We start from the raw sequence: 56,054 nt of genomic DNA on the forward strand, positions 1-56,054 counted from the left end.
GTACTTCGGCACCACCGGGACGGTCAGCGACCCGGAGCGTCTCGAGGCCCTGCGCCGCTACGGCGTGTCCGTCTCCCGCTCGGGGCGCCGGTGGGAGGAGTTCGACGCCCGCTTCGACCCGGCCGCCGAGCCCAACGAGGTCAACCGCTTCGGCTACGTCGTCGAGGTGGATCCCTGGGATCCGACCTCGACCCCGGTCAAGCACTCCGCGATGGGCCGGTTCAAGCACGAGGGCGCCTCGGTCCACGTCACCGGTGACGGCACCGTCGTCGCCTATTCCGGCGACGACGAGCGCTTCGACTACCTCTACAAGTTCGTCTCCAGCCGCCGGATCACACCCGGTACCGGTTCGGCCGCGCGGGCCGAGAACATGAAGATCCTCGACGAGGGCACCCTCTACGTGGCGACGTTCTCCGGCAACTCCCCCGCCGCGCAGATCGACGGCTCCGGGACGCTGCCCGCCGACGGCGCGTTCGACGGCACCGGCACCTGGATCCCGCTGATGACCGTCGCGCCCGGTGGGAACGCCGTCTCACACGTGCCGGGCATGACCCCGGAGCAGGTCGCGGTGTACACCCGCATGGCCGGCGACCGCGTCGGCGCCACCAAGATGGACCGCCCCGAGGACGTCGAGCCCAGCCCGACCACCGGCAAGGTCTACATGGCGCTGACCAACAACACCCGCCGCACGACCGCGAACGTGGACGAGGCCAACCCGCGGCACAACAACAAGCACGGTCAGGTCATGGAGATCACCGACGACCACGCCGGCACCACCTTCGGCTGGAACCTGCTGCTGGTGTGTGGCGACCCGGCCGAGGCGGACTCGTACTTCGGCGGCTTCGACAAGTCGAAGGTCAGCCCCATCTCCTGCCCGGACAACGTCGCCTTCGACCCGGCCGGGGGACTGTGGGTGTCCACCGACGGCAACGCCCTCGGCTTCAACGACGGCCTCTACTCGGTGGCGACCGAAGGCCCGAACCGCGGCGAGACCAAGCTGTTCCTCACGGTCCCTGTCGGGGCCGAGACCTGCGGACCGCTGGTGTTCGACAACCGGGTGATCGTCAACGTCCAGCACCCCGGTGAGACGGACGGCGCGTCGATCGAGAACCCCGCCTCGCACTGGCCCGACGGCGGCACCTCGCAGCCGCGGCCGTCGACCGTGGTCGCGTGGCGCAACGGGTTCTCCGGTGGCGCCGGCTCTTTCGGTTCGGGCTCCCTGCCGACGGGCCTGATCGGCTCCTGACGGCGGACGGCCGGGGCGGGTAGTCGGACTGCCGGGCCGGCGGGTCGGGCCGGCGGGTCGGGCCGGTCAGGCCCGACTGCCGGCCCGCGCGTACGCCAGGCCGCGCTCGGCGCAGGCGGCGATCGACGCGGCGACGCCCTCCGGGTCGTCGGACATCGGCACGTGCCCGTCGGCGCTGACCTCGACCCTCGCCTGCGGGAACAACCGCGTGGCGAGTGAGACCTGCCGCACCGGCAGGACCATGTCGAACCGGCCCCACCGGATGGTGATCGGCAAATCCTCGTCGACGGGGGCGGAGAACACGAACGCCCGCCGGTCGGCCCGGTCGAGCACGGTGTTGGACACGATCGCCTCGCTGTCGATGGCCGCGGCCTCCGCCGGGTACCGCCACGGGCGGGCGCAGAACACCGCCATCATCACCGCGCGTCCGGCGGCCCGCTCGGTCAGGGCCGGGGTGTGGCGGCCGATCCGGCCCGCCGCCCGGCGGAGACTCCGGAAGACGCTCACCGTGTAGCGCCACTCGGCGTGCGAGCGGAAGAACCCGGCGGGCGACAGCGCGGTGACGCTGCTCGCCAGTCCGCGGGCGCCGAGCTCCAGCGCGAGGAAGCCCCCCAGGGAGTTGCCCGCGATGTGGGGGCGCTCCCCGGCCGGGACGACCTCCTCCAGGAGGCCGACGAGCTCGGAGACGAAGTAGTCGAGCACGTCGCCGGTGTCCGGCAGGTCCGCGGACCGCCCGTGGCCGGGCAGGTCCACGACCACCACGCGGAAACGGTCCGCGAGCAGCGGCACGACCGGATCCCAGGCGTGCGCCCGGTGGCACACGCCGTGCAGTAGGACGATGGTCGGGCCGGCCCCGGTGATCTGGTGATACAAACCCATGCGATCAGTATCCACCCCGGGACGAGGTGGTGCCCCATGACGGGAGAAGTTCGGCCTAGATTCGGTGCCGCGAGGCTTCCGGGGCGGAAGCCGGTGTCGAGGGAGCAGGGGCCATGGAGACGACGACGAGCGAACCGGCGATACGGGAAGGTGAGCCCGGGCGGGGACTCGCCGAGAAGTTCCGACCCATCCTGTTGCGCCTGGACCTGCTTGTCCGCCGGCAGAGCACCCAGTACGCGCTGAGTCGCGCGCAGACCTCGATCCTGCACACCCTGGCCTGCCACGGGAGGCTGCGGATGTCGGATCTCGCCCGACTCGAGAACGTCCGCGTACCGACCACCAGCAATTCGGTGAGCGTCATCGAGGCCATGGGGTACGTCGAGCGCGAACCCGACGCCTCCGACCGACGCGGGGTCTGTGTCCGCCTCACCGACCTCGGTCGGGCCCGCATCGAACAGGTCCTCGCCGATCGTGACCGGGACTTCGCCGAGCGGATGTCCTACCTGAGCCCCGAACACCGCGATCTGCTCTCCTCGGCGGTGCCCGCCCTCACCGCCCTCCTCGACGCCTTCGACGGCGATGTCGACGCCCTTCCCGACTCCCCGCAGCCCGTCCCGCTGCATTCCGACGCCCCCGGTCCGTCTAGCCTCGGGGCATGAGCACGGTTCTCGTCACCGGCGCCTCCCGCGGGATCGGGGCGGCGACCGCCCGCACGCTGTCCGCCCACCACGACCTCGTCCTCGTGGGCAGGGACGTCGACGCACTGCGGGTCGTGGCCGCTGACTGCCGCTCAGCCCGGGTGGTGGAGGCCGACCTCACCACCGGTGACGGGATCGCGCGCGCCGCCCGCGACATCAGCACCCTCGACGGCCTCGTCCACTGCGCCGGGGTCGCCGAACTCGGCCGGATCGACGAGTCCGAGGCCGGCCAGTGGCGCCGGGCGTTCGAGGTCAACGTGCTGGCCGTCGTCGAGCTGACCCGGGCACTGCTCCCGGCGCTGCGCGCGGCACGGGGCCACCTCGTCGTCGTCAACTCCGGCGCGGGGACCACCGCCAAACCGGGCTGGGGCTCCTACAGCGCCTCCAAGTTCGCGCTGCGCGCCGTCACGGACACCCTTCGCGGCGAGGAACCCGACCTGCGCGTCACCTCCATCCACCCCGGCCGCGTGGACACCGACATGCAGCACGCGATCGTCGCCGCCGAGGGCCGCGACTACGACCCGGGTGCCTTCCTCCGCCCGGAATCCGTGGCCACCGCCGTCCGGCAGGCACTGGAGTCCACCTCGGATTCACACCCCACCGAGGTCGTCCTGCGGCCGCGCCCGCACTGACTCCCCCGTCCGGCGGCCAGGTACGTCGAACGGCTCCCCCGCCGCCGCGCGTGTCGTAACCTCTGCACCACCATGACCAGCCCGAACCCTCCTCTTCGGATCACCGTGATCGGCGCGGGCGTGATCGGCTGCTACCTGGGCGGCCGGCTCGCCCGCCACGCCGACGTGACCCTGGTCGGGCGCCCCCACGTGCTCGACCCGATCCGGGCGGTGGGACTGACCGTCGAGTCCGGAGACGGCGAGGACGCCCGGCTCCACATCCCCGCCGACGCCCTCACCCTGGCCACCGGGCCCGAGAGCGTCCGCCGCTCGGACGTCGTGCTGGTGTGCACCAAGGCCGGACAGACGGCCGCCGCCACCGCCGAGTTCTCTCCCTACCTTCGGCCGGACACGCTGGTCGTGGGCCTGCAGAACGGTCTGCACTCGGCGGACCTCATCCGGGAACTGGTCGACAGGACCACGGTGATCCCCGGCGTCGTCCCGTTCAACGTCGCGCGCACCGGACCCGCCACCTATCGGCGGACCTCCACCGGGGTGATCCGGCTCGCCGAACATCCCATGGCCGTCCCGCTGATCCGCACCATGGCGGCGGCCGAACTGCCCGTGCGACCCACCGACGACATCCAGGCGGTCCTCCACGGCAAGGTCCTGCTCAACCTCAACAACGCAGTCCAGGCGCTGTCCGGGCTCCCGCTGCGCACGGAGCTGCTGGACCGGGACCTGCGGCGCTGCGTCGCCCTGTGCCAGGCGGAGGCCAACCGGGTGTTCACCGCCGCCGGGGTGGTGCCGCGGGTGCCGCTGGCCATCCCCGCCGGCGCCCTCCCGGTGGTGATGCGGCTGCCCAACCCGCTGTTCCGCCGCCTCGCCCGGGCCGCGGTGCGCGTCGACGCGGACGGCACCTCGTCCATGACGGACGATCTCGTGCGCGGCCGGCCCACCGAGGTCGAGTACCTGCAGGGCAAGGTCGTGAAGATGGCCGGTCAGCTCGGACTGGGGGCTCCGGCCTGCGCGCGGATGGTGGAGCTGGTGCACGAGGCCGAGGCGGCCGGCGAGGACCGGCGGCAATGGACCGGCAGGGAGCTCCTCACCGAGCTGCAGCGCGCCCGGCGCCGGGCCCGCCGCCTGGCCCGGATACAGCAGATGACCGGCCAGCCGACCTGACTCCCGGTCCCCGTAGCCGATGCGGCCCCCGTAGCCGGTTCGGTCCCCGTACCCGGTTCAGTCCTCGTACCCGATCGAGAACGCGGCCTCGAGATCGTGCTTGGACTGGGTGCGGAACGCGATGTGGGTCTCGGTGTCCACCACGCCGGGGACCTTGTTGAGGCGGTCCGAGACAATGTCGGCGATCTCGTCGTTGCGCCGGGCCCGCACCAGCACGATGAGGTCGATGGTGCCGGTGACCGAGTAGACCTCGGAGACTCCGTCGATATCGGCGATGGCCCCGGCGACCTCGGGGATCCGCGCCGTCTCGGCGTGGACGAAGACGATTGCGGTGATCATGACCCCAAGGCTAGTGGAGCGGGCGTACCGTTCGCGCCATGATCCACGGGGACCTCTTCCAGTCGGCGCGCGAGACGGAGACGAACCGCCCGTTCGCCCTCCAGAACTCCAAGATGCTCAAGGTGACGCTCGCCGACCAGCCGATCCTCGCGCGGACCGGATCGATGGTCGCCTACCAGGGGCAGGTCGGGTTCGAGAACGTCGGCAGCGGCGGGATCGGCAGGATGTTCAAGGCGGCGGCGACGGGGGAGGGTGTGCCCCTCATGCGCTGCACCGGGCGGGGTGAGCTGTTCCTCGCCGACCAGGCCTCCGAGGTCCAGGTCCTCTACCTGGAGGACGACATGATCTCGGTCAACGGTGCGAGCGTGCTGGCGTTCTCCGAGGGGATCGCGTGGGACATCCACCGCATCGCCGCCAAGGGCGCCGTGATGACCGGCGGGTTGTTCAACGTCTCCCTGCGGGGGACCGGGTTCGTGGCGGTGACCACCAAGGGCCAACCGGTCGCGCTCGACGTGACCTCCGCGCCGACGTTCGCCGATCCCCAGGCCGTGGTCCTGTGGACCGCCGGGGTGACGATGGACGTCCGAGTGGACACGGGCGGGGTGAAGTCCCTGCTCCGGGGCGGGTCCGGGGAGACGTTCCAGTTGGCGTTCGGCGGCGCGGGACTGGTGGTCGTGCAACCGTCGGAGAACGTGCCCCAGGGGGCCGGGAGCCAGGGCGGCGCGTAGTCCCGCGCGCCCCGGCGACCCCGGCCGGGGCCGGAGCGGGGTTCAGGGGCGCGGGGTCACGGGGCGCGGGGTCAGCGCATATTCTCCGGGGTCCAGTAGGCGCGCATCGAGGTGACCTTGCCCTGCTCGTCGTGGGTCATGAGGTCCCACACGTTGATGGTGGCCTTGGAGTCCGCGTCGAAGTGCGTGGTGATCTCGAAGTTGAACAGCAGGTCGTTTCCGCATACGCGGGCCTCGAGCACCTCGCCCTCGATCTTCATCGCCACGACGCTGGCGTAGAACTCGCGGATGGCGGCCTTGCCCTCGTGGACGGTGCCGTTGCCCACCGGGTCCTCGACGGTGGCGCCCTCGGCGTAGAGGTTCATCACGGCCTCGAGGTCGCCCGCGGTCAGTGCCGCGATGTAGGAGTCGGCGGTGGAACGGATCTGGTCGGGTGAGGCGCTCAAGGCGGTGGCCCTTTCGGTGACGACGACGAGGTGACCCCGAGCCTAGAACGTGTTCTCGTCCCGCGGGGGCGGACCGGGCGGAACAACGGTTTCCTTTATCGCTTGCGTCACTTGCACCGCGTGCCTACGCTCCTTTCACCACCTGGAGCAGGTGCGTCGGACGACAGAGCGGGGTACGTCATGTCCACGCAGCAGACCTCACCCACACCCGCCGAGGAGGAGACGTTCAACACCGGCCGGGTGGTGCTCATCTCCCTGGTCGCGGCGTTGGGCGGCTTCCTGTTCGGCTTCGACACCGCGGTGATCAACGGTGCCGTGGACGCCGTGCAGGAGACCTTCGAGATGAACGCCGGGCTGACCGGCTTCGCCGTGTCCTCCGCCCTGCTCGGGTGCATGGTCGGCGCTTACGTCGCCGGTCGTCTGGCCGACCACTGGGGTCGCACCCGCGTGATGATCCTCGCGTCGGTGCTGTTCACCGCGAGCGCCCTGGGGACCGGGTTCGCCGTCGGCCCCGTCGACCTCATCATCTGGCGGCTGGTCGGCGGGCTCGGGGTGGGCGCGGCGTCCGTCATCGCACCGGCCTACATCGCCGAGGTCGCCCCACCGGCGATCCGCGGTCGGCTGGGATCGCTGCAGCAGCTCGCGATCGTCTCCGGCATCTTCGTCGCACTGCTCTCCGACGCCTGGCTGGCCGGCATCGCGGGCGGCGCGATCGAGGAACTGTGGTTCGGCGCCGAGGCGTGGCGGTGGATGTTCTGGGCGGAGGTGATCCCCGCCGTGACCTACGGCGTGCTCGCGCTCACCATCCCGGAATCACCGCGCTACCTGGTGGGCAAGGGCATGGTCGACCGGGCTCGCGAGGTCCTCCGCTCCATTCAGCAGGGCGGGGTCGACACGCGCATCAGGGAGATCCGTGCGACGGTCCGTGACGACCGCAAGCGGTCGTGGCGTGACCTGGTCAAGCCGGGCGGGGTCAACCTGCTGCCCATCGTGTGGATCGGCATCATCCTGTCGGTCTTCCAGCAGGCCGTGGGCATCAACGTGATCTTCTACTACTCCACCTCGCTCTGGCAGTCGGTCGGCTTCACCGAGGAGGACGCGCTCACCCAGACGGTCATCACGTCCGTGACGAACATCGTGGTGACGATCGTGGCGATCGCACTCATCGACAAGATCGGCCGCCGCAAGCTCCTCATCACCGGGTCGGTGGGCATGACGATCTCGCTGGCCGTGATGGCGCTGATGTTCAGCACCGCGACCATGGGACCGGGCCCGGACGGCGAGCTCGCCCCACAGCTCGCCGACACCCAAGGGCTGATCGCGCTCATCGCCGCGAACGGGTTCGTCGTGTTCTTCGGCATGTCGTGGGGCCCGGCCGTGTGGGTGCTGCTCGGCGAGATGTTCAACAACCGCATCCGCTCCGCGGCCCTCGGCCTGGCGGCGGCCGCGCAGTGGCTGGCGAACTTCGCCGTGTCGACCGCGTTCCCGCCGATGGCCGAGTTCAGCCTGACGTTCACCTACGGCTTCTACGCGGTCTCCGCGCTGCTGTCGCTGTTGTTCGTGGCGAAGTTCATCCCGGAGACCAACGGTCGGTCGCTGGAGGACATGTAGCGGCGCGGCCGACCCCGCCGCCCGGCCCGTCGGCGGCGACGGCCTGTGATCGCTCGCCGAGAAGAGGAATTCGCGCACTGCTTCTCGAGAGATACAGGCGAAATCTTCTGCTCGGCGACGGGCGACGGGCGACGGGCGGGGGGCTGCAGGCGGCGGGCCACGAACCCCGGGTCAGGCGGCGTCGTCCGGGATGCGGGCGGGGCAGAACAGGTCGGTCCGCAGGGTGGCCGGGTCCATGCCCGGGCTCGGCTCGGTCACGTAGCTCTCCCAGAACGGGGCGCCGGGCGCGCGGCCGGTCGCACCGATCGCGCCCATGAACTCGCCCCACGCCTGCCCGAGCTCGTCGTAGGAGCCGAGGTGACTGGTCACCGCCACGTCCCCGGCCGGGAGCTCGGACGCGATGACCTGCATCCCGTCGATCTCGGCCGGATCGTCGGGGTGCAGCTCGGCCAGCGGTCGCGCCAGGGGGAACCCGATCTCGATGTCGGCGGCGGGTTCGGGTTCCTCGGTGATGCGCGTGTAGAGCGCGAACGCCGGCCCGGCCGGGGTGACGCCGGCGGCGAACAGGACCGGGAAGGCCGTGCCGAAGGCCGAGTCGAAGAACCCGGCGATCGTGGCCATGGGCACGCCGGTGGCGCGGACGACGGCGGTCGGCACGGCCGGTGCGCGCAGCAGCCGCACCCCGTCCACCGGCTGGGGCCCGAGGTCGGGGTACCCGGGTGGCGGGTCGGCCGGCGCGGCGTCGCGCGGGTCGTGGGACGAGGAGCATGACGACGACATGGTGTGCCCTCTCGCTGAGGCGGCGGTCTGTCCAGTGTGCGCCGCGGGCGGCCACCAGGGAAGACCCGCCGGGCAGCGGGCACCGCGCACCTGCGGGGACTGCCACTGAGGCGCGGGTGGGTCGGGGGCCACGACGGATGCGACGGGCGCGCGCGGCGGGGACAATCGGGGCATGCCCCACTACCGCCTCCACACCCCGGATCAGACCATCGAACTCGGCGACTTCGACACCGCCCAGGAGGCGCTCGAGTCCGCGGTCTCACACCAGCCCGAGACCCATCCCTCCGACGGGTCGCTCGAGGTGCAGGTGGGCGACGGCTGGCATGCGGTCGACATCGAGGGGGACATGCCGTGACCCCCGGGCGCGGTGCGGACGCGGGCGGCGCACCCGTGGGCTCGGTGACCCAGTGCGCGACCTGCGGGGTCGAGCGCGCGCAGCCGCTACCGGAGGTGTGCCCGATCTGCGCGGACGAACGCCAGTACGTGCCGTCCGGTGGGCAGCGGTGGACCGACCCGGAGGAGTCCCGGGCCAGGGGCGCGTCGATCGAGTTCGCCGAGCGCGAGACCGACGTCCTCAACCTCGTGCAGGTGGGCTGCCCCGGCATCGGACAGAAGCCGGCGCTCATCCGCACCGCGCACGGCAATGTGCTGGTGGAGGCACCGAACTACATCAGCGACGAGGCGGTCGCCGCGGTGCGGGGGTGGGGCGGACTCGCCGCGATCATCGCCTCGCATCCGCACATGTACGGGGTGCAGTCACTGTGGTCGTCGGCGTTCGACGACTGCCCGGTCTACGTCTCGGCCCCGGACGAGCAGTGGCTGGGGCTGCGGCCGGGCAACACGGTGGTGTGGGGCGGGGGCCATGCGGCGGACCCGGCCCACGGTGGGGAGATCGAGATCGTGCCCGGTGTGCGTGCGTCGCAGCCCGGCGGGCACTTCCCGGGCAGCGTTGTGGTGCACTGGACCGCGCCCGACGGCCGCGGCGTGCTGTTCACCGGTGACACGATCGGGTCGGTCGCCGACCCGGGGTGGGTGACCTTCATGCGCTCGTTCCCCAACTGGATGCCGCTGTCCGGCGCCGTCGTCCGCCGGATTTCCGAGCACGTCTCGCGCTACGACTTCGACCGCATCTACAGCAACTTCGGCGGTTGCGTGCCGCAGGACGCCCGCGGTGCCGTCCAGCGTTCGGCGGAGCGCTACGCCGCTTGGGTCGACGGCGAGTTCGACCACCTCACCTGACCCCCGGGCGTCAGCCTGACGCGGTCTCCCGCGTGGCGAACTCCCACAGGCGCTCGGCGATCTCCGGGTCGGAGGCCTGCGCGCTGCGACCTATGAGCGTGGGCATGCCACGCATGTGCCACCAGGCGTCCGGACCCACGTAACTGCACGACGGCAGGTCGCGCGTCGCGGCGTACATGGTGGTGAGCGCCGCCTGCCCGGCCGGCTGGGCGAAAACCCCGGACACTGCGGTGATCACGCGGTTCACGCGGGCGTTGTCCGTGGCGTTGGACAGGTTGGTGGCCGCCCAGCCCGGATGAGTGAGCTGGACGTCGACCCCGGACCCGGCAGCCCGCAGCCTCCGGTCCAAGGCCAAGCCCCACACCATGTCCCCGAGCTTGGACTGGGCGTACGCCCCGGCCACCAACCATTTCCGTGAGCGGAAGTACGGGTCGTCGAAGTTTAGGTGGCCGGCCGTGTGGGCGTTCGAGGCGACGATCACCACCCGTCGTCGCACCTGCGGGAGCACGAGGTTGGTGAACAGGAACGGTCCGAGCAGGTTGACCCCGAGGAGCATCTCGAATCCGTCCGCGGTCTCCCGCCTGCGCGGCGTGACGGTGCCGGCGTTGTTGACGAGGACGTCTATGGACTCCCCGGCCACCTCCGCCGCCGCGCGACGGACGCTCTCCAGTGACGCCAGGTCCAGCTCCACCACCCAAGCCTCGCCGTGCAGCTCCTCCGCCAGCTTCGCACCCCGTGCCGTGTCGCGGACGGCGAGGACGACGCGGGCCCCGTGCCGGGACGCCGATCTGACGGTCTCGAGGCCGACGCCGTTGGTGGCGCCGGTGACGAGCCACGTCTCGCCGGTCAGGTCGGGGATGTCGATCCGTTTCTCGCTCACGCACCTAAGACTAAGGTGCCTACTCGGCAGGTCGGCGCCCGTAGCGTCTCACCGGGCTCGATCCCGTCCGTCACAACGCGGTTGCCCGCGCCAGCGGGCCGATCTCCTCTCCGGAGTCGTCGAGGATGTGCATCGTGTCGCGATCGAGGCGGGCGGTGTCCAACTCACTGAGCCAGGTGTCGACGTCCGGACATGCCATTCGGGTCGACACCACGTCATCGAACGAGATCGCGTCGCCGTCGATCGCCCAGTGTCCCCGGAGCACACTGCACCCGCACCCCATGATCCGACCGGCGACGGTGCCGGGTCGACGGTCGGGGTACAGGAGCCGACCAGGGCGACGACGGCGGACGCTGCGACGACCACAGCTGCCGCGCCAGGACATCGCCAGCGACGACCTCGACGCCACCGGCCACGTCGACACCGACCCCTTCTGGGTAATGCGCCGCATTGTGATCGACATCATCGAGCCGATACTCTGGCCGGCGACGGTGCAACTGCAGCGCAGGTGTTCAGGGCTCTCGACCAGGTGGCCGAACATGCAGGTGCGACTCACCTCGGCGCCCGAGACGAACAAGCTCAACCCGCAGGCGAGGCCACCCGGGCTGGTGGAGACCGAGGCGTTCTGCATCTTCGTCAACGAGCAGGGGATGCCCATTCGCATCAGCACCGCCGGTTTCGACACCCTCGCCGCCATGACGGGGGCCGACCGACTGCGCTGGCACGGCATGACCCCCGCACGGCCATCGGAAGACGAGCTCCTCGCGCATCCGGACCTCGGCCACCGGCCGCACCGGGTCGTCACGAGTACCTGCGCCCGGTGCCGCCCGGCAGGGCCCTGGTCGTGCGTCGGCGCAGCTACGCGGACCAGCTGCAGATGCGGATGAGTTCGGGCGAGGATGTCGCGGCCGCCGTCGCCGTTCTGTAGGCGCCGGGTGAACACCCGAGCGGCCCGCCACGGCCCTCATATGAGCTTGGTGGACTCGAGCTCACGCAGCAGGTTCTCGTTGAAGTCCATCAAGGGCCGCCGGAGCACGAGCCCCAGCAGCAGCACGGGCACGGCGAACAGCGAGAGCCACCCTAACGAGATCCAGTAGTCACCGTCGTAGACCCCGGCGATCGCCGCCCGGAGCGCGTTGACGGCGTGCGTCCCCGGCAGGAACGGGCTGATGTTCTGCGACCACTGCGGGAGCACCTGCAGCGGGTACGCGCCGCCGGACCCGGCGATCTGGATGACCAGCAGCAGGACCGCGAGCGCCTTGCCCGCGTTCCCGAACGACACCACGAGGGTGTAGGTGGTCAGGGTGAAGACGAGCGACATGACCCACCCGGCCAGGATCAGCAGCCACGGGTGCGCCGGCTCCACCCGGACGAACAGGATCAGGCCGGCGCTGACGAGCGTGCTCTGTCCGAGACCGACGACGGCGAAGATGCCGTACCGCCCGAGGTAGGTCTGATCGGGCGTCAGCAGCTCCGTTCCCGGCAGCGACCCCGCCGGGACGTCGACGCGGATCGCTACCGCGAGCAACACCGCCCCCACCCACAACCCGAGCATCATGTACAGCGGGGTCATCGCGCTGCCGAAGCTGGCGACGGGGAACACCGGGACCCGGTCGAGTTGGACAGGTCGGGACAGCGATGTGGCCAGCATCTGGGGGTCGCTGTCGATCACCTCGGTGAGCGCGCCGAGGTCTCCGGTGTCGCCGGCCTCGGCGAGCCCCGCGGACAGCTCGTCGAACCGTCCTGCCGCCGCCCTGAGGGAGTCCGAGACGGACGTCGTCGTCGCCTCCGCCTCCGCGAGGCGATCAAGCAGCGACCCCGTGTCGCCGGCGAGCGTGGACGTCGCGGCGGACACGTCGTCGCCGATTGCCGAGATGCCGGCGTCGATCGAGGTGAGCGTGGTCCCCAGCGCGTCCAACCGGGGTCTCAGGCTGGTGTCGTAGGCGTTCCTTGCATCCTGGATCGCCGCCCTCGCCTCAGCCACCAGGCCGAGCGCCTCGTCGCGGGCGGCTCCCGCGTCGGCAGCGGTGGTACGGACGCGCACCGCCGCGCCCTCGAGGCCGTCCTGCAGCGCCTGCTGCCGCGCGATCGCGGTGTCGAGCCTGGAGACCACGAGGTCGAAATCGCCCCTCGCGGCGTCGGGGATCAGCGGGGAGACGGTGGCCACGGCACTGTCGCGGAGCCGGCGGTACTGGTCGACCTGCGTCTGCACCCGGGCGGCCAGCGCGTCGAGGGCGTCGGCGGTGCCGGCTGACTGGTCGCCGAGTGCGGCATAGACCTCGTCGATGCGATCCGATACCGCCTGGTAGCTGTCGTCGCTCGCCGTCAGGGCCCCGCCGAGGGCGCCCGCCGCCGAGCCCAGCGTCGAGGTCAGCGACCGCGCCGCGTCGGCACCGCCGTCGATCGCGTCATCGGCCCGGCGCAGCGCGCGACCCGACGAGGAGGCCAGGTCCGCCGCGCCGGTCACCAACGGGGCGCTCGAGGAGATCAACGCGGTGAACATGTCCGCGGTGTCCGCGCCCGAGCGCAGCTGCGCGGCGACCTGATCGACACGAGCCTCGAGGCGGGACAGGGCGGCCCGGGTGTCGGGGTCGTCCAGTTCCTCGGAGAGCGACGAGAGGATGTTCAGCCCGACCTCCCCGAGCGTCGCGGAGAACTGCTCGTTGATCCTCGTCGACACCTCGGTCGCGCCCTGCTCGGTGATGTTGGGCGCTACCGGGTTCTTCTTCTCGTTGGTGTAGTACTCGATCGCGGTCCGCTCCCCGCCGCCGGCGTAGAACGTCAACATGTCGGCGCTGAACCGAGGCGGCAGCACGATGGCCGCGTAGTACTCCCCCGACCTCGACCCCTCGATCGCGTCGTCGCGCGAGGTGACCACCCAGTCGAGGTCATCGTTGGCCCGCAGCGCGGACAGCGCCTGCTCGCCGATGTTGATCCGCAGCGGGATGAGGTCACTCTGGTAGCCCTCGTCGGTGTTGGCGACGGCGACGGTGAGGTTCTCGGTCTCGCCGAACGGGTCCCAGGTGGCGAGGACGTTGAACCACGTGAACATCGACGGTATCAGGATCAGCCCGGACAGGACGATGATCGCCATGACATTGGTCGCGCCGTGGCGCAGGTCGCGACGCAGGAGCGCCCAGCCCCTCCTCATTCGCGCTCACCCTCGTCGCTTCCGGGGCCGGCGCGCACCAGCTCTCGGCGCAGATCGGCCTCGGACATCTCGCCCAGTTCCGTCGCCAGTTCGATGCTCTGCCTGACGTATTCGAGCATCACGAGGAACCCGGCGACCAGCAGCGCACCCAGCACCCACAGCCCGAGCAGCACCGCCTTACCCGCGGGGAGGAGCCCTCCCAGGAAACCGAGGGACAGCAGGGAGACCACGGCGACGGCGACGGCGGCGCGCAACAGGGTCGGATAGTGCCGCGTGAACCGACGTGCCCTGGCCGCCAGCTCCCCCCGGAATTCGCCCCCGTTCGTCAGCGCGTGGATGAGCTGCGGGAGCCGGTAGCGCCGTCCGGTGACGTGCACCTCTTCGGACACGAGTAGCTGCGTGGCCGCGATCCTGCGGTTGAACAGCAGAACGAAGTTGCCGAGCCGGTCACGCAGCACGAGACCGAGAAGGAACGACAGGACGACGAACACCCCGAGGGCGGCCATGCTCTTCCAGTAGTGGTCCGCGTAGAAGCCACCGATCGTCTCCCGCAGTGCGTCGATTCCGTAGGTGAACGGCAGGACGGGATTCAGCGCGCGGAAGAACCCGGGCATGAGCTCGATCGGATACAGGCCCGACGCCCCGGGGATCTGCACGATGACGAGCAGAACGCACAGTCCCTTGCCCACATATCCGAGGGCGACCGAGAGCGCGTAGACGAGGGAAGAGTACGCCAGCCCGATGAGCACACTGGTCCCAATCAGCGCGGGCGCGCTGGCCGCGTCCACGCCTATCAGGAGGATGCCGGTGGACAGGACCAGTGCCTGGACGACGCCCATCGCGGCGAGCAACAGCCAGCGCCCGAGGTAGGCCTGCTTGGTCGTCAGCCCGGTGATGCCCTCCCTGTCCACCTCGAGCTTGAAGATCACCACGAGGACGAACGCGCCGATCCACAGGGACAGGTTGGCGAACAGGGGCGCCATCGCGGAGCCGTACGCGGCCACCGGGAAGACGGGGCGTTGCTCCACCTCGACGGGTGAGGCCATGAACTGCGCGATCTCCTCGGCATCGAGTCCGGTCACCGTGCCGAGGGCATCCCAGACGTCCGCCGTGCCGAGCGCGCGCACGTCCGTACGTACCTGCTCGAGTCCCGTCTCGGCGCCGGCGAGGCTGTCCTCCAGCGCGCTGAGCGCCGTCGACGTCTGTGCGAGCTGGTCGTCCAGGCCGGCGAGGAGGGCCCGGGCCTGCTCCAGCTGCGCCCGCTGCGAGTCGATGGCGGAGGACAGCGCCCCCGCGCTCGCCGACAGGCGTGACATCGAGCCGTTGAGATCGGGGCCTGTGCTGAGGAGAACATCGCGGACGGACCGCGCCGAGTCGCTCGCGGCATCCGCGGCCGCGGCGATCGCATCCGTCGAATCCCGTATCGCGGCCGTGGTCTGCGCGACGTCGGAGTCGAGTCGTCGTACCTGATCGATGACGTCCCGGTCGTCGCTGACGCGGTTCTCGAGCAGGGCGACGGCCTCGACCAGCTGATCGGAGACCTGCGTCCCCGGGGCGGCCCCGGCGACCAGCGCCCGGACCTCACCGAGGGCCTCGCCGGCCGCCGCGGCGACCGCGTCGGCGTCGTCGAGACCGGTGCCGACGGCGACGTCCGCGCGTTGGAGGCCCGACGTGACCCGGGCGACCGATCCGCTCAGTGTCGACGCGGCGTCGGCCAGGCGCGTGGCCCCCGCCACGTACGTGCTGGTCAACGATCCGGTCAGGGTGGCCAGTTCCCGCTGCGCCTCGTCGGCGATCTGGCGCGCCTGACCGACGGCGGTCTGCACGTCGCCCAGTGTGGTGTCGACCGTGCCGAGCGTGTCCCCCGCCGAGTCGAGGCCGTCCCGGGCGCCGGACAATCCCTCCTGCAGATCGCCGATCCGTCCGCGCGCGGACGCCAGCGTGTCGACCGCGCCGTCGAGCGTGTCGACGGTGGTGCCCTGGGCGCCCCGCAGCCGGCGTTCGACCTCGCCCCCGACGTCGGTTAGCTCCTCGGTCACCGCCCCGGCGACCGCCGAGACGAAGGTGCTGTTGATCTGCGTGTCGAGCGTGGAGGCACCGACGTCGGTGATCTTCGGGGACACCGCGTTCGTCTTCTCGTTGACGTAATAGGTCAGGGACGGAGGGGTGAAGGTTCCCAAGCTGACGCTCAGCAGGTCGCGGCTGAAATCCGGGGGGATGATGATCGCCGCGTAGCTGGAACCGCTCCTGACCGCGTCCATCGCGTCGTCCTCGTCGAGGAATTGCCACCCGAGCTGATCGTTGCTCTCGAGCTGGTCGACCACCTGGGCGCCGACGTCGACCTCTCCGGTGAGGGTGGAGCTACCGCCTTCGTCCTGGTTCACGACCGCGACGCTGACGTTGCCGGTTCGCGAGTACGGGTCCCAGAATGCGGCGATGTTGACCCAGGCGTACAGCGACGGGGTGATCATGGCGCCCAGGATGACGATCCACGTTTTGCGCACGAGAGCGAGCCGCCTGACATCTCGCGAGAACACCCGAAAGACGTTGCGCATCCACATCTCCTGCAGCTCGATCCTGTCGAACGGTACACCGCCCCACCCCTGCGCCGAGGCCACGGCTTCGGAACAACCCGCGGGGCCGGTGGGTACTTTCAAGGCCATGCTCGAGCCACAGGATCTCGCCGACCAGTTGCCCCACCCGATCGGGTTCGTCCTCGGCGGTGGGGGCAGCCTGGGCGCGGCCCAGGTGGGGATGCTCGAGGCACTGGCGGAGATCCCGCTACGTGCGCACCTGGTGGCCGGCACCTCCGTGGGAGCGCTGAACGGTGCGGTGGTGGCGTCGGACCCGGCCGGGGCCGCGCATCGTCTCTCCCACATCTGGCACGACCTCCAGAACGACGCGATCATGCCGGGGGGATTTTGGGCGCGTCTGACCACGGTGCTCCGTAGCCGCACCAACCTCTACGACAGCCCGCGCATCGGTCGTCTGGTGACCGAGGAGATCGGCGTGGACCACATCGATGAGCTCGCCCTGCCCTACCTCGCGATGGCAGTCGACGCGGACACCGCTGAGCCGGTCCGGATGACGGACGGGCCACTCCTCAGCGCGATGTTGGCCAGCTCGGCGATCCCCGGCGTCTTCCCGGTGGTCCGCCGTGGCGACCGCGATCTGTACGACGGAGGGCTCGTCGCGAACACCCCGGTGCTCGAGGCGCTGGCGATGGGCGCTGGCTCGCTGGTGGTTCTCGACTGCAACTACCCCGATCGGCAGATCACGCGCCCGACCACCGTGCCCGAGGCGGTCCTGTACGCCGCCACGATCGCGGCTCGACAGCAGTTGGAGCGCGACCTGCCCGTGGCCGCCCGCGAGGTCCCCGTTCTGGTGCTGCCCGGGCCCGAGTATCTCCCCCGCCTGTCCCCCCTCGATTTCCGCGGGTCCACGCCGTTGATCGCCTCGGCGTACGAGGCCGGTCGCGATTTCCTGTCCACCGTGCAGGTGGACGGCCCGGGTCTGTACCGCCGGTGACCGGCGCGGGGCCGGTGCCGCGCAAAGCTCGGACGCTTCCCGGGCGGGAGGCGATCGGACTACTCTGGCGCTCATGACCCGCCTCTCATCGGCGAGCGTCGCCGCGGTCGGCGCCCTCGTCGTCGTCGCCTCCCTCACGACCCCCGCGGCCGCCGCGCCCACCGCCCCGACCAACCCGCCACCCACGTGGTCCGGGCTCGACACCCGCCAGTGGACCGCTCCGATCCCCGCTCCCGGCGCGGCCGCGGCGACGGTCCCGCTCGACCCCGCGCTCTCGCTGCCGCAGGCCGGGCGGGCGGTGCGGCAGGCGTACGGGACGATCGACCAGCACGGCCGCACCGCGATCGCCACGTCCGCCGTGTTCCTCCCGCACGGAACCCCGTCCCCCGGCGGCTGGCCCGTCGTGGCGTGGGCGCACGGCACCACCGGCCTCGGCGACGACTGCGCGCCGTCCACCCAGCCGCGCTCGGAGCGCGACGCCGAGTACCTCGGCCACTGGCTGGACCGCGGATACGCCGTGGTGGCCGCGGATTACGTGGGCCTCGGCACCCCCGGGCTGCTCAGCTACCTCAACGGGCAGGCCGCCGCGCGCGGGATCGTCGACTCGATCACCGCGGCGCGAGCAGACGGCCTGCCGCTGTCCGACAGGTGGGGACTCGTGGGGCAGTCGCAGGGCGCCGGCGCCGCACTCGTCACCGCGACCCGCGCCACCGAACTCGGCGCGCCGGCGGGCCTCGACTACCGGGGCGTCGTCGCGACCGGTGCGCCGGCGAACATAGAGCACTTGTTCCAGTGGGGCGGCCCCGGATTCCCGCCGGTGAACCTCCCGACCGGGCTCAACCTGTACGCGATGTACATACTCGCCGGGTTCCGCGACCAGCACCCGGAGCTCGACATCAACGGGCTCCTCACACCGCAGGGTCGCGAGATGGTCGACGCCGCCGAGACGCTCTGCTACTCCGCGATGCGGGAGAAGGTCGGCGACTTCCAGGTTTCGCAGGCGCTGGCGCGGCCACTGCAGGAGATCCCCGACGTCTTCGGACACCTCCGCCGCTACATGGGCACGCCGGCAATGGGCTACGACCGGCCCGTATTCCTCGGCCAGGGACTGCTCGACATGGACGTCCCCGCCCCCTCGGCGCTGTCGCTCGCCGCCGAGATGACGCTCACCCGGCAGCCGCTCGAGCTGCACGTCTACCCGGACCGGGACCACAGCGGGACCGTCTACGCGGCGATCCCAGACGCCACCGCGTTCCTCGACCGGGTCATGAGGTGACGCCGGGGTGACGAGCACGGGGTGGCCAGGCGGCCACCGTTACCCCCCTCTACACCGGGTGTCCATATGCGGAGTTTCATAAATGCTGGCCAGCGGCACCGGGGCGGGACTCGGCAAGGTGAGGGTCGTCATATTTGTTACCGACTTGTCACCAAGCGCTCGGTCAGGTTAGAGTTTCGCCATCGCCGCGCGGGGATGTTTCAGGGACTCCCCGCGCGGCTGACTTAATTTCGGACGACGGTAGGATTCCTAGAACCTGTTCTAGTAGCGTGGTGGTCATGAGCGCCCTCGACTTCGAGTCCACCAGCAAGACCATCACCGCCGGCCGCTTCGAGCTGCACTACCACGAGGCGGGCGAGCAGAGCGTCGCCGAGCCCGAGAGCGCGGTCCCCGTCCTCTTCCTGCACGGATCCGGCCCCGGCGTGACCGCGTGGTCCAACTTCGCCGGCAACTTCCCCGTCTTCGCCGAGCGTTTCCACACCATCCTGCTGGACATGCCGGGATTCGGGAAGAGCTCCGACCTGGAGTGGGAGAAGGCTTACCCGCTCATCGCCGCCGAGGCTATCGACGCGTTCTGCGAGGCCAAGGGCATCGAGAAGGTCGACATCATCGGTAACTCCATGGGCGGCAACGTCGCCTGCGAGACCGCTCTGGCCTACCCGCACCGGGTCCGCAAGATGGCGCTCATGGGCCCCGGCGGCCTGGCTGCTCCCCTGTTCACGCCCGAGCCGAGCGAGGGATCGCGTCGGCTGTTCGAGTTCCTCGCGGAGCCGTCCGACAAGGCCATGGCGGCCTGGGTCGACACGATGGTCGGCAACAAGAAGGTCGTGGACGAGGACCTCATCCGCGCCCGAACCGAGGCCGCCACCGCCCCGGGCGCCGTCGAGCGAATGTACTCCGTGTTCGGCTCGATCCTCAAGCCCGAGAACGCCTACACGCCGCTGTACGCCCGCGCCTCGCAGATCCGGCAGGAGACCATGCTCATCTGGGGCCGCGACGACCGCATGCTCCCCTACGAGCAGGCCCACTTCGCCTTCCGCCAGCTCCCGCGCGCCGAGCTCCACGCCTTCTCCCGCTGTGGCCACTGGGCGATGATCGAGCAGAAGGACAAGTTCGAGCGCCTCGTGATCGACTTCCTGCTCAACTGACCCGGCGGCGGTGCGGGCCGGGCGCCGGTGCGGCCGCGGGAGCCAGTCGCGGTGGCCGGTCGCGGCAGTGCCGGGGCAGTGCCGGGGCAGGGGCGAGGCGTTAGCCTCGGACCATGACCGACACGCCGCAGCCCGACCAGCCCGCCGTCGACCCGCAGACCGGCGAGGATCTGTCGTGGAAGCAGACCCCGGTGGCGATCGTCCTGCTCGACCGGCCCGCCCCCGGCCACGACGAGGTCGGTGAACTGCTCACCGAGATCTTCGAGGGGTCGTACGAGGTCGAACGGGGCACCGACGACGACCCCGCCACCGCCGTCTACATCGAGGACGCGACGGTCATCGTGTCCGCGGTCGACGCAGCGGTGCCGGAAGCCATCGAGTACACGCGTGACCTGGCCGCCTGGAAAGGCGGCGAGGCCGTGGTGGAGTCGCACCGGTCCCAGGTCGTCGTGGCGGCGTTCCGGTGGGGACCGATCGGGGACGACGGCGAGCCGGGCGAACCCGAGTACCTGGACCCCCGGCTCGACACGCTCCGTTGCGAGCTGGCGGTCGCGAACGTCACGGCGGCCCTGACCGCGCTGCCCGGCGCGGTGGCCGTGAGCGTGGGCGGCGCCGCGGCGACCCTGCCGGCCGGCCCGTACCGCGATCTCGTGACGGGCAACCCCGTGCCGGCGCCGGCGCTCGTCGGGGTGCGGGCCGGGATGCAGACCGAGACCACCTCGTGCGTCTACACCAGCGGAATGGGCCGGTTCGGCCGGATGGACCTCGAGCGACTCGACGTGGACGCTCCGCCCGCGGCCGCCTACGCCGAGATGTGCAACCTCGTGGCCTACTCGCTGGCCACCGGGACGATTTTCCAGCCCGGCCTGACCCTCGAGGTGGGCGGCCCACAGCCGCTCGTCGCCACCGCCGGGGTCTCACCGTTCACCGGGCAGGAGATCCTCCGGTTGGCACCCGCCGACCATCCGTGAACCCCGCCGGCCGGCCGTGAACCCTAGGGGCGCTGGCGGCCGTTCCGCTCGACGACCAACCGCGTGGTGGCGGCCAGCTGGAACGGCCGGATCACCGGCTCGATGCGGCTGATCAGCCGCTCCTTCTTGAGCTTGGCGATCACACTGCGCACCAGTTCCGGCAGCGGGTTCCCGGCGTGGTCGACCAGCGGGTAGATCCGCACCTCCGGCGCCACGCGGGCCATCTCCACGATCGCGTCGACATGGTCGGCCAGATCCATGCGGTCGGCATAGGTGAACAGCAGGTGCGAGCACAGCACCAGGTCGGCCGAGTCGTCGGCGAGAGGGAGCGAGGGAAGAGCCCCGGCCACATACCGCTCGGGGGCGGTGGCCAGGTGGCCCAGCATCCGGTCGGCCGCCGAGCGGCGGATGACCTCGTGCCCCACGACCCCGCCGCGGACGTCCCAGTCATAGTCGAACTCACGCGCGTGCTTCTGCGCCAGGGACCGCTCGACGTCCTCGAGGATCCGGCCGCGGAGGTCGTCCGCGCCGAGCGCGTACTGCGGGTCCACCGCGACGGCGTCGCCACCGGCCGCACAGATCTCGGCCACCACGCTGGCCGCGCCACCGGGGCAGTCGACGATGCGCCACTTCAGGTCGGCCTCGTCCAGGCCGAACATATCGGTGTACTCGTCCAGCGACCGTGCACTGACGAGGACATCGGTGTCCTCGAGCGCGTGGAAGGTGGTGTGGGGACTTGCGGTCACCTGGGGACTCTCCTGAATTCGGCTGGCCCGGTCCTGTCCCGAGCCGTGGGGTCTGAATCGTTGACCCGGGTTCCGTCGGAGACCGCCTCGCATGGCGGATGCGGCCCGACCGATCCCGGCGGGCCCTCGCATCGTCGGTACTACGCCAAGACGGCGTGGGCGATGCGGGACCACGTCGGTCCGCCTCGCCAGCACATCAGCACGTCTTTGGGCACGCCCTCACCGTAACAGCGGGGTCGGACACCGGCCACCGGGAAGTTCACGGTGTTCAGGAGAGGCTGCCACACGAGGGCCCGGACGGCCGTGAGGTGGGACACACCTACGACTCGACACGCGTTAGGGTTCTGCCCCATCGGCGTGGGTCCCCTGCCGCGCGGTCTCGACCCCGGGAGCATTCGTGAGAACACCGTCCAGCCGGCGCACATCATCCGGACCATCCACCGTCGCCGGAGCCCTCGCGCTGGGTGTCGCGGTCGCGCTGGCCCCCGCCCTGGCCCTTGTCGGCGCCCCCGAGGCCGCCGCCCAGGGGTCGTCCACCGCGCCGGATCGCACCGCGTTCTACGTCCCGCCGGCCGAGCTCCCCGCCGACCCGGGCGCGATCATCCGCACCCAGCCGATGACCATCACGCCGAGCCTGCCCGATGTGATGGACGGCGGTGCGCTGCCCGCCGACGCCCAGCGGATCATGTACCGCTCCACCGGCGCCGCGGGCGGTCCGATCGCCGTCACCGGCACGTTCCTGCAGCCCAAGGCGCCCTGGACCGGCCCCGGGCCGCGCCCGCTCGCGGTGGTGACGCCCGGAACACAGGGGCAGGGCGACCAGTGCGCGCCGTCGCGCTCCATGGAGGTGGGCCTGGGTATCCAGACCGCGCCCCCGTCGATGGCTGCCGGGTACGCGATCATCGACGCGCTCACGATGGTGATGGAAGGCTTCGCCGTCGTCGTCACCGACTACGAGGGGCTCGGCACGCCCGGCCACCACCCGTACGTCAACCGCGACTCCCAGGGCCGGTCGGCCCTCGACGCCGCCCGCGCGGCGGTGCGGCTTCCCGGCACGGACCTCGCGCCCGACTCCAAGACCGTGGTCAGCGGCTACTCGCAGGGCGGTGGCGCCGCCGCCGCGGCCGGGGAGATGCAGCCGGACTACGCACCCGACGTGAACCTGGTCGGCATCGCGGCGGGAGCGCCGCCGTCCGACATGCTCGGCACGCTCGACCGCGTGGACGGCGGACTGCTCACCGGCGCGGTGGGGTACGCGATCAACGGCATCCTGCAGGTCCACCCCGAGCTGCGTCCGGCGTTCGACCGGCATCTCAACGCCGAGGGGCAGCGCATGCTCGAGGTGACCGCCGGGCAGTGCGTCGCCGAGACGGCGTTCGCCTACGGCCTGAAGCGTACGAACGAGTTCACCGTGGACGGCCGCTCGCTCGGCGACGCCGCGCGGTCGGAGCCGGAGATCGTCCGGGTGCTCGAGGGCTACAACCTGGGCAGGGTCGCGCCGGCGGTGCCGGCGCTGGTCATGATCGGCAGGAACGACGACGTCGTGCCGCACCACACGGCCGTGGACCTCGTCCGCGACTGGTGCGAACAGGGCACCACCGTGGAGCTGCGGACGGCCGAGGTGCCGTCGATCGCCCCCGGCCTGGTGATCGACCACGCCATCCCGATGCTCTCCGAGCGGTCCACGAACGCCCGCTACCTCCTGGACCGTGTCCTCGACCGCCCGGCGACGAGTTCCTGCGGGACCGTCTGAGGCGGCCGGCGCGCCTCGGACCGGGCCGGTCCGGGGCTGGCCGGGCCGGGGCCGGCCCACCCCGGCTCAGGGCAGGTTGTGGTGGAACGCCTGCTGCTGGCTGAGGCGGGAAATCCGCCAGCCGTCGCCGGAGCGGACGAAGTCGAGGAGGTACCAGAGCCCGTAGAAGAACACCTGCTGGTCCTTCTCCTCCACCGGCTTCAGCGCCATCGGGTTGAAGCACATGCAGCGCCCGGTGGCCGAGTCGCCGTCAAGACGGACCTCGAGGTTGCCCATGAGGTGCTGTGTGGCGGCGAAGATCGGCAACATCTCGGCCAACCACGCGCGCACCGCCGGGTAGTCGTCCTCCGAGCCGCCGGACGCGGCGTAGCTCACCCGGGCGTCCGGGGTGAACACCGTGTCCAGCCCGTCGAAGTCCCGCGAATCGATGCAGGTCGCGTACGTGGTCATGAGGTCCTGCAGGTCCCAGCGGTCGGATAGTTCGGCCAGTGTTCGGCTCATGCTCCCTACGCTAACGTGGCCTTATGCAGTACGAGGAGGAAGTCCGCGCCCGCGAGGCGATCGAACAGCTCAAGTACCGGTACTGGCGGGCCTGTGACGCCAAGGATCCCGAGGGCTTCCGGTCCTGCTTCGTGGCCTCCGGTGGCGTGCTGGACTTCGGCCCCCTGGGGCGGACCGACCCGGACACGATGGTCGGGATCTTCCGCCAGATCGCGCTGGCGACCGCCTCCGACGGCGGCCCGCGGATTCTCGACATGCACCACGGCTTCATGCCGTCGATCATCGTGGAGGGCGGCGATCCCAGCAGCCCGCCGCAGCGCGCCACGGGGACCTGGACCCTGCAGTTCCGCCAGGTGGACCGGGACAAGGGCACCGAGACGCTCTCCACCGGCGAGTACTCGGATGCGTATGTCATCGAGGACGGCCGCTGGGTGATGGCCGAATGCCTGTTCACCCCGGGCTGGTCGGTCACCCGCACCCTCGACGACGCCACCGTGACCTACCCCGAGGTCCACACCGTCCCGGGGGCCGCCACCGCCGGAGCGGACTCGTGAGCGCCCGCGTCGCCCTGGTGACCGGTGGCAGCCGCGGCGTCGGACGCGGGGTGGCCACCGCACTCGCGCAGGCCGGGTGGACGGTCTACGTGACCGGCCGGTCCGCCGAGCGCCTGCAGGGCACGATCGACGCGGCCTCCGGCGCCCCGGGCGAGATCCGCCCACTCGAATGCGACCACTCCCGGGACGACGAGATCGTCGCCGTCGTCGCACGGATCGCCGAGCAGGCCGGACGCCTGGACCTGCTGGTCAACAACGTGTGGACCAACCCCAAGGGCTTCATGGGGTTCAACGGCAAGTTCTGGGAGCGGCCCGCCGGCGACTGGGACGCCCTCATGGGCGTCGGTCTGCGCGCGCACTACGTCGCCAGCTGCGAGGCCGCCAAGGTGATGGTGCCGCAGGGCTCCGGGCTGATGGTGAACATCTCGTCGTTCGGTTCTCGCGCACCGTTCCACACCGTGCTCTACGGGATGAGCAAGACCGCCCTCGACAAAATGGCTTCCGACATGGCGCACGAACTCGCCGGCACCGGGGTCTCCACCCTCTCGCTGTGGTTGGGCCTCATCCGCACGGAACTGCTGCTGTCGCTGGGGATGGACGACTTCAACGGCTTCCCGCTGGACCGCGCCGAGGACCCCACCTTCGTCGGACGGGTCATCGCCGCCCTCGCCGAGGACCCCGACCTGACCCGGATAAGCGGCTCGACCGTCATCACCGCCGAGTACGGGCGCGAGAAGGGAATAAGGAACGACGACGGCGAGGTGCCCCTGTCGCACCGCGGTGCTTTCGGCGGGGGTCCGCTCTTCCCGCCGGTGACCGACGAGCAGCTGGGTCTGGACACGGTGGACGAGGTGGCCGCGGCGGGCGGTCACAACGGGTTCGGCGGGCGGTAGGGATGACATCCGGCGACCACCGGGACCACAGCGCCCACGGAGACCACAGCGCCCACGGGGACTCCGACGACCCGCTCGAACGCCTCGAGCGGAACGAGCGGCAGGCCAACCAGGCCTTCCGGTACGTGCTGCTGTCGATCGTCGCGATCGTGGTCATGGCGACCGTGATCGTGATGCTGGAGGGCGGGATTGACGAGGAGTGCACGGACGAGGGGGCGCTGTGTATGACCGCCGACCGCGTCGAGGTGGTCGTCCTGCCGCTGCTGCTGTCGGTCATCCTGGCGGTGACGGCGGGCGTGACGACCTACCGGCGGTGGAAGCAGCGCATCCGGTGGCGGCCGTGGCTGTTCGCGACCTACGCGATGTGGATGGTCACCACCGCGTACCTCATCGTCTCCTCTTCGGCGGTGTTCGTCCGGGCCGGCTGAGGGCGGCCACTTCCCTAAAGACCTCGCCCACGCACGAAATGCGCTACCCGGATTCCGGATCGGCTACCCGCACGGGAGTAGCGGATCCGGAATCCGGGTAGCGGATCCGGGGCCGGGCCGGGGCCAGGTCGGGCAAGCCAGCCGCATCGCCCAGCCCTCAGGGGACGATGTTGACCATCTTGCCCGGCACCACGATGACCTTCCTGGGCGCCGCGCCGGCGAGGTTCTCCTGCACCTTGGCATCTGCCAGGGCCGCGGCCTCGACATCAGCGGGCGAGGCGTCGGCGGGAACGGTGATGCGCGAGCGCACCTTGCCCTTGATCTGCACCGGGTACTCGACGGAGTCCTCGACCAGGTAGGACTGGTCGTGCTCGGGGAACGGCCCGTGGGCGAGCGACCCGGTGTGCCCGAGCCGCGACCACAGTTCCTCGGCCAGGTGCGGGGCGACGGGCGCCACCATGAGCACCAGCGGCTCGACGACCGAGCGCGGCGCGCCCGGCCCCTCGGTCGGGTACGTCTTGGTCAGGGTGTTGACGTACTCGATGAGCTTGGCGATCGCGGTGTTGTCGCGCAGGCCCGCGAAGTCGTCGCGGACCCCGGCGATGGTCTTGTGCAGCGCCTTGAGCACGTCCTCGCCCGGCGCGCCGTCCGCCGACTCGGTGTCGGTGACGCGGACCTCGCCGGTGTTCTCGTCGATCACCACGCGCCAGAGCCGCTGCAGGAAGCGGTGCGCGCCCACGACGTCCTTGGTGGCCCAGGGCCGGGAGGTGTCGAGCGGGCCCATGGACATCTCGTATACGCGCAGGGTGTCGGCGCCGTAGGAGTCGCAGATCTCGTCCGGGGAGACGGAGTTCTTGAGCGACTTGCCCATTTTCCCGTACTCCTGGGTGACCTCGATCTCGGCGGCGTCGGCGCCTGCGGAGGTGTCGGTCCAGTAGAACTTCCCGTCGCGCTCGGTCACCTCGGCCGCCGGCACGTAGACGCCACGGGCGTCGGTGTAGGCGAAGGCCTGGATGTAGCCCTGGTTGTACAGGCGTCGGTAGGGCTCCTCGCTGGTGACGTGGCCAAGGTCGAACAGCACCTTGTGCCAGAAGCGGGAGTAGAGCAGGTGCAGCACGGCGTGCTCGACGCCGCCCACGTAGAGGTCGACGCCGCCCGGGTCGTTCGCGCCGTGGGTCTCGGGCCGGGGCCCGGTCCAGTAGCGCTCGTTCTCCAGTGCGCACAGCTGCTCGGAGTTGGTGGGGTCGATGTAGCGCAGCTGGTACCAGCTCGAGCCGGCCCAGTTGGGCATGACGTTGGCGTCGCGGGTGTAGGTCTGCAGGCCGTCCCCGAGGTCGAGCTCGACGGTCATCCAGTCGGTGGCCTTGGCCAGCGGCGGGGACGGCACGGAGTCGGCGTCGTCGGGGTCGAACGAGACGGGCTTGTAGTCCTCGACCTCGGGCAGCTCGACGGGCAGCAGCTCGTCGGGCAGGGCGTGGGGCACACCGTCGGAGTCGTAGACCACCGGGAACGGCTCGCCCCAGTAGCGCTGGCGGGCGAACAGCCAGTCGCGCAGCTTGTACTGGATGGTGCCCTCGCCGGTGCCCTGGCCCTCGAGCCAGGCGATGGTGGCGGCCTTGGCCTCGTCCACGGCCAGCCCGTCGAGCACCAGCCCGCCGGAGTTGGTGGAGTTCACGGCCACGCCGTCGCCGGTGAAGGCCTCGGCCTGCACGTCGATCTCCGAGCCGTCCGCCGGCGCCACGACCTGCACGATGGGCAGTCCGAAGGCTCCTGCGAACTCGTGGTCGCGAGCGTCGTGGCCGGGCACGGCCATGATCGCGCCGGTGCCGTAGCCCATGAGCACGTAGTCGGCGACGAACACGGGGATCTGCTCGCCGTTGACCGGGTTGATGGCGTGGACGCCGACGAAGACGCCGGTCTTCTCCTTGTTCTCCTGGCGTTCCAGGTCGGTCTTCTGCGCTGCGCGCCGGCGGTACTCCACCACGGCCTCGGCGGGCGAGGAGTGGCCGCCGGTCCAGCGCTCGTCGAGCCCGCCCCCGGCGCCCGCACCGCCCGCGCCGGTCTCCGGCCAGAACGGGCCGGCCAGCTCGTCGACCAGCGGGTGCTCGGGCGACAGGACCATGTAGGTGGCGCCGAAGAGGGTATCGGGGCGGGTGGTGAACACCTCGATGGACTGGTCGGCCACGGCGAAGCGGACGCGGGCGCCCTGCGAGCGGCCGATCCAGTTGCGCTGCATGGACTTGACCTTGTCGGTCCAATCGAGGCGGTCGAGATCGTCGACCAGCCGGTCGGCGTAGGCGGTGATCCGCATCATCCACTGGCTCAGGTTCTTGCGGAAGACGGGGAAGTTGCCGCGCTCGGAGCGGCCCTCGGCGGTGACCTCCTCGTTGGCCAGGACGGTGCCCAGCCCGGGGCACCAGTTGACCGTGGAGTCGGAGAGGTACACCAGCCGGTGGGCGTCGAGGACCTTCTCTTGCTCGGCGCGTGAGAGCTCGGCCCAGTCGCGGCCGGCGTGCTCGCCCGGCAGGGGGCGGGCACCGGAGACGAACTGCTCGACCAGCTCCGCGATGGGCCGGGCGCGGCCGGTGCGGGTGGGGTGCTCGCCGCCGTCGATCGCGCGGGCGGGGGCCTCGGGGTCGTACCAGGAGCCGTGGATCTGCAGGAAGATCCACTGGGTCCAGCGGTAGAAGTCGGTGTCGGTGGTGGCGAACACGCGGCGGCGGTCGTGGCCCAGGCCGAGGCGGCCGAGCTGGCGCTCCATGTTGGCGATGTTGGCCTCGGTGGTCACGCGCGGGTGCTGACCGGTCTGGACGGCGTACTGCTCGGCGGGCAGGCCGAAGGCGTCGTAGCCCAGGGTGTGCAGGACGTTGGTGCCGAGCATGCGGTTGTAGCGGGCGAAGACGTCGGTGGCGATGTAGCCGAGCGGGTGGCCGACGTGCAGCCCGGCGCCCGACGGGTAGGGGAACATGTCCTGAACGAAGAGCTTGTCCTCGGGCGGGGCGGCGCCGTCCGGGTCGGCGAGGGGGCCGACGGGGTTCGGGGCCTCGAACGTGCCGCGCTCGGCCCATTCGGCCTGCCAGCGCGACTCGATCTGCCCGGCCAACCCGGCTCCGTAGCGGTGGGCCGGTCCGGTGTCGGACTGCGGTCCGGTGTCGGACTGCACGCCGGTGACGGTCTGGTCGCTGCTGCTCACGGTTGTCTGCTCTCCCTGGTATCGCCGGTGCCCACACGCAGGCGGTGTCCAGCCTAAACCCTGGGGCGGGTCGGGCCGCGTCAGCGTGCGGGCACCGCCCCGTCGGCCTAAGGCGGGGCTGATCAGCCCCTGGCGGCGCGACGCCCGGCGATGAGGGCGTCGAGGCCATAGCGCCCGGTGCCGACCAGACCGAACACGGCGACGGCCAGGCCGATCACGGCGACGAGCTCCCAGCCACCGTCGGCGGCGTAGATGCCGGCGGCCTTGTGGACGTAGGCGTAGGCACCGACCATGACGACGACGACGAGGACGGCCACCGCCTGGGTGAGTGGTGGCGGTCGTGGTCGGCATGCGACTCCCCCAGTAGATGATGTGACACACATTCCTTGCCGGCCCTATGTGTTGTGTCAACTAACCGGGTACGCTGGGTGCATGGCTGAACAGGTTCCGGGTCAGGACGTGCGATGGTTGGACGACGAGGAGAAGGCGCTGTGGCGTGACTACCTCGCGATCCAGGGGCGCCTGCATCTGGAGATCCAGCGCGACCTCAAGACCTCGTCGAGCCTCACGGAGCCCGAGTTCGAGGTGCTGGTCTACCTCAGCGAGGCCGACGGTCCGCTGCGGATGACCGCGCTCGCCGACGCGTTGCAGTGGGAGCGCAGCCGCCTGTCCCACCAGGTCACCCGGATGGTCAAGCGCGGACTCGTGGAGCGCACCAGCTGCCCCGACGACGGCCGCGGGGCGTTCGTGTCCACCACCGACGAGGGCATGGCCGAGATCGAGAAGGCCGCGCCCGATCACGTCGCCACGGTGCGGCGGGAGTTCCTCGACCGCCTCAGCGCAGAGGACAAGCGCGAACTCGCCCGGCTGCTCGCCCTGGTCCGGGGTCCCGGCGGGGCTGAGGCGAATCGGAGATCCGACGTCGCGGGCGTACCCTCGGTGGCGTGAACGCAGTGCTCGTGGTGGTCATGGTGCTCCTCGTGGGGCTCGCCGTCGTGCTCGCGGGCACGGGTGTCGCGGCGCTCGTCGGCAGACTGCCCGGCAACGGCGTCCTGGGCGTACGCACCCCGGAGACCCGCCGCTCCCCCGAGGCCTGGGAGCTCGCCAACCGCGCCGCCGCACCCTCGTTCCTCGGCTCCGGTCTCGTCCTGCTGCTCGGTGCGCTCGCCCTGGGACTGATCGGCGGATGGGTCGGCGGCCTCGTCGTCGTCGTCTCCCTCGTCGCCTCCCTCGCCCTGCTCAGCGTCGCCGGCCTCGCCGGGGCACGCGCGGCGGCCAGATGGGACGCCACATCCGGCGACCAGGGCGGCTGTGGCTGCGGCCCCGACGGCTGCGGCGGCCACTCCGCCGGCGCACCCGACCCCGCCGCCTCCGACGCCTCCACCTGCGGTGACGCGGGCTCCTCCCCCGACGGCGCCGCCTCCTGCTCCCCCGCCGGCTCCACGCCCGGCGACCCCGCCGCCGACTGCGGCGTCACCGGCGGCTGCGGCACCTGCGTCCTGCAGGGCATGTGCGAGACGGAGAGCACGGGCCCCTGACCCGGCCGCGAGCCGGCCACTGAGCCCCCACCGAACCGGCCACCGGCTCGTCCCGTGGCAGTCGGTCCGGTGGCCGTCGCGCACGGCCGCCTCTACGGTCGAGAGGTCCATCCGTCTCACACCGCGAAGGAGAGCCTCATGGCCGACACCGCAGCCGCCGGGGACGTCGTCGACATCCTCACCGCCGACCACCGCGAGATGGTCGGACTCCTCGAGTTGATCGAGGACACCGCCGACCCGGAGGAGCGTCGCTCGCTGGCGGACTCCGCCATCGCCGAGGTCGTGCGCCACTCCGTGGCCGAGGAACTGTTCGTCTACCCCGTCTACGAGCGCGAGGTCCCGGACGGCGCGGACGAGGTCGAGCACGACAAGGAAGAGCACCAGGAACTCGAAGAGGTGATGAAGGAGCTCGAGGGCCTGGACGCCGGGAGCGCCGAGTTCATCGCCACCGTGAAGCGGTTCAAGGAACTCCTCGACCACCACGCCGACGACGAGGAGGCGGACCAGTTCCCCAAGATGCGGAAGCACATCTCCGCCGAGGACCTGGTCGACCTGGGCCGCAAGGTCGAGGCCGCCAAGAAGATCGCCCCCACCCGGCCGCACCCCGGCTCACCGCACTCCGAGCTGTTCCACATGACCCTGGGACCCGGCGTCGGCATGGTCGACCGCCTCCGCGACGCCCTCAGCGGGCGGGCCAAGAACACCTGACACCTCCGCTCGCGGCCCGGGCGACCACCCGCGCGGGGCCGGGCCACGCGCTCTCAGCTGCTAGTTCGACAGGCTGACCAGCACGGCGACCAGGCCGCAGGTGGCCATCACGACGACCAACACCACCAGACCGACGTTGTGGGCCGCCCGGGTCTGCGGCACCTCGGCCCCGCGGACGAACCGCCCGACCCGCCGCTCGTGGTGGCGCTGCACCCGGAGCAGCGCCAGCAGCGGGACCACGGTGAGCAACGAGAACACCGACGCCCAGAACACCGACGTCTCCGCCACCAGCTTGGCGATGAGGACGATGTTCACGCCCACCACGGCCCACGTCCGGGCCCACGACAGGCTGGTGCGCTCGGCGGCCAATCCCGCGTCGGGCGGAACCGCCCGCGGTTCCACCCCGATCCGCCGCTGCCGGGGCGTGCTCATGCGAAGGTGCCGCCCAGGATCGCCACGATGAGCAGGACCGCGCCGATCGAGATCCCCAGCACCAGCAGGATGGATGCCTGCGGCATGGGCAGCGGCCGCTGGTGACGCATCGAGGCCTCGATCCGGATCCACCGCCGGAACGCCACGATCGCGAGGACCGCCGCCAGCACCAGCAGGATGCAGGCCAGCGGCGTGCGGACGATCTCGGGGATCTCGTCCCCCGCGAAGGCCTCCATCGCCACCGCGCCCGCCGTCAACCCGAGGCTGGTGCGGATCCAGGCCAGGAACGTGCGCTCGTTGGCGAGCGTGAACCGGGGGTCCGGTTCCTCGCCGTCCCGCAACGCCCTGGGCCGCCACCCCTCCGGGGCCTGTCCGGTCTGTCCGGCCTGTCCAGTCATCGCCTGCGCTCCGTCATGGTGCCGAGCCTATCGGTCGCCCCCCGACGCCCTGGTGGTGGAATAGGCGGATGGGCATTCTGCGTCGTCTCCGGATCGAGCCGTTCATCCTGGCGATCCTGGCGGCGGTGGTGGTCGCCGCGTTCCTGCCCGCAACCGGTGGCGCGGCCGACGCGCTCGACTGGGTGACGACGATCGGCATCGCCGTGCTGTTCTTCCTCTACGGCGCGCGCCTCGAGCCCCGGGAGCTGGTGGTCGGCCTCACGCACTGGCGGCTCCACTCGGTCGTGCTCGCCTCGACGTATCTCCTGTTCCCGCTCCTCGGCCTGCTCGGCCAGTGGCTCCTCACGCCCGTGCTCGGCGCCTCCCTGGCCGCCGGGTTCCTGTTCCTCACGCTGGTCCCGTCGACCGTCCAGTCGTCCATCACCTTCGTGGCGATCGCCCGCGGGCACGTCAGCGCGGCGGTGGTGTCGGCGTCGGTGTCCAACCTGCTGGGTGTGGTGATCACTCCCCTGCTGGTCTTCGCCCTGATGACCACCGACGGGTCCGTGGTCATCACGTGGGACTCGGTCGGCACGATCTTCCTGCAGCTGCTCCTGCCGTTCGTGGTGGGCCAGCTCCTGCGGACCTGGGTCCTGCCGGTCATCCGCAGGATCAAGCGGATCGCCCTGTTCGACAAGACCGTCATCGTGCTGGTGGTCTACGCGGCGTTCTCCGACGGGGTCGCCGACGGGATCTGGTCGACGATCGGCGTCGGCGAGTTGGCCTGGCTGATCGTCGCGTGCTGCGTGCTGCTCGCGGTGGTGCTGGGTCTGACCGAACTCGCCTCCCGGGCCCTGGGTTTCGAGGACCGGGACAAGCGCGTCGTGCAGTTCTGCGGGTCCAAGAAGTCGCTGGCCACGGGGTTGCCGATGGCGGCCGTGCTGTTCGTCGGCCAGCCGATCGGGCTCCTGGTCCTGCCGCTGATGCTGTTCCACCAGATCCAGTTGATCGTGTGCGCGTGGCTGGCCGGCCGGTACGGGCGGGCCGCAGACACTGGCACCGACGCCGACACCGACCGCGGCGCGGGAGCGTAGGAGGCTCCGGAAGCGTGACGAGCCCGCCGCGGGTCACCGCGCCGGCGGCCTGTCAGTCCCCAGCTCCACTACTGCGGCGGGGTCGCCCAGGCGCGGACCGAGGACGACAAGGACGGCGAACACCGCAGCGGTGGTGAGCGCGAGACCGATCCACAGTGGGTGGAGGCGCGGGCCGCAGGCGCGCGCTATGAGGGCGCCGACCAGCGCCCCGGCTGTGTTGAACAGCAGGTCCGTGACGTCGGAGTGTCCCAGGGCGAGGACGTACTGGAGGACCTCGACCGTCGCGCTGATCGCCGCTCCGGTGACGACGACGACGAGGACCGCCCTGGCCCGGCCCTCCAGCAGGATGTACAGGAGCACCCCGAGCGGCACGAAGAAGGCCAGGTTGCCGAGTGCGTCGAACAGTGGGCCGAACCAGGTCTGGGCGCCCCTGAACTGAGCGAACGGTACCCATTCGACCGAGCGGCCGCGCTGGGATTCCGGTCGCCACAGTAGCCCGATCACGAAGAAGGCCTTGAGCATGGTCAGCGCCACCACCACGGCGCCGTAGGCGACCACGGCGAGCGCGGCCCAGCCTCGGACCTTCGACTCTGTCGGTTGCGTCACGGGCACAATCCTCACACGGGCCCCGGCAACGGCGGCGGTCCCGGGTCTGGCCGGGACCTCGGGCCCGCAGCGCCGGGGGTCCCGTCAGCCCCGGTGGGCGTCGAGGAATGCCCGGAGTGCCGCGGCGACCTCGGCCGGGCGTTCCTCCGGCGCGAAGTGGCCACAGTTCTCGATGAGATGCAGTTCGCTGCCGGGGATCGCGGCGTGGAGGCGGTGCGCCCAGTCGGTGACCTGCCAGGTGTCGTCGGCGCCCCAGACCAGCTGCACCGGGATCCGACCGAGCCTGTCCAGCTGGTCGGAGATCTCCAGCGTGTGGCGCGGGTCGTAGTGCGCGACCTGGTGCCGGAAGAAGCTCGGTTGGCCGATCGGCCCGCTGATGAGGTCGACATACACGTCGAGCGCGGCGGGGTCGAAGTTCGCCGGGTCGCTGTGCGTCGACAGCAGCCAGTCCCGGAAGTGGGCCCGGTGCTCGGCGTCCGGCGTGCGGGCCAGCTCGTCAAGCCCGTCGGCCATCTGTTCCCGGGTCCGCTCGGAGGGGTAGCTGTCGAAACTCACCACGTCGATGAGGGTCGGGGACCGCAGGCGCCCGGTCGACTGCACGCCGAAGCGTTGCGCGATCCCGCCGCCGATGTCGTGGGCCACCAAGTGGAACGTGTCGAGTCCCCACTCCCCCAACAGCCCCTCGAGGACGGCGACCTGACCGGTGATCGACGTGTCGACGTCGGGGTTCCGCGGCCGCTCCGACAGCCCGTATCCGAGGAGAGCGAAGACGTGGACGCGGTACCCGGCCTCGGTGAGGACGGGCACCACGTCGCGCCAGATGTACGACGACGAGGGCGTTCCGTGGAGACGGACGACGGGTTCGCCCTCGCCGTGCACGCCGAACGAGATCCGGTGGCCGTCGACGACGGCGTGCCGGTCGACGATGTGGCTCACCGGCACGGAGTCAGCCGAGGTCGGAGACGATCCGCTTGGCGAGCTCCTCCGAGGACTGGGGGTTCTGACCCGTGTACAGGTTGCGGTCCACCACCACGTGCGAGGCCCACGGCTCGGCGGCCGAGGAGTAGTCGGCGCCCAGCTCGACGAGCTTGTCCTCGAGCAGCCAGGGCGCCCCCTCGGCCAACCCGACCTGCTCCTCCTCGACGTTGGAGAACCCGGTCATCTTGTACCCGGCGAACGGCGAGGACGACGCGTCCTCCGAGGCCGCGAGCACGGCCGCGGGGGCGTGGCACAGCATGGCCAGCGGCTTCTCCGCGGTCACCCGCTCGGCGAGAATCGCACCGGAGGTCTTGTCCACGGCGAGGTCCTGCAGGGGACCGTGACCGCCCGGGTAGAACACGACGTCGAACTCGTTGTGATCGACGGAGGCCAGGTCGGCCGGGGAGTTCAGGACGGGCGCGAGCCGGTCGAGCGAGGCCTTCACCTTGTCCAGGGTCTCGGGGTCGCCGGCGCCTTCGCCGAGGCTGGCCTGGTCGACGGTGGGCGCACGCCCACCCGGGGTCGCGACGGTGACGGACCAGCCGGCGTCGGTGAACACCTCGTACGGGGCCACGAACTCCTCGGCCCAGAAACCGGTGGGATGCTCCGACCCGTCCTTGAGGGTCCAGTGGTCGGCTGCGGACATGATCATCAGAACGTTAGCCATGCCGCGACAGTACGGATCTCGGGGCGACTCGCAACTGGTCACGCGATATCCGTGCGGGTGACCTTCCGCTGTGATCCCGATCACTCATCAGAGTCTTCTCACGCAATCGTGATGTCACCGCGATTCACTTACCGATCGCTGTTACCTGCGGGTTCGCCTGAGGCCCCGAGTTAGGCGACATATCAGCAGGCCACAGGATTATTCGCCAGTCGATCTCGTTAGTGAGGAAAACGTTGAGGCACCGCCGACACAGTCTTAATGTTCACGCCGCATGAGCTGAGGAGTTCAGCATCCGCCCGGACGACTGGCGCACGGGCACAAACTCGAGGAGGGGTGCCCATGCCTTCAACGCGCCCGCCATTCGCCCGATCCATGTCGCTCATGGTTCTCGCCGGATTGGCCCTGCTCGGGTTTTCGGCGGGAGCGGGAGCAGCTTGGCTCTCCGGGGGAACGGCGACAGCCACAGCGGCTGGGCCGGTGGCGTCCTCGGTGCAGCAGTCCGGTCTCACATCAGCCGCACCCTCCCCTACCTCGACGCAACCTTCGTCCTCCACCTCCGCGACCTCGACCGCGCCGGTGAGCAGCGAGCGTCTGCCTTCGTCGAGACGCGAGCCGTCGCCGGCCCGCCCGGCCGCCGCGCACGCGCCGGTCGTGCCAGCTCCGCCGCCGGTCGTCCGGGCGCCGGTGTTCCCCGCGCAGCCGGCCGCTCCGGCCCCGTACCGGCCCGCACCGGCGCCCGCTCCGGCTCCCGCGCCAGCGCCTGCACCAGCGCCACCGGCCCCCGAAACCATCACCATCGACCTCGGCGGACGCGGGGAGATCATCCCCCAGGCGCCAATCGCCCCCAGACAGCTCAACATCCCCTGACGCCGAACACGTCAGGTCCACCCACCAAGAGAAAGAAGATTACTCATGCTCGCAGCAGCCACCGCCATCTCCGGAATGATCATCTCCGCCCTGATGGCTCTCGGCCCCATCGCAGCACCTGTCGTCGGCGCCGCGATGGCGGCCGGCCCAGTCGCCACCGCTAGCACCGCGATCGCTGGCATGGTCGGCACTGGCGCTGCAGCAGGCGGTTCAGCCGCCCTGGGTGCAGGTGCAGGTGCCATCGGAGCCAATCCCCACGCCGCAGTCGGAGTGCAGAACGGAATCACCGATGCGCTCAACCAGGCGAAGGACGCCGCTGCCGGGTCCGTCAACAACCTGAACCTCCCGGGCGTTCCGCACATCTCGTTCAACTGAGTCGGTACGACAAGCGGTCAGCCGAATAGCGCAGGCTCCGCACCCCGCGTGGCTGATCATCTCGCCGCCCTCCCCCCGCGAATGTTGGGTCTGGGAGGGCGGCGGTGCTTCAATAACCCGATGACCAGCGTGACCTACTTCCAGCAGACCGACGCCGACCACCTGCGTCCCGCTGGCCGTGCGGAGCTGACCATCTCCCGCGTCTTCCCCGCCGAGCCGTCGTTCAACTCGCGGATGTACCGCGAGATCGGCGGCGACTGGAACTGGATCGATCGGCTGGAGTGGGCAGACGGAGACTGGGCCTCGTACTGCTCCGACCCGTGCGTCAGCACGCTGCGCGCGACCCGGGGAGGCGAGGTCGTCGGGTTCGCCGAACTTCGCATGAGCCCCTGCGACGAGACCACCGGTCCAGCCTTCAACAACTCCGACGGTGCCGGGGACGACGGCGTCGACGTGGAGATCGTCTACTTCGGCCTGCTCCCCCAATTCGCCGGCCGCGGCCTGGGCGGTTGGTTTCTCTCCGAGGTCTGCCGCATCGCCTGGAACGTCCCCGGGTGCCGTCGGGTATGGCTACACACCTGCGACGACGACTCCCCCGCCGCCGTCCCCAACTACCTCTCCCGCGGGTTTGTCGAATACGCCCGCGCGGACACCGGGTGCGCTACCTGCTCGGCCTGATTCAACGGCCGGCGTGACCCAACGGCCGAGCTCGACTCACTGCTCGGGGAGCCGACTCAGCGCCCGCCCGCTCATCCGGGAGACCAACTTCTCGGACACCGCGCCGAACGCCTGCAGCTCGTCGTCGTCGAATCCTTCGAACAGCCAGTCGGCGAGTCCGACGCGCGCCGTCACCACCTCATCCACGATCCGGCGTGACTTCTCCGTCAGGTTCACCAACCGCACCCGCCGGTCGTCCGGCGGCATCGTGCGCTCCACGTGCCCGCTGGCCACCAGGCCGTCCACCAGCGCGGTCACCTGGCGAGGCGAGCAATCGAGATACGTGGCGAGCTCCACCTGCTTGCACTCGCCCTGCAGACCCAGGACGAACAACAGCTCGAGCCGCGGAACCGTCAGGTCGTAGTTCGCCGCCGCGCGCGCGATCGATCCCGACATCTGCTCCGCCAGCATCAGAGCGCGGTCGAGAATCTCACTCGAGGATAGTGCCACGTGTATATAGTTACCACTATTCACGGTTTCATCACCGCCGGACCCGGCGGGCGACCAGCCCCAGGAGACACCATGGACGTCACCATCCCGGCAGGCTTCGACTTCACCGACCCCGACCTGTTCGAGAAGCGGCTCCCCCACGACGAGTGGCGCCAGCTCCGACAGTCCGAGCCGATCCACCGCGTCGACAAGCGCGCGGGCTCCGACGGGTTCGACGACGACCACTACTGGCTGGTCACCAAGCACGCCGACGTCAAGGAGATCTCCCGTCTGACCGGGGAGGTGTTCTCCGCCGGCGAGAACACGATGATCCCGCGATTCGCCGAGGGAACCGACCGATCGATCATCGAGGCCCAGCGGTCGATGCTCGTCAACGAGGACGGCGAGATCCACAAGAAGCACCGGCGCATCATCTCCCGCGGGTTCACCCCCCGGGGCGTGGCCGGCATGCGCGACGAGCTCGCCGACCGGGCACGCAAGATCGTCACCGCCGCCGCCGAGTCGAACGCCGACGACTTCGTCACCGCCATCGCCTCCGAGCTGCCGCTCCAGGCGATCGCCGACCTACTGGGCGTGCCGCAAGAGGACCGCCACAAGATCTTCGAGTGGTCCAACATCATGACCAGCTACGACGCCGGCGGCGACCCTGACGCTCCCGCCATCGCGTCCATGGAGCTCATCGGGTACGCGAACGCCATGGCCGAGGACCGCGCCGCCAACCCGCGCGACGACATCGTGACCAAGCTCGTCCAGGCCGACGTCGACGGCGAACATCTCTCCGCCGAGGAGTTCGGTTGGTTCGTCACCCTCCTGGCCGTGGCCGGCAACGAGACCACCCGCAACGCCACCACCCACGGCATGGTCGCCATGCTCGAGCACCCCGAGCAGTGGGAACTGTTCAAGCGCGAGCGGCCCGAGACCGCCTACGACGAGATCCTGCGGTGGGCCTCGCCGATCACCCAGTTCCAGCGCACCGCCATGGAGGACACCGAGATCGGAGGCGTGTCGATCGCGAAGGGCGACCGCGTCCTGATCTGCTACGGCTCCGCGAACTTCGACGAGGAGGTCTTCGACGACCCCTTCAGCTTCAACATCCTGCGCGATCCGAACCCCCACGTCACCTTCGGCGGCCAGGGCCCGCACTACTGCCTCGGCGCCAACCTCGCGAAGATGCAGCTCGAGCTGATCTTCAACGCCGTCGCCGACTACTTCCCGGATCTGACCGCGCTCGGCGACCCCACGCGGCTCCGGTCGGGGTGGCTCAACGGCCTGACCGAGTGGAAGGTCGACCTGGGCACGTGCCCGGTGGTCCACTGAGCGGCAGGCGGGGCCGGCAGGCTCACACCAGCAGGGTCTGCAGCAGCATGTAGGTCGCGGTCCCCAGCACGATGCTCACCGCGGCCCGTCGAAACGCGAGGTGCACAGCAAGAGTGAGCCCCAACGCGACGGCCGCCGGCACCCACGAGCCGAGCTCGGTGGTCGTGTCCCGCAGGGTGTAGACCACCAGCACGACCATCACGCCGGCGGGCATCGTGCGGCCCAGATAGCGGACGACGCCGGAATCGCGCAGCCGGGTCAGCGCCAGGAACGGTGCGGCCCGCAGCGCGAGCGTCACGAGGAACATCACGCCCAGCCCGGCGAGCAGGTAGGCGGTCCCGGGCACCGCGGCGGTCACGTCGCGGCCCGCTCGGTGCGCGCGGCCCAGACGTAGCGCAGCAACAGCATTACGACGAACGCGCACAGGCCCACGATGAGCATCTGACCGGGCGCGACCACCGCCGCGACCAGGCCGCAGACCAGGCCGATCACCGGCGCCGGCAGGTCTCCCGAGGACCGCCACGCGTCCACCGCAAGCACGGCGAACAGGGCGGTCAGCGCGAACTGCAGCCCGTCCAGTCCTTCCGGCAGCGCGGATCCCACGAGCGCACCGACGATGCCCGGCACCACCCACAGCGACTGGCAGGTGATCGCGATGGTCAGCGTCCGGGCGCCGGTCATCTCCACGCGCCGCTTGGTGGCGGTGATCGCGTACACCTCGTCGGTGAGGGCGTAGACGGCATAGAGTCGGCCGAGCCGAGAGCGGATGGATTCGATCGGGAAGCTCAGCCCGTAGAAGACGTGCCGGAAGTTCACCAGGAACGCCGCGGCGGCCAGCGAGTACAGGGGAGTGACCGCGGTGAGCAGGCCGATCGCGAGGAACTCCATGGAGCCGGCGTAGATGACGATGGAGAACACCGGTGCCCACCACCAGTCGAACCCGGCCTGCGTCATCAGCACCCCGAACGCCAGACCGAGCGGGACGAGTCCCAGCCCGACGGTCGAGCAGTCGGCAAGACCCTTGCGGATCTCTGCGCTGGTGGAGGGGGCGTGCGGCACGCCGGGCAGTCTAGCCAGCCACGATTTGGCATCACCCCCGTCGGAGCCCTTCCGCGCTCGCGCCGGTCGGCGCAGACTCGGGGCATGAGCGCACACCAGCCCGGGACCCAGCCCGCTCCCACCGTGTGGCACTGCTTCCGGTGCTCGGACGCCCACGCCGTCATCGACTGGTTGGTCGAGGCGCTGGGTTTCGTCGAGACCGTCTCCCATGCCGAGGGCGGCCGCATCGTGCACGCCGAACTGCTGTGGCCCGAGGGTGGCGGCATCATGCTCGGTGACCAACGGCCGGGGCCGGATGATCCCCATGCGATGCCGCCGGGAACCGGGTTGGCCTACGTGGTCACCGCCGACGCGGATGTCGTCTACGAGCGCGCCCGGGCGGCGGGCGCCGAGATCGTCATGGAGCTCCACGACACCGACTACGGGGATCACACCTTCTCCGCCCGCGACCCGGAGGGCAACGTGTGGTCGGTGGGGCAGTACCGAGGCGAACCCCTGCCGGCCGGGACGTCCTGACTCAGCGGCCGTCGGGGCAGTCCCGGCCCGCGGCCAGCCCCTCGTCAGACCCGCACGACGTCTGCGCGCGGCACCAGCGGGATCGCCACCGCGGCGACCACCGCCGCGCCCGCGAACACCGGCCAGTAGCCGACCGCCTCGATCACGGCAGCGACCAGGGGAGTGGACGCCGCGATCGCCACGAACTGCGCGGTGTTCTGCACGCCCAGCGCGCGCCCGCTCCACCGCGGGCCGGCGTATTCGGCGACGGCGGTGAACGCCAGGCCGTTGTCGGACACCGAGAGCACGGTCGCGACCACGCCGAGCGTCACGGCCACCACCCCGGGGGCTCCCAGCGCCTCGGCCACAGCGAGGGCTGCCAGGCCGCCGGTGACCGAGATCGCCACAGCGCGAAGGGGTCTCATCCGCGATCCGACGCGGTCCGACACCGCGCCGGCCACGATCCTGGCGACCGCCCCGAGCACCTGACTCGCCGTCACCACGATTCCCGCGGAGACCGCCGACCAGCCGTGCCCCAGCACGAGCCACGCCAGCAGGAACGCCTGCAGCATGCCCTGCGGCAGGACGAGGAGCACCGACGCGCCGTGCACCCGGGCCAGGTAGTCCGAGCCGCGGTACGGCGACCCGTCCGCCGGGGGACGGGTCGCTGACGCCGTGCCGGTCACCGTGGGAACCGCGGCGCTCGGCGCCGACGGGGGAGCAGCCAGGTGGCCAGGCGGGTCGGTGACGACGACGAGGGCCGCGACCGCCGAGACCACGGCCATGACCAGGGGTACCGCGAAGGCCGCGGCCAATCCGTACGACTGCGCGAGCAGCGGCATGGTCATGGCCGCGACCGCGGATCCGGCGGGCTGCGACATCTGCCGGACTCCCATGGCGAGCCCGCGGCGGTGGGCCGGGAACCAGCTGACGACCAGCCGCCCGCTCGCGGAGTTCCCCGAGGCGGTGAAGGCGCCGGTGACCAGCAACAGGATCGCCAGCAACGTGAACGAGTCGACGAACAGTGCGGCTGCCAGGGCGAGCGCGGCACCGACCGAGCCGGAGACCAGGACCAGCTTCTCGCTCGTCCGGTCGACGAGCCAGCCCCAGGCGATCAGCGCCGTGGCCATGCCCACCAGCGGCATCGCGACCAGCACCCCGGCCCGCGAGAGCGACAGCCCCTCGACGGTCGTGAGGTGGGGGAGCAGGAAGCCCACGCCGACGACGAACGCCGAGCCCGACGCGGCGACGAACGTGGCGACCGTCAGCACCAGCCAGTGCCGCGGGGTCACCGCGGTCGACTCATGCTTCACCGTCTCCACCTGCACGAGCCTAGACTCGATCCCACAAACTAGAAACTGTCTCCCATATAATGAGACTCATCCGGGGCGCCGGCCGTCAGTTGACGTCCCCGTCCTGCAGGAAGGTGGCGTACAGCGGCAGCGGCATCTCCTGACGCCGCAGTACCGCACCCCACACGTCGACGCGGGCGGGGGCGAGCAGGTCGCTGGGCAGGCTGGGGGCGACGTACCAGTCGCCGCGGTCGAGTTCGTCCTGCAGCTGTCCGGGGGCCCAGCCGGTGTATCCGACGAACACCCGCATCCCTTCGACGTGGTCGCGCAGGAGATCGGGGTCGCTGTCCAGGTCCACCACGTGCACCCGGCCCTCGATCTGCTGGAGCCCGACGAACCGGTCACCGTCCACGCCGGAGCCGAGCACCACCAGTGCGATCCCGGTGTCGGGTTTGACGGGACCGCCGATGTGGAAGACGGACGGGGGAGCGCAGATCTCGGCCCAGGCGGGCAGGATCGACTCCACCTCGGTCTCGCTCGGGCGGGTGATGACGACGCCCAGGGAGCCCGAGTGGTCGTGCTCGATCATGTAGATGATCGCGCGCTGGAAGTTGGGATCGGGCATGTCGGGCGCCGCGATGAGCAGCGACCCGGCGACGGGATCACGCTTGTCCATCGCGGAGTAGAGGCGGTCGCCGAACAGGCCGCCGCCGCCCAGATCGTCCGGTCCCGTGTCCATGTCCCCATGATGCCCCCGTGGCCGACGACCCACACGCGCGTCCCCTCGATCGGGTCCCGCCGCGGTGGTCGCCGCTCGTGCGGCGAGCGCTACGGTGATTCGCGTGACCTCACTGTCCGCCGATCCGGTCGGCCCCCCGCGCGGACGACTGGCGGCCGCACTGCGGGAGTCGGACGGCCTCGGCCGGCTGTCCACGGCGCGCCTGGCCGCCCTGCTCAGTGAGGGGATCCACCAGGCCGCGCTGGGCGGGATCGTGTTGTTCAGCCCCGAGTCCGCGACGACGCCCGCCGCCATCGTCGGCGGGTTCGCCGTCATGCTGCTGCCGTACTCGGTCGTCGGACCCTTCGCCGCCGCCGCGCTCGACCGCTGGGATCGTCGGGTCGTCGTCGCGGTCGCGGCGCTGGTCAGGACGGTGGCCATCATCGCGACCATCGCGCTGGTCGCCGCCGGCGCCGTGCACACGGGGGCGGGCCTGGCGATGTTGTTCGCGCTCTCGCTCGTGGCCATCGGTCTCGGCCGCCTCATCAACACCGGAATGACCGCGGCCATGCCAAAGGTGGTGCCCGATCGGATCCTCGCCGCCGCCAACTCGGTTCTGGTCACCGTGGGGTCGATCATCACGGCCGTCGGCGCGGTCGCGGCGTTCGCCGTCCTGGCCGTCCTCGGCGCCGGGGACGCCGCGGTGTCGTGGACCCTCGTGCCGTCCGTGGTCGCCGCGCTGGTGGGGGTGTGGGCGATCCTGGCGCTGCCGCGCCGGCACCTGGGACCCGACGACGACGAGCTCAGCGCTGATCCCGGCCGGGGCGTGGCACTAGATGCGCTGTCCCTGTTCGCCGGTGGACTGGCCGAGGGCGTCCGGGCCGCCCGGTCCACGGCCCTCGTGTGGGTGTCGCTGACCGGCGTGACGCTCGGCCGGGCGGCGTTCGGGATCACCACGATGCTGGCGATCCTGCTGCTGCGCGACGCCGAGTCCGGCGGCGTGGGCGGCCCTGTCGTGGCCGGGATGGGTGGGTTCGGACTGATGTCGGCGGCGGTGGCCGCAGGCATGGGTCTGGCCGCCGTCGTCACCCCCTGGGCAAGCGCCCGTCGGCGGCGGATCGTCGTCGTGGCATCGGGCGCGGTGCTCTCGGGGGTCGCCCAGCTCGCGGTCGGCCCGACCCTCGACCCGACGGCACTGGTCGTGGGCGCGGTGGCGATCGGTCTGGGTGCCCAGGTGGTCAAGCTCGTCGCGGACAACGCCATGCAGACCGACGTCCCAGACGCCCGCCGCGGCGGGGTCTTCGCACTGCAGGACGCCCTGTTCAACTCGGCGTTCGTGGTGGGGATGGTCGCGGTCCTGCCGCTGGTGCCCGCCGACGGACGGTCGGTGTCGTTGATGCTGGTCCCGGCCGCGCTGTACGCCGTCGCCGCGGTGATCGCGGCATTCGTGGCCACGCGCACGAGGTCAGGAGCCGAGCCCGAGCGAACCCGCGGCGATCGACCCGCCACCGATCGAGCCACCACCGACTGAGCCACCACCGACTGACCCCCCGCCCACAGAACCACCGCCCACTGAGCCACCGCCGACCGAACCGGCGGCCACCGAACCGCCACCCACGGAACCGCCACCGACCGAACCCGCGCCGACGCTCCCTGCGCCGACCGAACCCGCGCCCATCGACCCGGCGGCAGCGGAACCCGCCTCAGCCGAGCCCGCCGCGGCGGAACCGACAGCTCCGGCGTCCCCACCGGCCGAGCCACCACCAACCGAGCCACCGCCGAGCGCGCCGGCGTCGATGACCCCCACGTCGAGCGATCCGGCAGCCGAGCCCGCGTCGATGTGCGGGAGCTCCAGGTGAGGCGGCTCGAAGGGCAGCGCGGCGTCGAGCCGCCCGTCGCCGTTCATGTCCGCCACGGACAGCATCCCGCTGCCCGTGTCGACGGTGATGGAGCCGTCGTCCTCGACGACCGGTTCCGCGGGTTCGGGAACGGTCCCGCCCTGCACCGGCGCGGGTTCCGGGGCCGGGGTGTGCGCGACGGGCGGGGGCGGCGGCACCGGATCGGGTTCCGTGACCGGGGGAGTGGACCACCTTGCCGAGTCCGCTGCAGCGGCCGACCCGTGGTGGATCGCGCCGATGGCATCCGACAGCAGGGCGCCCCAGTCCGGCAAGCCGCCCATCGCGTCCGACCCGGCGGCCAGCCCGTCCGCCCCCGCGGCCAGCGAACCGCCCATCAGCGCGCCCGCACCCTCGGCTCCTGCCAGCACCGATCCGGCCGCCAGGGAGCCGGCCCCGACGGACCCCGTGCCGAGCGAGCCGCCCCCCACCGACCCCGCGCCGACAGACCCACCGCCCGCCGAACCGGCGGCAACTGATCCACCACCCACCGAGCCACCGCCCACAGACCCGCCCGCGACAGACCCGCCGCCCACGGACCCCGCGGCGAGCGCGCCGGCTCCCCCGGCGTAGACGTTCCACACGCCGCGTCCGCCGTCATCGGCGTAGGCGGCCTGGGCGCCGGTGCCCACGTCGGTCACCACGCGATCGGCGGCGCCGTCGAGGTCCGAGTCCCACAGGGCGTCGTCGGCGTATCCGTCGCCGTCGAAGTCCAGCCACAGCGCGTCCGCGGCACCGGTTCCGAGGGTGAGGTCGGGCTCGCCCTGCCACTGCGTCGGGTCCCCGACGCCGTCTCCGAAAAAGTAGTCCATGGCCAGAATCGTGTCCCGGGAGCCCTGATCGGACCAGCCCCGATCCGCGATCTGTGGAGCGAGGAACCGCATTCCACAGATCGTCGTTCCGCCTTGACGGCGGGCGCTCAGCTGCTCGCGGTGGCCCTGACGAGCAGCGCGGGCTGTTCGGGATCGCCGCCCAGGTCGGGGCGCCCGAGACGGGAGGCCCGCACACCCACGACGACGAGGAAGACCGCCGCCCAGATCAGGTAGGCGTTGCCGACGAGGTGCTCCAGCGGGCCCCAGCCGAGTTCGCGGCCCTCGCTGTGCGGCACCCACCACTGCGGCGTGCCCAGGAAGATCACCACTCCGCTGCCGGCCAGGGCGAGCCAGCCGCGCTCGTCGTCGTCGCCGTCTCGTCCCGCACGGTCGGCCCACACCAGGGTGAGCACGACCGCGGGCACCGCCCACACCCAGTGGTGTCCCCATGACACGGGCGAGCAGAACAACGCCACGTGACCCACCGCGACCGCGGCGGCCACCTCGTGGCCGGACCGCAGCAACCGCCACGCCACCCACGCGATCCCCAGGCCGATCGCCGCGGACACCACGAACCACGCGACCGACGCGGCGGTGTCCTCGAAGCCGAGGCGGTGCACGAACCCGTTCACCGACTGGTTGGACGTGAACGCCAGACCACCGATCCGGGCCGGGTCGCGGATGGCGAAGGTCCAGTAGCGGGCGGAGTCGTCCGGGGTGAGCAGGTGCCCGATCCCGGTGAACGCCAGCGCCGAGACGACCGCCGTAGCCAGCCCACGCCAGTCGCGCCGCAGCACGAAGTACAGCAGGAACACCGCCGGGGTGAGCTTGATGGCCATCGCCAACCCGGTGAGGGTGCCGCCCCACCAGCGGCCGCGGCCGCGGATCACGTCGACCAGCACCAGCGCCATGAGGAAGACGTTGACCTGCCCGAACCCGATCGTCTCGCGCACCGGGCCGAACCACAGTGCCACCGCCACCACGGCGGCGGTGAGCCACCACAACTCCCGCTGCGGGCGTTCGCACGTCCGCGTGAGCACCAGCTGCACGACATAGGCCAGCACCGCGATGGTCGCCAGCGTGATCAGCGCGGACGCGACCGCCAACGGCACCAGCGTGAGCAGCGAGAAGAGCTGCGCCGACAGCGGGGGATAGGTGAACGGCAGGTGGGCGCCCTGGGCGAGCTGCGGCAGCTCGCCGTAGAGGTCGCCACCGTCGCGGAACACCTGCCCGCCGACGCGGTAGACGTCGAGGTCGATGCGGTACGGCGGGGTCTGCTGCAGCCCCGGGATTCCGACGGTGTGCAGCAGCGTGCCGACGACGGCGAGGACGACGACGACGACCCGCGCAGCGGCCGAACCGAGGTAGCGGTCGACCGCTCCGCCAATCATGCCGGGTCGCCGTTCTGCTCGGCGGAGCCCCCGGACCCGCCGTTCTGCTGCGGTTCGTTCTGTCCCGCCCACCAGCTCAGGAGCGCGGCCTCGGCCTCATCCCGGTCGAGCGGGCCGCGGTCGAGGCGCAACTCCTTGAGATACGCCCACGCGCGACCGACATCGGGCCCCGGCTTGAGGTCGAGCAGCGTCATGATCTCGTTGCCGTCGAGGTCGGGGCGGACCCGGGCGAGGTCCTCCTTCTCCTCGATCTCGGCGATCCGCCGTTCCAGCGAGTCGTAGTTGGCCTGCAGCTTGGCCGCCCGCCGCTTGTTGCGGGTCGTGCAGTCCGCCCGGACCAGCCGGTGCAGGCGCGGGAGCAGGTGTCCGGCGTCGGAGACGTAGCGGCGCACCGCGGAGTCCGTCCACTGACCCTCGCCGTACCCGTGGAAGCGCAGGTGGAGGAACACCAGGCCGGAGACGTCCTCGATCATCTGTTTGGAGTACTTGAGCGCACGCATGCGCTTGCGCACCATCTTCGCGCCGACCACCTCGTGGTGGTGGAAGGTCACGCCGCCGCCGGGCTTGGGCGCCCGTGTGGCGGGCTTGCCCACGTCGTGCAGCAACGCCGCCCAGCGGAGCACCAGGTCGGGCCCCTCGGGTTCGAGGTCGATGGCCTGCTTGAGCACCGTGAGCGAGTGCCAGTACACGTCCTTGTGCTGCATGTGCTCGTCGCGCTCGAGCTTCATGCCGGGCACCTCGGGCAACACCCGGTCGGCCAACCCGGCCTCGCACAGCATGTTGATGCCGTCGATCGGGTAGTCACCGAGGATGGTCTTGTCGAGTTCGGTCCGCACCCGTTCGACGGTGATGCGGTCGATCTCCCCGGTCATCTCCGCCATCGCACGGAACACCCGCGGCGCGAGGGTGAACCCCAGCTGGGAGACGAACCGGCAGGCCCTCAGCATGCGCAGCGGGTCGTCGGAGAACGACTGCTCCGGCGCGGCCGGGGTGTCCAGGACGCCGGCGAGCAGGGCGTCCATCCCGTCCAGGGGGTCGACGAACTCCTGGCGCCCGTCCGGGTGCAGACGCACCGCCATGGCGTTGACCGTGAAGTCGCGCCGGATCAGGTCACCGTCGAGGGTGTCACCGAAGACGACCTCGGGGTTCCGGGTCACCCCGTCATAGGAGTCGGCGCGGAACGTGGTGATCTCGATCTGCTGCTCGATCCCGCCACCGTCCCGCTTGACGGCCGACAGCGTGCCGAACTCGATCCCGGTGTCCCACACCGCGTCCGCGTAGTCGTCGAGGATGGCCCGCACCGTCTCGGGCCGGGCGTCCGTGGTGAAGTCCAGGTCGGTGCCCAGTCGGCCGAGCACGGCGTCGCGGACACTGCCACCCACCAGGTAGAGCTCGTGCCCGGCATCACCGAACGCCGTCGCGAGTGGGGCCAGCACGTCGGCCAGGTCGTTCATCGTGGTCTGGGCGCCCGCGAGCAACCGGACCCGGCGCGCCTCGACCTCCGCCGGGTCGGGCCGGGAACCCGGTCCGTCCTGCAACGCCGAGAACACCGCGGCGTCGTGTCGATCGGAGGCGGATCGATCGGCGGCGGCGCTGCTGTCGGCGGCACTGCGGTCGGGGGTCGGTCTGCGGGCTGTCACGGGCCCGACTTTACCGAGTGGGCCCGACAATCCCTGACCCGCGCGCTCGGGGCCGGGCGGGATCAGCCCCGTGGGCCGGATGGGCCCGGTGTGAGCCGGGTCCACGAGTGGGCAGGGCCGCGCCGGCGGCCGGGCGGGGGCACCGCCGGCACACGCAGTCCCGGGTACACCGCCTCGCCGACCTCTGCTGCCGGAATGTACGCCGATCACCGGGTCATGCTGCGGGAATGGACCATTCGGGGCGCGCAAGTCGACAAGGCAGCGCATCCGGGCCGGATGCGCTGCCGGAATGCCCGGCGCGCCGCCTCACCCACCCACCGCGACGACCTTCGACCACAGCGGGTCCACGGCCTCCACCTCGGGCGGGCCGCTCAGCAGCGGGCTCGACTCCTCCAGGTATCGCAGGTAGGCGGGGTTACCGAGGAACTCCTGGGCGGCCGCGGCGTCCCGGTAGTGCTGGAACACCACCATCACGTCCGGATCCACGTGGGACGCGCACAGCACATAGGCCCGGTGCCCGTCGTTGGCCTGGACGGCCTCGGGCATGTGCCGGCGCCACACCTCGATCAACTGGTCGCGACGGCCCGGCTTGGCCCGGTGTCGCAGGACCAGGGCGTGGGTGGACGGGCCAGAGCTCATACCGCGGACTCTAGCCGCGCCCGCCGCCGCGGGACCGTCCCCGGCCGCCACGAGACCGACATTCTGTCCCGTGATACCGAAGCGATCTAGAGTGACGGGTGTGTCTCGTCGTCGTCGTATATACCCACGCCCGTCACCCACCCGTCGGCGCATCGCACCGACGGCCGTCGCGCTCACGGCCGCGGTGGCGCTGACCGGCGCGGTCCACCCGCTCGCAGGCGCGCAGTCCGCCGGCGGCGTCGACACCTCCACGGCCCTCGGATTCACCACCTCGCCCCGCCCCACCGCGCCGCCCCCGGCCGACACCTCGCGGCCACAGATCCTGCGCGTCCAACCGGTCGAGGGCCGCAAGGTGCTCGCCGACGTGTGGTCCCCGTCCATGGCCAAGGCCGTCCCCACGTTCCTCCTCCTCCCCGCGAGCCCGTCGCCGGCACCGCTGTTGCTCCTGCTCAACGGCGTGGGCGGGGGAGAAGACCACGTCGGCTGGGCCTATCACACCGACTACGAGGACTTCTTCGCCGACAAACACGTCCTGGTCGCCAGCCCGGAGGGCGGCCGGTTCAGCCTCTACACCGACTGGCAGCGCGAGGACCCCGTCCTCGGCGTCAACCGCTGGCACACCTTCCTCGACTCCGAACTACCCGCCGCGCTCGCCGGCGCCCACGCCCTGAACGGCACCCGCGGCGTGATCGGCGTGTCCATGTCCGGCGGCCCGGCGCTGACCCTCGCCGCGCGGAGCCGACACCACTACGCCGCCGCCGCGTCCCTGTCCGGATTCCCCGAGGTCTCCACTCCGTTCGGTCGCGCCGCCATGACCGCCATGGTCGCGCGCGGCGGCGGCAACGTCCACAACGCGTTCGGCCCGCCGGACGACCCGGCCTGGCTCGCACACGACCCCTCCCACCATGTCGAGCGCCTCCGCGGCACCGCCCTTTACCTCGCGTCCGCCCCCGGCAACCCCGGCCCGCACGACTCGCCGGAGATCGGGTCGGCGACCTTCGCCATCGGGGCGCCGACGGAGCTCGCCGCCGACCTGGGCACCCGCCACATGGCCCGCGCGCTGCGGGACGGCGGCGTGCCCTTCACCTATGACCGCTACCCGAGCGGCGCCCACACCTTCGCCCTGTTCACCCGCGAGTTGCGGGATTCCTGGCGGGTCGTCGGTCCGGCGCTCGGGGCCTGACCCGCACGCGGCCGGGCCGCGGCGCGCCGTGGATTCCGGTCCACTCACCCCCGGCCGGTAGCATCGATGGGTGTCCGAAGCCGATCGTCCCGCCGAACCGCGCGCCAACGCGCCGCGGCGTCGTCGTGCGCGTCGGCCCGCCGGACCCGGCGCCGCGGGACGCGACGCCGCAGGTCAGAAGCGGGACAGCGCTGCCGCGAAGGGGTCCGACGGCCAACGCGGCGCGCAGGGCGACAAGCAGAAACCGGCGCCCCGGGACGCCGAGGGCGGCGGGCAGAAGCCAGGCCAGAAGCCCGGTCAGAAGTCCGGCCAGGGGGGCCAGTCCGGGCCCACCGGCTCCACCGGTCCGTCCGGCGACGGTCAGTCACGGCAGGGACGGCGTCGCCGCCGCGGCGGACGCGGTCGGCGGGGCGGCCGGGGACAGGGCCGCGCACCCGAGAACCAGAACCAGCCGTCGAGCCCCGACGCCACCCACACGGTGAAGACCGGCGACGGCACCGCCGGCGCCACCTCCCGCCAGGCCCCCCGTCACCCGCGTCAGCCCGGCCGGTCCAAGTCGGGCGGCGGTGGCCAGGCGAGCTCCACCAACACCACCCGCACGTCCGCGCCCGCGAAGGCCGGCGGCGGCACCGGGTCCAAGACCGGCTCCAAGGCCGGTGGCAAGGGCGGGTCCAAGGCCACGGCCAAGACCACCAAGCCCGGCACCCACCAGGGCGGCAAGGCCGGCGCCAAGAACGCCCGCGGCGGTCGCGGGGGCGCGCGGCATCCCCGCGGTGGCCAGCGACTCAAGACGGTGCTGGAGACCTCGGCCGGCGGCCTGGTGGTCCGGAACCTCGCGGAGGCGGGGGAGGGGCCCGAGGCCGACCTGTCCCGGTTGGAGGTCGCACTCATCGGTCGGCTGGACCGACGAGGCCGCATGCTGTGGTCCATGCCGAAGGGGCACATCGAGCCGGGGGAGACGGTCGCGGAGACGGCCCGGCGCGAGGTGCTCGAGGAGACCGGTGTCGACGGCACCGTCCTGGCCCCGCTGGGCACCATTGACTACTGGTTCGTCGCCGAGGGCCGGCGCATCCACAAGACCGTCCACCACCACCTCGTCCGCTACGACCACGGCGAGTTGTGCGACGAGGACCCGGAGATCACCGAGGTCGCCTGGTTCGCGTTCGACGACCTGCCCCGGCGCCTCGCGTACCCGGACGAGCGGCGACTGGTCGAGTCCGCCCGCACCCTGCTCCCGGACTTCGCGCGCGCCGAACTGGCCGGCGACAATCCCCCGCCCGCCGACGCGCAGATGGTGGACCCGTCCCGCCGGGCGGACGGCCCCGAGCCGGTCCGCCGCACCGGGGCGCACGGCGTCACCCCTCGCGACCACGCGCCGGAGGAGTCCGGGCCGTGACCGGGCGGCCGGTTGGGCGCGCAGTCCGGGCGGTCGTCCCGACGGCACTGTGTGCGGCGCTGGCCCTCGGCCCGCTGTGGGGTGTCCAGCCGGCCGGGGCCATCACCCCCGCGGAGGCCGCGGCCGCCGGGTACATCCCGAACCCGGCGCCGACACTGGCCCGGATCACCATCGACGAGATCTCCCCGACCGTCCTCGACGGGGCGGGTGGCCCGGGCGGGGCGGGTGGCGGGGGCCGGGTCGCGGTCGGCACCGAGTCCGGGGTCCCGGTGGTCACGGTGTCCGGCACCATCACCAACGTCGGCGACATCCCCCTCGAGTCGGTCGACGTCCGGCTCCAGCGCGGGCCCCGCGCCGCCGACGCGGAGGCGGTGCGCGAACCGCTGGTGTGGTCGGAGCCGTCGTTCGCGGTCCGCGGCGAGTTCCTGCGGGTGGCCGAGACCGTGGCGCCGGGGCAGTCCGTGCCGTACCGCGTGTCCATGCCGGCCCGGGAGATCCCCGGCGACCCGGCCCCCGACCTGCAGCTGACCGAACCCGGCATCTATCCGCTCCTCGTCAACGTCAACGGCACCCCGGAGGGCGGTTCGCCCGCGCGACTCGACGACGCCCGCACCCAGTTGCCCGTGCTCGAGGCGCCGCGACCGGCGGCGCTACCGGGGGTCGACGACGACGACGAGGTGGTCGCACCCGGGCCGGCGGACGGGCGGGGCCCGACTCCGGTCCCGCTGACCATGATGTGGCCGCTGGCGGCGGCACCCGCGCGGATCGCGACGGTGCCCGGAGCGGAGGGCCCGGACCCGGTGGTCGCGTTGACCGACGACTCGCTCCTGCGCGAGCTGTCCGAGGGCGGTCGGCTCACCGGGCTGGTCCGGGCGGCCGACGACGCGTTCGACGGGCCCGGCGGGCAGGACCTGCGACGGGCGGTGTGCCTGGGCGTGGACCCGGAGCTACTGGGGACCGTGTCCGAGATCGCCGACGGCCGCGCCGTGCTCATCGGGAACGGCACCGGCGGCGACGACGGGGGTTCCTCCGGGCGGAACCGGGGCGGCCGGGGGGACCCGGAGCGGTCCGCCCCCGCCGATCCCGGGGCGGTGGAAGCGGACGCCGAACGCTGGCTGGACGAGCTGCGGGCGTTGGCCGAGGGCACCTGCGTGGTGACGCTGCCGGCAGCCCAGGCCGGCCTCGAGGCGGTCGGGGCGGTGGGGTCCACCGAGCTCACCCGGGCCGCGCTGGACAGCGACGATTCAGTGGAGCGGATCCTCGGGGTGTCCCCGATCCCCGACGTGCTGGTCCCCGCATCCGGGACCCTGCTGCCCGGCACCGCCGAGGCGCTGGGGGAGCCCGGCGCCACCGCCGTGGTGGCCGCCCCCTCCACGCGGACGGACACCGGTCTCGTCCCGCCCCCCGGGATGGTGGGGTTGGCCGGGACCGACGACGCACGCGCACTGACGTATTCGGCGCCGATCGGGGCGGCCCTCGCCGCGACCGGGTCCGCGCCGGAGAACCCCCGCTATTCCGACCCCGACACCCGGTACTGGCTGACCGCCGACTCCGCGGCGGCCCGCCTCCAGGACGCGAGGGCCGCGCTCCTCGCGCCGGTCGTGGACGCCATCGACGCCGGCCCCGCCCCCATCGCCCCGCTCGAGGCCGCCGGCGCGGCCGGCGCCGGGCCTTCCGCGGGCACCGGTCCCGCTGCCGACACCGACCCCTCGGGCCCGGCAGCCGATCAGGGGGTCCTGGCCGTGCCGCCGCAGGTGTGGAGCGTCGACGGCGAGGCCGCCGGCTCGCTGCTGGAGACCCTCGGCGCCCAACTGGCGGCGGGGAGGATGCGCGCGGTGCCGCTCACCGAGCGCCTGGCAGGACCGGTCACCGTCCCGGACGGCTCCCTGGCGGACGACCCCACGGGCGCCGTCGACCCGGGGGCCGTGGACCTGGCCGGGGTGGACCGTCGCGTCTCCGATGCCCTGCGGGGGGTCGGCACGCTGCGGTCGCTGGTCGACGCCGCCGATCCCACGTCGGCGGACGCCGAGGGCCACCTCGACCCGATGGTGACCGAGGCCCTCCGGGCCCTGTCGGAGACCGGCCGGCGCGCGGGGGGAGACGGCACGTCGCCCGGGTCCGGTACCGGGGCGGACGCCCGCGCCGGGACTGCCGAGCGCCTCGACCGGCTCGAGCAGACGGTCTCCCGCTCGCTGGGCAGGGTGGACCTGCTGCCGCCCGGCAGCGTGTTCACCATGGCCAGCCCCAACAGCCCACTGCTGCTGGTGACCCGGAACGCGTTGCCCTTCCCGGTGCGCGTCGGCGTCACCGTCACCGCGCCGGACGACATCACGGTGGAGCCGGTGGGGGTCGTCCAGATCCCGGCCTCGGGGTCGCGGACCCTGCAGGTGCCCACCCAGTCCGACGCCGAAGGCGGCGTACGCCACACCGTGGCGTTCGTCCTCGAGGGTCCCGACGGGCGCCCGCTGTCGGAGCCGGTGGAGCTGTCCGTCCAGACCGGTGGCTACCCGGTCGCCCAGGCGTTCGCGTTGGCCGCGGCCGCCCTCGCCCTCCTCCTCGGGGGCCGGCGGTACCTGCGCTACCGTCGGGGCATCCTCGACCCCGCGGACGAAGGGCACCGACCGTGAACGACGAGCAGGGGTCCCCCGGACCCGAACTGCGCAGACCGGATCCCGGCCTCCGCGGCCGACGCCGTGAGTCGGGCAGTTGCGTGCTGCCGGGCCCGGCCTCCCCGCCGCCGGTCGCCGACTCGTTCATCCCGGACGCCGCCCCCGCGCCGTCGATCGCGCGGCCGATCGCCCCGGCCCCGGAGCGGTCCGCAGCGCGGCCGGAGACGCCCGGCGGGGGGACCGGGGCACGGACCCGCGACTCCTCCGACGCGTCGGTGATGCGCTCGACGGGATCGATGGCCGTGGCCAACCTCGCGAGCCGCATCACCGGGTTCGTCCGGATGATCCTCATCCTCACCGTGCTCGGCCCCGCCGTGGCGTCCGCCTTCAACACCGCCAACACGCTGCCCAACATGATCACCGAGCTCGTCCTGGGCTCGGTGCTCACCGCGATGTTCATGCCGCTGCTGGCCAAGGCCGCGCAGGAGGACGAGGACGGGGGCGTGTCCTTCATCCGACGCCTGCTCACCGTGACCTCGGTCCTGGCACTGGGGGCGACCGTCGTGGCGGTGGCGTGCGCGCCGCTGCTCACCGAGCTCAACCTGGGCGACGGCGAGGTCAACACGAACCTGGCCACCGCGTTCGCGTTCCTGCTGCTGCCGCAGATCTTCTTCTACGGCGTGTTCTCGGTGATGCTCGCGATCCTCAACTACAACGGTGTCTTCCGTCCCGGGGCGTGGGCGCCGGTGTGGAACAACCTGGTGGCCATAGCGACACTGGTGCTGTTCGCGGTGGTCGGCAGCGGCATCGACCCGGCCGCGCCGGTCAACCTGCTCAGCGCGCCCATCCTGCTGCTGGGCCTGGGCACCACCCTGGGCGTGGTGCTGCAGGCGGCGGTGCTGGTCCCGGCCCTGCGTCGCGCGGGCGTGGACCTGCGCCCCCAGTGGGGTCTGGACCCCCGCATCAAGCAGTTCGGCGGGCACGCCGTCGCCGGAGTGACCTACGTACTCATCTCGCAGGTCGGTCTGGTCATGACCAACCGCATCGGTTCGGCGGCGGACGAGGCCGCCATCGCCATCTACCAGACCTACTGGCTGCTGTTGCAGGTCCCGTACGGGATCATCGGCGTCACCCTGCTCACCGCCATCAACCCCCGCCTGGCGGACAACGGGGTGGCCGGCCGCAACGACGCGGTGGTGCGGGACATCTCGCTGGGGACGCGGCTGTCCCTGTTCGGGCTGCTGCCGATCATCGCGTTCATGACCGCGTTCGGCCCGACGATCGCCACCGGCCTGTTCCGCTACGGGAACTTCGACGCCGAGAGCGCCCAGGTGCTCGGCCTGACCCTGACCTTCGGCGCGTTCACGCTGGTGCCCTACGCCGTGGTCCTGCTGCAGCAGCGGGTGTTCTACGCCCGCGAGGACTACTGGACGCCGACGGCGATGATCCTCGCGATCACCGTGGTCCGCGTGGTCCTGTCGCTCCTCGTCCCCGTGGTCGCCGACCAGCGGTCCCACGTGGTGATCGGCCTGGCCCTCGCCAACGGCATCGGCTGGGTCGTCGGCGCCGTCGCCGGGTTCATCCTGCTGCGGTCGAAACTGGGGTCCCTGCGTGGTCGCGAGACCCTCCGGTCGGCCTCGTGGACCCTCGGCGCGTCGATCGCCGGCGCCCTGGTCGCGCTCGCCGTGGACACGATCCTGCCGATGGACGCCCTCACCGACGCGGTCGGCAGCATCGGGTTCGTCCTGCGTGCCGGAGTCGCCGCCGTCATCACCCTCGCGGTGACCGGTCTGATCCTGTCGCGGTCGCGGTTGCCGGAACTCGATTCGATCACCCCCGTTCTCCGCGGACTCGTGGGACGTCTGAGGAGATAGTCGAATCCACGCGGGGCCGGTACGTACACTCAGGGATCACGAGCGGCGCCTCCTCACGGGCTGCCGCACCAGGCGAGGAGGGTCAACGGGTGGGTGAACAGACTGGAGCCCCGGCACCGGACACCGCCTCCTCGCCACCGCGTC

The 56,054-nt window shown here is 71.5% G+C and carries 56 protein-coding genes (2 of these 56 only partly in view); 30 read left to right on the forward strand and 26 right to left on the reverse strand.

Going from position 1 to position 56,054, the window contains the following annotated elements:
• Positions 1-1,246, forward strand: the 3' portion of a protein-coding gene (locus AB5G72_RS17725) for a PhoX family protein (RefSeq protein WP_440220578.1). It extends 869 nt beyond the left edge of the window; only the last 1,246 of its 2,115 coding nucleotides appear in the window; the start codon falls outside the window, past its left edge; it ends in the stop codon at positions 1,244-1,246.
• A gap of 66 nt (positions 1,247-1,312) precedes the next feature.
• On the opposite strand, the gene AB5G72_RS17730 is transcribed toward AB5G72_RS17725, so the two are convergent.
• Entirely contained in the window at positions 1,313-2,125 is an 813-nt protein-coding gene (locus AB5G72_RS17730) for an alpha/beta fold hydrolase (RefSeq protein ID WP_440220579.1), read from the reverse strand.
• Between the two features lie 113 nt (positions 2,126-2,238).
• Here AB5G72_RS17730 and AB5G72_RS17735 point away from each other — a divergent pair, with 113 nt between their 5' ends.
• From AB5G72_RS17735 to AB5G72_RS17745, 3 genes are all read left to right on the forward strand, one after another.
• Positions 2,239-2,784 carry a MarR family winged helix-turn-helix transcriptional regulator gene (locus AB5G72_RS17735; RefSeq protein WP_440220580.1) on the forward strand — a complete coding sequence of 182 codons (546 nt, stop codon included), beginning with the start codon at positions 2,239-2,241 and terminating at the stop codon, positions 2,782-2,784.
• On the forward strand, positions 2,781-3,455 hold the full coding sequence (locus tag AB5G72_RS17740; RefSeq protein ID WP_440220581.1) for an SDR family oxidoreductase: 675 nt from the start codon (positions 2,781-2,783) through the stop codon (positions 3,453-3,455). Before AB5G72_RS17735 ends, AB5G72_RS17740 begins: the two co-directional genes overlap by 4 nt.
• 72 nt (positions 3,456-3,527) lie before the next feature.
• Complete coding sequence (locus AB5G72_RS17745; protein ID WP_440220582.1) at positions 3,528-4,616, forward strand: 2-dehydropantoate 2-reductase; 1,089 nt, start codon at positions 3,528-3,530, stop codon at positions 4,614-4,616.
• A gap of 57 nt (positions 4,617-4,673) precedes the next feature.
• On the opposite strand, the gene AB5G72_RS17750 is transcribed toward AB5G72_RS17745, so the two are convergent.
• Positions 4,674-4,955: an Lrp/AsnC family transcriptional regulator gene (locus AB5G72_RS17750; RefSeq protein WP_067720093.1), complete on the reverse strand. Its 282-nt coding sequence runs from the start codon at positions 4,953-4,955 to the stop codon at positions 4,674-4,676.
• Between the two features lie 38 nt (positions 4,956-4,993).
• Here AB5G72_RS17750 and AB5G72_RS17755 point away from each other — a divergent pair, with 38 nt between their 5' ends.
• Positions 4,994-5,683, forward strand: a complete 690-nt coding sequence (locus tag AB5G72_RS17755; protein ID WP_069389857.1) for an AIM24 family protein — start codon at positions 4,994-4,996, stop codon at positions 5,681-5,683.
• Positions 5,684-5,754: 71 nt separating this feature from the next.
• On the opposite strand, the gene AB5G72_RS17760 is transcribed toward AB5G72_RS17755, so the two are convergent.
• Complete coding sequence (locus AB5G72_RS17760) at positions 5,755-6,129, reverse strand: SgcJ/EcaC family oxidoreductase (RefSeq protein WP_119192317.1); 375 nt, start codon at positions 6,127-6,129, stop codon at positions 5,755-5,757.
• A gap of 180 nt (positions 6,130-6,309) precedes the next feature.
• Here AB5G72_RS17760 and AB5G72_RS17765 point away from each other — a divergent pair, with 180 nt between their 5' ends.
• The gene (locus AB5G72_RS17765; protein ID WP_440220583.1) at positions 6,310-7,740 is read left to right on the forward strand and encodes a sugar porter family MFS transporter; all 1,431 of its coding nucleotides are present in this window, start codon (positions 6,310-6,312) and stop codon (positions 7,738-7,740) included.
• A gap of 171 nt (positions 7,741-7,911) precedes the next feature.
• Here the strand turns inward: AB5G72_RS17765 and AB5G72_RS17770 are convergent, their stop codons facing one another.
• Positions 7,912-8,520, reverse strand: coding sequence for a GyrI-like domain-containing protein (locus AB5G72_RS17770; RefSeq protein ID WP_440220584.1), 609 nt, complete (start codon positions 8,518-8,520; stop codon positions 7,912-7,914).
• Between the two features lie 172 nt (positions 8,521-8,692).
• Between AB5G72_RS17770 and AB5G72_RS17775 the strand changes: the two genes are divergently transcribed.
• Positions 8,693-8,875, forward strand: coding sequence for a hypothetical protein (locus AB5G72_RS17775; RefSeq protein WP_440220585.1), 183 nt, complete (start codon positions 8,693-8,695; stop codon positions 8,873-8,875).
• Positions 8,872-9,759: a hydrolase gene (locus AB5G72_RS17780; protein ID WP_440220586.1), complete on the forward strand. Its 888-nt coding sequence runs from the start codon at positions 8,872-8,874 to the stop codon at positions 9,757-9,759. The genes AB5G72_RS17775 and AB5G72_RS17780 overlap by 4 nt, the downstream gene beginning before the upstream one ends.
• Before the next feature lie 10 nt (positions 9,760-9,769).
• Here the strand turns inward: AB5G72_RS17780 and AB5G72_RS17785 are convergent, their stop codons facing one another.
• The 4 genes from AB5G72_RS17785 to AB5G72_RS17800 all read right to left on the reverse strand — a co-directional run bounded on the left by AB5G72_RS17785 (position 9,770) and on the right by AB5G72_RS17800 (position 16,345).
• Positions 9,770-10,639 carry an SDR family NAD(P)-dependent oxidoreductase gene (locus tag AB5G72_RS17785; protein WP_440220587.1) on the reverse strand — a complete coding sequence of 290 codons (870 nt, stop codon included), beginning with the start codon at positions 10,637-10,639 and terminating at the stop codon, positions 9,770-9,772.
• Between the two features lie 70 nt (positions 10,640-10,709).
• Positions 10,710-11,324 (reverse strand): META domain-containing protein, encoded by a 615-nt coding sequence (locus AB5G72_RS17790; protein ID WP_440220588.1) that lies wholly within the window; start codon positions 11,322-11,324, stop codon positions 10,710-10,712.
• Between the two features lie 279 nt (positions 11,325-11,603).
• Entirely contained in the window at positions 11,604-13,790 is a 2,187-nt protein-coding gene (locus AB5G72_RS17795) for a YhgE/Pip family protein (protein WP_440220589.1), read from the reverse strand.
• Positions 13,787-16,345, reverse strand: coding sequence for a YhgE/Pip domain-containing protein (locus AB5G72_RS17800; protein ID WP_440220590.1), 2,559 nt, complete (start codon positions 16,343-16,345; stop codon positions 13,787-13,789). Before AB5G72_RS17800 ends, AB5G72_RS17795 begins: the two co-directional genes overlap by 4 nt.
• A gap of 106 nt (positions 16,346-16,451) precedes the next feature.
• Here AB5G72_RS17800 and AB5G72_RS17805 point away from each other — a divergent pair, with 106 nt between their 5' ends.
• From AB5G72_RS17805 to AB5G72_RS17820, 4 genes are all read left to right on the forward strand, one after another.
• Positions 16,452-17,318, forward strand: a complete 867-nt coding sequence (locus tag AB5G72_RS17805; protein ID WP_440220591.1) for a patatin-like phospholipase family protein — start codon at positions 16,452-16,454, stop codon at positions 17,316-17,318.
• A 73-nt stretch (positions 17,319-17,391) separates the two neighbouring features.
• A complete protein-coding gene (locus AB5G72_RS17810) occupies positions 17,392-18,594 on the forward strand; it encodes an alpha/beta hydrolase family protein (protein WP_440220593.1) in 1,203 nt (400 codons plus the stop codon).
• A gap of 278 nt (positions 18,595-18,872) precedes the next feature.
• On the forward strand, positions 18,873-19,742 hold the full coding sequence (locus AB5G72_RS17815) for an alpha/beta fold hydrolase (RefSeq protein WP_120285743.1): 870 nt from the start codon (positions 18,873-18,875) through the stop codon (positions 19,740-19,742).
• Positions 19,743-19,855: 113 nt separating this feature from the next.
• Positions 19,856-20,713 carry a hypothetical protein gene (locus tag AB5G72_RS17820; protein WP_440220594.1) on the forward strand — a complete coding sequence of 286 codons (858 nt, stop codon included), beginning with the start codon at positions 19,856-19,858 and terminating at the stop codon, positions 20,711-20,713.
• Positions 20,714-20,736: 23 nt separating this feature from the next.
• Here the strand turns inward: AB5G72_RS17820 and AB5G72_RS17825 are convergent, their stop codons facing one another.
• Positions 20,737-21,459 (reverse strand): methyltransferase domain-containing protein, encoded by a 723-nt coding sequence (locus tag AB5G72_RS17825; RefSeq protein ID WP_440220595.1) that lies wholly within the window; start codon positions 21,457-21,459, stop codon positions 20,737-20,739.
• Positions 21,460-21,856: 397 nt separating this feature from the next.
• On the opposite strand from AB5G72_RS17825, the gene AB5G72_RS17830 reads away from it, so the two are divergent.
• The gene (locus tag AB5G72_RS17830; RefSeq protein ID WP_440220596.1) at positions 21,857-23,212 is read left to right on the forward strand and encodes a lipase family protein; all 1,356 of its coding nucleotides are present in this window, start codon (positions 21,857-21,859) and stop codon (positions 23,210-23,212) included.
• A gap of 66 nt (positions 23,213-23,278) precedes the next feature.
• On the opposite strand, the gene AB5G72_RS17835 is transcribed toward AB5G72_RS17830, so the two are convergent.
• Positions 23,279-23,713, reverse strand: coding sequence for a nuclear transport factor 2 family protein (locus AB5G72_RS17835; RefSeq protein WP_440220597.1), 435 nt, complete (start codon positions 23,711-23,713; stop codon positions 23,279-23,281).
• 23 nt (positions 23,714-23,736) lie between these two features.
• Here AB5G72_RS17835 and AB5G72_RS17840 point away from each other — a divergent pair, with 23 nt between their 5' ends.
• Genes AB5G72_RS17840 through AB5G72_RS17850 form a run of 3 tightly spaced genes read left to right on the forward strand, consistent with a single transcriptional unit; the run spans position 23,737 to position 25,588 of the window.
• Positions 23,737-24,267 carry a nuclear transport factor 2 family protein gene (locus tag AB5G72_RS17840; RefSeq protein WP_253002820.1) on the forward strand — a complete coding sequence of 177 codons (531 nt, stop codon included), beginning with the start codon at positions 23,737-23,739 and terminating at the stop codon, positions 24,265-24,267.
• The gene (locus AB5G72_RS17845; RefSeq protein ID WP_440220598.1) at positions 24,264-25,160 is read left to right on the forward strand and encodes an SDR family NAD(P)-dependent oxidoreductase; all 897 of its coding nucleotides are present in this window, start codon (positions 24,264-24,266) and stop codon (positions 25,158-25,160) included. The genes AB5G72_RS17840 and AB5G72_RS17845 overlap by 4 nt, the downstream gene beginning before the upstream one ends.
• 2 nt (positions 25,161-25,162) lie before the next feature.
• Entirely contained in the window at positions 25,163-25,588 is a 426-nt protein-coding gene (locus AB5G72_RS17850) for a hypothetical protein (RefSeq protein ID WP_440220599.1), read from the forward strand.
• Between the two features lie 157 nt (positions 25,589-25,745).
• Here the strand turns inward: AB5G72_RS17850 and AB5G72_RS17855 are convergent, their stop codons facing one another.
• On the reverse strand, positions 25,746-28,781 hold the full coding sequence (locus tag AB5G72_RS17855; RefSeq protein WP_440220600.1) for a leucine--tRNA ligase: 3,036 nt from the start codon (positions 28,779-28,781) through the stop codon (positions 25,746-25,748).
• Between the two features lie 122 nt (positions 28,782-28,903).
• Positions 28,904-29,098: a hypothetical protein gene (locus AB5G72_RS17860; protein ID WP_440220602.1), complete on the reverse strand. Its 195-nt coding sequence runs from the start codon at positions 29,096-29,098 to the stop codon at positions 28,904-28,906.
• A 115-nt stretch (positions 29,099-29,213) separates the two neighbouring features.
• On the opposite strand from AB5G72_RS17860, the gene AB5G72_RS17865 reads away from it, so the two are divergent.
• From AB5G72_RS17865 to AB5G72_RS17875, 3 genes are all read left to right on the forward strand, one after another.
• The gene (locus tag AB5G72_RS17865; protein WP_283465160.1) at positions 29,214-29,729 is read left to right on the forward strand and encodes a MarR family winged helix-turn-helix transcriptional regulator; all 516 of its coding nucleotides are present in this window, start codon (positions 29,214-29,216) and stop codon (positions 29,727-29,729) included.
• Complete coding sequence (locus AB5G72_RS17870) at positions 29,726-30,319, forward strand: SdpI family protein (protein ID WP_440220603.1); 594 nt, start codon at positions 29,726-29,728, stop codon at positions 30,317-30,319. Before AB5G72_RS17865 ends, AB5G72_RS17870 begins: the two co-directional genes overlap by 4 nt.
• 138 nt (positions 30,320-30,457) lie before the next feature.
• Positions 30,458-31,027 carry a hemerythrin domain-containing protein gene (locus tag AB5G72_RS17875; RefSeq protein WP_096907405.1) on the forward strand — a complete coding sequence of 190 codons (570 nt, stop codon included), beginning with the start codon at positions 30,458-30,460 and terminating at the stop codon, positions 31,025-31,027.
• A 60-nt stretch (positions 31,028-31,087) separates the two neighbouring features.
• Here the strand turns inward: AB5G72_RS17875 and AB5G72_RS17880 are convergent, their stop codons facing one another.
• Both AB5G72_RS17880 and AB5G72_RS17885 read right to left on the reverse strand, forming a co-directional pair.
• Positions 31,088-31,459, reverse strand: coding sequence for a DUF202 domain-containing protein (locus AB5G72_RS17880; RefSeq protein WP_440220604.1), 372 nt, complete (start codon positions 31,457-31,459; stop codon positions 31,088-31,090).
• Positions 31,456-31,857 (reverse strand): YidH family protein, encoded by a 402-nt coding sequence (locus AB5G72_RS17885; protein WP_069390148.1) that lies wholly within the window; start codon positions 31,855-31,857, stop codon positions 31,456-31,458. The genes AB5G72_RS17880 and AB5G72_RS17885 overlap by 4 nt, the downstream gene beginning before the upstream one ends.
• A 68-nt stretch (positions 31,858-31,925) precedes the next feature.
• Here AB5G72_RS17885 and AB5G72_RS17890 point away from each other — a divergent pair, with 68 nt between their 5' ends.
• Positions 31,926-32,930 (forward strand): bile acid:sodium symporter family protein, encoded by a 1,005-nt coding sequence (locus AB5G72_RS17890; protein WP_440220605.1) that lies wholly within the window; start codon positions 31,926-31,928, stop codon positions 32,928-32,930.
• A 33-nt stretch (positions 32,931-32,963) separates the two neighbouring features.
• On the opposite strand, the gene AB5G72_RS17895 is transcribed toward AB5G72_RS17890, so the two are convergent.
• From AB5G72_RS17895 to AB5G72_RS17905, 3 genes are all read right to left on the reverse strand, one after another.
• A complete protein-coding gene (locus AB5G72_RS17895) occupies positions 32,964-33,536 on the reverse strand; it encodes a VanZ family protein (protein WP_440220606.1) in 573 nt (190 codons plus the stop codon).
• 84 nt (positions 33,537-33,620) lie between these two features.
• Positions 33,621-34,472, reverse strand: a complete 852-nt coding sequence (locus AB5G72_RS17900) for an alpha/beta fold hydrolase (protein WP_440220607.1) — start codon at positions 34,470-34,472, stop codon at positions 33,621-33,623.
• A gap of 10 nt (positions 34,473-34,482) precedes the next feature.
• Positions 34,483-35,181, reverse strand: coding sequence for a type 1 glutamine amidotransferase domain-containing protein (locus AB5G72_RS17905; protein WP_096906399.1), 699 nt, complete (start codon positions 35,179-35,181; stop codon positions 34,483-34,485).
• A 912-nt stretch (positions 35,182-36,093) separates the two neighbouring features.
• Here AB5G72_RS17905 and AB5G72_RS17910 point away from each other — a divergent pair.
• Entirely contained in the window at positions 36,094-36,423 is a 330-nt protein-coding gene (locus AB5G72_RS17910) for a hypothetical protein (protein ID WP_440220608.1), read from the forward strand.
• Positions 36,424-36,543: 120 nt separating this feature from the next.
• Positions 36,544-37,101 (forward strand): GNAT family N-acetyltransferase, encoded by a 558-nt coding sequence (locus AB5G72_RS17915; protein WP_163376693.1) that lies wholly within the window; start codon positions 36,544-36,546, stop codon positions 37,099-37,101.
• A gap of 36 nt (positions 37,102-37,137) precedes the next feature.
• On the opposite strand, the gene AB5G72_RS17920 is transcribed toward AB5G72_RS17915, so the two are convergent.
• On the reverse strand, positions 37,138-37,590 hold the full coding sequence (locus tag AB5G72_RS17920; RefSeq protein WP_301162497.1) for a MarR family winged helix-turn-helix transcriptional regulator: 453 nt from the start codon (positions 37,588-37,590) through the stop codon (positions 37,138-37,140).
• 72 nt (positions 37,591-37,662) lie between these two features.
• Here AB5G72_RS17920 and AB5G72_RS17925 point away from each other — a divergent pair, with 72 nt between their 5' ends.
• On the forward strand, positions 37,663-38,907 hold the full coding sequence (locus AB5G72_RS17925) for a cytochrome P450 (protein ID WP_253002828.1): 1,245 nt from the start codon (positions 37,663-37,665) through the stop codon (positions 38,905-38,907).
• Positions 38,908-38,929: 22 nt separating this feature from the next.
• On the opposite strand, the gene AB5G72_RS17930 is transcribed toward AB5G72_RS17925, so the two are convergent.
• Positions 38,930-39,265: a branched-chain amino acid transporter permease gene (locus tag AB5G72_RS17930; protein WP_440220609.1), complete on the reverse strand. Its 336-nt coding sequence runs from the start codon at positions 39,263-39,265 to the stop codon at positions 38,930-38,932.
• Positions 39,262-39,966 carry an AzlC family ABC transporter permease gene (locus tag AB5G72_RS17935; protein ID WP_301162494.1) on the reverse strand — a complete coding sequence of 235 codons (705 nt, stop codon included), beginning with the start codon at positions 39,964-39,966 and terminating at the stop codon, positions 39,262-39,264. Before AB5G72_RS17935 ends, AB5G72_RS17930 begins: the two co-directional genes overlap by 4 nt.
• An 84-nt stretch (positions 39,967-40,050) precedes the next feature.
• Here AB5G72_RS17935 and AB5G72_RS17940 point away from each other — a divergent pair, with 84 nt between their 5' ends.
• On the forward strand, positions 40,051-40,482 hold the full coding sequence (locus AB5G72_RS17940; RefSeq protein ID WP_440220610.1) for a VOC family protein: 432 nt from the start codon (positions 40,051-40,053) through the stop codon (positions 40,480-40,482).
• A 44-nt stretch (positions 40,483-40,526) separates the two neighbouring features.
• On the opposite strand, the gene AB5G72_RS17945 is transcribed toward AB5G72_RS17940, so the two are convergent.
• Positions 40,527-41,783 carry an MFS transporter gene (locus AB5G72_RS17945; protein WP_440220611.1) on the reverse strand — a complete coding sequence of 419 codons (1,257 nt, stop codon included), beginning with the start codon at positions 41,781-41,783 and terminating at the stop codon, positions 40,527-40,529.
• Between the two features lie 76 nt (positions 41,784-41,859).
• On the reverse strand, positions 41,860-42,492 hold the full coding sequence (locus AB5G72_RS17950) for a YqgE/AlgH family protein (protein WP_067720162.1): 633 nt from the start codon (positions 42,490-42,492) through the stop codon (positions 41,860-41,862).
• Between the two features lie 103 nt (positions 42,493-42,595).
• On the opposite strand from AB5G72_RS17950, the gene AB5G72_RS17955 reads away from it, so the two are divergent.
• Positions 42,596-44,002: an MFS transporter gene (locus AB5G72_RS17955; RefSeq protein WP_440220612.1), complete on the forward strand. Its 1,407-nt coding sequence runs from the start codon at positions 42,596-42,598 to the stop codon at positions 44,000-44,002.
• On the opposite strand, the gene AB5G72_RS17960 is transcribed toward AB5G72_RS17955, so the two are convergent.
• The 4 genes from AB5G72_RS17960 to AB5G72_RS17975 all read right to left on the reverse strand — a co-directional run bounded on the left by AB5G72_RS17960 (position 43,937) and on the right by AB5G72_RS17975 (position 48,848).
• On the reverse strand, positions 43,937-45,178 hold the full coding sequence (locus AB5G72_RS17960) for a hypothetical protein (RefSeq protein ID WP_440220613.1): 1,242 nt from the start codon (positions 45,176-45,178) through the stop codon (positions 43,937-43,939). The two genes, AB5G72_RS17955 and AB5G72_RS17960, sit on opposite strands and share 66 nt — an antisense overlap.
• Positions 45,179-45,285: 107 nt before the next feature.
• A complete protein-coding gene (locus AB5G72_RS17965) occupies positions 45,286-46,569 on the reverse strand; it encodes a glycosyltransferase 87 family protein (RefSeq protein WP_440220614.1) in 1,284 nt (427 codons plus the stop codon).
• Complete coding sequence (locus AB5G72_RS17970) at positions 46,566-48,107, reverse strand: CCA tRNA nucleotidyltransferase (protein WP_440221527.1); 1,542 nt, start codon at positions 48,105-48,107, stop codon at positions 46,566-46,568. The genes AB5G72_RS17965 and AB5G72_RS17970 overlap by 4 nt, the downstream gene beginning before the upstream one ends.
• A 408-nt stretch (positions 48,108-48,515) precedes the next feature.
• On the reverse strand, positions 48,516-48,848 hold the full coding sequence (locus AB5G72_RS17975; RefSeq protein WP_440220615.1) for a putative quinol monooxygenase: 333 nt from the start codon (positions 48,846-48,848) through the stop codon (positions 48,516-48,518).
• Positions 48,849-49,032: 184 nt separating this feature from the next.
• Here AB5G72_RS17975 and AB5G72_RS17980 point away from each other — a divergent pair, with 184 nt between their 5' ends.
• From AB5G72_RS17980 to AB5G72_RS18000, 5 genes are all read left to right on the forward strand, one after another.
• A complete protein-coding gene (locus AB5G72_RS17980; RefSeq protein WP_440220616.1) occupies positions 49,033-50,031 on the forward strand; it encodes an alpha/beta hydrolase in 999 nt (332 codons plus the stop codon).
• Positions 50,032-50,101: 70 nt separating this feature from the next.
• Positions 50,102-51,427, forward strand: a complete 1,326-nt coding sequence (locus tag AB5G72_RS17985; protein WP_440220617.1) for an NUDIX hydrolase — start codon at positions 50,102-50,104, stop codon at positions 51,425-51,427.
• Positions 51,424-54,054: a hypothetical protein gene (locus tag AB5G72_RS17990; protein ID WP_440220618.1), complete on the forward strand. Its 2,631-nt coding sequence runs from the start codon at positions 51,424-51,426 to the stop codon at positions 54,052-54,054. Before AB5G72_RS17985 ends, AB5G72_RS17990 begins: the two co-directional genes overlap by 4 nt.
• The gene (locus AB5G72_RS17995) at positions 54,051-55,910 is read left to right on the forward strand and encodes a lipid II flippase MurJ (protein ID WP_440220619.1); all 1,860 of its coding nucleotides are present in this window, start codon (positions 54,051-54,053) and stop codon (positions 55,908-55,910) included. Before AB5G72_RS17990 ends, AB5G72_RS17995 begins: the two co-directional genes overlap by 4 nt.
• Positions 55,911-55,999: 89 nt before the next feature.
• Positions 56,000-56,054, forward strand: partial view of a protein kinase family protein gene (locus AB5G72_RS18000; protein WP_440220620.1) — the start only. The gene runs 1,625 nt beyond the window's last position; the window shows 55 of its 1,680 coding nt (coding positions 1-55); it begins with the start codon at positions 56,000-56,002; its stop codon lies off the right edge, out of view.

This window comes from Dietzia sp. MNB45, from assembly GCF_051994785.1.
GTDB lineage: Bacteria > Actinomycetota > Actinomycetes > Mycobacteriales > Mycobacteriaceae > Dietzia > Dietzia kunjamensis.

What these genes read in the sequence shown, in the direction of transcription:
- AB5G72_RS17765 (WP_440220583.1), top strand. Translation starts at nt 6,310, where the DNA reads ATGTCCACGCAGCAGACCTCACCCACACCCGCCGAGGAGGAGACGTTC.
- AB5G72_RS17835 (WP_440220597.1), bottom strand. Translation starts at nt 23,713, where the DNA reads ATGAGCCGAACACTGGCCGAACTATCCGACCGCTGGGACCTGCAGGAC.
- AB5G72_RS17815 (WP_120285743.1), top strand. Translation starts at nt 18,873, where the DNA reads ATGAGCGCCCTCGACTTCGAGTCCACCAGCAAGACCATCACCGCCGGC.
- AB5G72_RS17885 (WP_069390148.1), bottom strand. Translation starts at nt 31,857, where the DNA reads ATGACTGGACAGGCCGGACAGACCGGACAGGCCCCGGAGGGGTGGCGG.
- AB5G72_RS17880 (WP_440220604.1), bottom strand. Translation starts at nt 31,459, where the DNA reads ATGAGCACGCCCCGGCAGCGGCGGATCGGGGTGGAACCGCGGGCGGTT.
- AB5G72_RS17940 (WP_440220610.1), top strand. Translation starts at nt 40,051, where the DNA reads ATGAGCGCACACCAGCCCGGGACCCAGCCCGCTCCCACCGTGTGGCAC.
- AB5G72_RS17910 (WP_440220608.1), top strand. Translation starts at nt 36,094, where the DNA reads ATGCTCGCAGCAGCCACCGCCATCTCCGGAATGATCATCTCCGCCCTG.
- AB5G72_RS17770 (WP_440220584.1), bottom strand. Translation starts at nt 8,520, where the DNA reads ATGTCGTCGTCATGCTCCTCGTCCCACGACCCGCGCGACGCCGCGCCG.
- AB5G72_RS17915 (WP_163376693.1), top strand. Translation starts at nt 36,544, where the DNA reads ATGACCAGCGTGACCTACTTCCAGCAGACCGACGCCGACCACCTGCGT.
- AB5G72_RS17775 (WP_440220585.1), top strand. Translation starts at nt 8,693, where the DNA reads ATGCCCCACTACCGCCTCCACACCCCGGATCAGACCATCGAACTCGGC.
- AB5G72_RS17960 (WP_440220613.1), bottom strand. Translation starts at nt 45,178, where the DNA reads ATGGACTACTTTTTCGGAGACGGCGTCGGGGACCCGACGCAGTGGCAG.
- AB5G72_RS17795 (WP_440220589.1), bottom strand. Translation starts at nt 13,790, where the DNA reads ATGAGGAGGGGCTGGGCGCTCCTGCGTCGCGACCTGCGCCACGGCGCG.
- AB5G72_RS17730 (WP_440220579.1), bottom strand. Translation starts at nt 2,125, where the DNA reads ATGGGTTTGTATCACCAGATCACCGGGGCCGGCCCGACCATCGTCCTA.
- AB5G72_RS17850 (WP_440220599.1), top strand. Translation starts at nt 25,163, where the DNA reads ATGACATCCGGCGACCACCGGGACCACAGCGCCCACGGAGACCACAGC.
- AB5G72_RS17810 (WP_440220593.1), top strand. Translation starts at nt 17,392, where the DNA reads ATGACCCGCCTCTCATCGGCGAGCGTCGCCGCGGTCGGCGCCCTCGTC.
- AB5G72_RS17925 (WP_253002828.1), top strand. Translation starts at nt 37,663, where the DNA reads ATGGACGTCACCATCCCGGCAGGCTTCGACTTCACCGACCCCGACCTG.
- AB5G72_RS17735 (WP_440220580.1), top strand. Translation starts at nt 2,239, where the DNA reads ATGGAGACGACGACGAGCGAACCGGCGATACGGGAAGGTGAGCCCGGG.
- AB5G72_RS17975 (WP_440220615.1), bottom strand. Translation starts at nt 48,848, where the DNA reads ATGAGCTCTGGCCCGTCCACCCACGCCCTGGTCCTGCGACACCGGGCC.
- AB5G72_RS17950 (WP_067720162.1), bottom strand. Translation starts at nt 42,492, where the DNA reads ATGGACACGGGACCGGACGATCTGGGCGGCGGCGGCCTGTTCGGCGAC.
- AB5G72_RS17745 (WP_440220582.1), top strand. Translation starts at nt 3,528, where the DNA reads ATGACCAGCCCGAACCCTCCTCTTCGGATCACCGTGATCGGCGCGGGC.
- AB5G72_RS17905 (WP_096906399.1), bottom strand. Translation starts at nt 35,181, where the DNA reads ATGGCTAACGTTCTGATGATCATGTCCGCAGCCGACCACTGGACCCTC.
- AB5G72_RS17890 (WP_440220605.1), top strand. Translation starts at nt 31,926, where the DNA reads ATGGGCATTCTGCGTCGTCTCCGGATCGAGCCGTTCATCCTGGCGATC.
- AB5G72_RS17865 (WP_283465160.1), top strand. Translation starts at nt 29,214, where the DNA reads ATGGCTGAACAGGTTCCGGGTCAGGACGTGCGATGGTTGGACGACGAG.
- AB5G72_RS17820 (WP_440220594.1), top strand. Translation starts at nt 19,856, where the DNA reads ATGACCGACACGCCGCAGCCCGACCAGCCCGCCGTCGACCCGCAGACC.
- AB5G72_RS17740 (WP_440220581.1), top strand. Translation starts at nt 2,781, where the DNA reads ATGAGCACGGTTCTCGTCACCGGCGCCTCCCGCGGGATCGGGGCGGCG.
- AB5G72_RS17805 (WP_440220591.1), top strand. Translation starts at nt 16,452, where the DNA reads ATGCTCGAGCCACAGGATCTCGCCGACCAGTTGCCCCACCCGATCGGG.
- AB5G72_RS17755 (WP_069389857.1), top strand. Translation starts at nt 4,994, where the DNA reads ATGATCCACGGGGACCTCTTCCAGTCGGCGCGCGAGACGGAGACGAAC.
- AB5G72_RS17840 (WP_253002820.1), top strand. Translation starts at nt 23,737, where the DNA reads ATGCAGTACGAGGAGGAAGTCCGCGCCCGCGAGGCGATCGAACAGCTC.
- AB5G72_RS17875 (WP_096907405.1), top strand. Translation starts at nt 30,458, where the DNA reads ATGGCCGACACCGCAGCCGCCGGGGACGTCGTCGACATCCTCACCGCC.
- AB5G72_RS17750 (WP_067720093.1), bottom strand. Translation starts at nt 4,955, where the DNA reads ATGATCACCGCAATCGTCTTCGTCCACGCCGAGACGGCGCGGATCCCC.
- AB5G72_RS17800 (WP_440220590.1), bottom strand. Translation starts at nt 16,345, where the DNA reads ATGCGCAACGTCTTTCGGGTGTTCTCGCGAGATGTCAGGCGGCTCGCT.
- AB5G72_RS17965 (WP_440220614.1), bottom strand. Translation starts at nt 46,569, where the DNA reads ATGATTGGCGGAGCGGTCGACCGCTACCTCGGTTCGGCCGCTGCGCGG.